Below are 57,671 nucleotides of genomic sequence, written 5' to 3'. Positions count from 1 at the left end.
AAGGACAACCCATACTACAAGTACATAAACGCATTATATTATAATGGTATTACACAAGGTGCTTATGGAAAGTATGATCCATCTTCAGAGTTAACAAGAGAACACTTTTCCATTTTTGTTGCCCGTGCAATCAATGACGAGTTTAAACTTTCGGTTGGTGAAGTAGGCGGAGTTCATGTACCAAATGAATCAGAGTATATTGGAAAAGTAGTTTCCACTACAAATTATTTAAATGTACGCTCTTCCAAATCAACTGAAAACAAAACAAATATTGTAGGACAAGTTAATGAAGGAACTATTTTTAAGGCATATGCCATTGAAGGGAATTGGATTAAGGTAGTTTATCAAGACAAATATGCTTATATTTCGAAGGAATATGCAAAATTTGTTGATAAAGATGGAAATCCAATCAATGTAAAATTACGTTCTGTAATAGCTTCAGTGAATGTGTCAGTATATGTAGAAAATAATCAAAATACCAATATTATTGGTACAATCTCGAAAGGTAATTCAATTGACGTTTTTGGAGTAATTGGAGATTGGTACTTAACGAAGGTAAATAATATACCAGGTTATATTAGAATCTCTCAAACGGTTGAAGAACAAACAAATGAAGAAGTGCCTACTGAAAACCAGAATGATAGAAATACTGAAGATCAAGAAGTTGGTGTAACGAATTTAATCGGAAAAGCAACAGCAAATTCTATTCGAGTTCGAACTCAACCAACTACAACTTCATCAGTTCTTGGGGAGTTAAATCGTGGCGATGAAGTATCCGTCATTTCCATTAATGGATTTTGGGCTAAAGTATCCTATAAAGGAAAAGAAGCCTATGTTCATAAATCATATTTAAAACTAATAAATCAATCAGGTTCACCACTCAAAGGTAGAATAATTGTACTTGATCCTGGTCACGGCGGAAAAGATCCTGGTGCTGTTTATAGTTCTTACCAAGAGAAAAAAATTGTGTTCGATGTCACATCTAACTTAAAAAGAAAACTTGAAAAAGCAGGTGCAACTGTTTATATGACTCGTTCAGGAGATACATATCCAACGTTGCAAGATCGCGTGAAATTTGCACATGACCATTATGCTGAAATTTTTGTAAGTGTTCACGTAAACTCTGCCTCAAGTTCGGCAGCTCTTGGAACTGAAACATATTACAGTGTTACAGCAAATGATAATGAAAAAGAAGATTATGAGTTAGCTTCTAACATCAATTCTCAAATCGTTAGCAATGCGAAGATGGTAGATCGAAAAGTAAAGAGACAAGATTGGTATGTTGTCGCAAATTCCGTTTTCCCATCTGTATTAGTAGAGCTAGGCTTTATTTCAAATAGTAGTGATCGTTCTAAACTAATAAGTGCTGAATATCAAGAAATATATGCAGATTCTATCTATCAGGGTATTTTGAAATATTATAGTAAGTAAAATGATAAAGTCTTTATGTCTTTATCATTTTTTTATATGTAACTTTTCAGCTTACTACGTATTATTGTTGTACGAAATATTGTTTTTCTGCTAAATATACTACAATTATGCTGATATTCTCTGGAATGTGTAAAAAAATCCCTTTTTAACAGTCATTTATTTAGATTTTAAAATAATATAAGAGTATAATATACATAATATATATTTTACATAGATTTGTTATAAGGTGGAGTAATATGGCTAGAGGAAGAAAAGTAAATTCCAATGGGGAAAGAAGTATGAAGCTTTTACGTGAAAAAGCAATTGAGTTATTTTCAGAATATGGTTATTTTCAAACAAAGATTAGTGATATTGTAAAAGCTGCAAAAGTGACACAACCAACTTTTTATCTATATTTTGAAAGTAAAGAATCCTTATATAAAGATATTATTATAGACTTTCAAACAAATTTGGAAAAAATATTTGATGAGTCAAAAAATGCACAAGAAACTGATCAAAATACTACTCAATTAGTTCAAGAAATATTAATTAGACTGTTTACTTTTTTTGCTGAGAATCCACATCTTACTAAAATAGGCTTGTATGAGACGAATACTCCGTTTGTATACGATATACTACTACTTAAGTTTAAGAATTTTTATGAAAAACATTTATACACTTTCCAAACTGATGAAGTTAGCAGTCAAATATTTATTCAAAGTTTAATAGGTTCTGTCGAAAGATTGACAAAAAATGCTTTATTATCTGAAAACATTCAACCAGAAAAACTTGCTAGTGAAATTTCAGCTATTTATTTTGCAAAAGAATTAACTGTGGCTCAATAATATAAAAACCTGCTAATCCCAATTATTTACCCATAAAAGTATGGTAAATACGGAGATCTAGCAGGTTTTCACTATCTACATAGGTGCAAACTTATTTATTAGTAGAATTATTCATTTGAATCAACTGTAATTCTTAAATAATATCCATCTTTCATTTTTTTACCAACTTTATCTTGAATAGTAGGATGAATAATTAACATATATTCGGCTCCTGGCTGTAATGGAGTTTTCGGAGACACAGTTATATGCTTTTCATCGGAACTTAGAGAAAGTTTAGTTTCTATTTTTTCCGCACCTAATTTCACTAATTCAATTGCATCAGCTTGTTCTGGAAGTATCATTTTTTTATTGAAATTAACAGAAAATTGTTTAGTCGTTGGAACTTCCAAGAGTGAATTAAGTTTCTCATAATGCTTTAATTTTTCTATGATACTATCATAATGTGCATCATAAATTGGATTCGACTTTGTTTGATAATGAGGTATAATGCCAGTTTTATTGACAATAGTACCTTTAGGACCGAAAAATTCGCCAACAGTTAATTTTAAGATACTACCATCACTAAGTTGGTAGAAGGATTGCATAGTACCTTTTCCAAATGTTTTTTCACCATAAAGAATTGCTGCATTTTGGTCTACTAATGAAGCAGCTGTCATTTCGGAAGCACTTGCACTAAAACGGTTAACCAGTACGCGTGTATTTTTAGGAAATTGAATTGATTGAGAAGTTGCAGCTATTGTATAAACCCCTTCAGTTATCCTCAATTTATAAGCATTAACTGCTCCTGGAAATAAACCAATTAAACCTTCAGCAGTAGAGACATAACCACCGCCATTATTTTGTAGGTCTATTATGAATGAAGTAGCTCCCTTTGAAATTAAAGATTGATATGCTTCCTTTACCTCAGAAACCCCGGTAGAACTAAATGTATTGAATTGGATATATCCAACATTTCCATACAACAATTTACTAAATACACTGTCTATAATAAAAGGCATTCTTGTAACTGATATTGTTATTGTAGACCCATTTGTTTTTAATAGATTAAGTGAAACTGACGTACCTTCTTCCCCTGTGATTAAGGAAGAAGCTTGTTCGATTGTCATTAATTCAGTAGATTGACCATTTATAGCGGTGATTATATCTCCAACCTCAATCCCAGCATTTTTGGCGCTTCCATTTTGGAAAACATCTAAAATTAGGATTCCCTTTTCATGTTTGTCGATCATAACACCGATACCAATTGTTGTTTGATTAATCGAATTTACATAACTGTAATATTCGTCTCTCGTAAAATAAGCAGAATATGGATCCAGCATATCGATCATTTCTTCAATAGATGTAGCATGATTTAAGTCTCCATTTATTTCCCCTACATAATTCAATTCTATTATATCTCTTACCTCATCAAAGGTAGATGCATAGGTATGAAGTGGCAATAAGAGTACGAAAATTGCTATCAAGATTGAAGGTAGTAGTTTTTTCATTTTGTAAACACCTCTTTAGTATTTGTACCACTATTATTATATCTTTTTAAGTATAATTTTAATAGAATTGTGGAAATATATTTTTATTATTGAATTATTTGGGGATATAATAGAGTGTGGTGAAATATGGCAATTACCTACGTAATAATACACAAATATCATAAAGAATCTATTATTGAAGAATAAAATGAATGAATCTTGTATATGCTAGTGATAGATTATAAGAATCATAATTTTTTATTAGATAAAACTTTTAACTTTTTGCTTGTTTTGGTTAATCACTCGTTTAGCTTACGTTATAACAATCGAAAGGAAGTAATGTTTTGAAAAAATCAGTATTCGTACTTTTAATGTTCCTTCTCCTTTTTATTTTTCAAGTTACTGAAACCAGTGCTTTAACCGAAATAGAGATAACATATGACGATCAACAGAGTAAACTAAAGAATATGTACGAGAACAAAAAAGTGAGAATGCAATCAAGTGATATCATTAGTAGAGGTGAAGCAGCAAAAGTTATTGTAAATGGGTTAGGGGTATCAATTGAATCAGATTTTAAGTTGAATGCATTAGACGTACCTATATCACATCCATATTTTTATGAAATTAGAAAGTTAGTAGAACTTGGAGTCATGAAACATGTAGACTATATTCATCCAGATGAACCCTTAAAAAGATCTCAAGTTGCTGCCATGATTGCGATTGCATTTCAGGTCGAAGTCGATCAACAAAACAAAAATAGCTTTAAAGACTATCAACGAAATTACTGGGCTAAAGATTATATTGAATCTTTAGCAGATGTAGGCATTATACATGGCACTTCACCAACAACATTTTCTCCAAATAAAAATGTAACAAGAAGACAGCTAACTTTTCTTATTAGTAGAGCACAGAAGTTTAAAGATAAAGTCAATAATTTAGAAATTATTTATGATTATTTGGCTAAAGACTATATTCATACAACCAATGATTATATTGATTGGACAAATGAAATGGTCAAGTTAGTAAATATTGAACGGGAAAAAGTTGGTTTACACCCTTTAAAGCAAGATTTGGCTTTAAATCAACTTGCCATTATTAAAGCTCAAGATATGGTGAATCGTAACTATTTTGAACATAAATCATCATTTTATGGAAATCCTTGGGATATGGCGACACTTTTTGACTATCAATATACGAGTCTAGGTGAAAATATTGCAAGAAATTTCCATTCCCCACAAAGTGTACTAGTTGCTTGGATGGAATCACCATCACACCGTGAGAATATCCTTAGACAAGGTTATACAAATATCGGAGTAGGCGTTAAACAAGATAAAAAAGGTAATTATTATTGGGTTCAAATGTTTTCAAGTAATTAGAGGGAAGCTATAACAAAGAATTATTGATTGGAACTCTAGATCATAATATAGATTCCAATTGGAAATAAACTATAAAAAATGTAATATAATGCTACTTTATGTTACAGGAATATTACAGCATTGACAGAAAATTTCATAAATTTTTAAATAAAAGTACCGAATTTCTAGTATTACCAAGAAATTCGGTACTTTCTATTTTATAGAAAAAACGTTACATAAATGAAAAATAACATTATTAAGTTTTATGGTAATCTATTAATAGCTAATTAAGGGTTTACTGGAAGGAGTAGTTAATGTGCAGAAAAAATGGTTAATTCCTGTATTTGCATCTTTTATGTTATTTTCAGGTATCGGCGCTAATAGTGCAGATGCAGCTTCGGAGTCGGAGTTAACTACAACAGCGAAGGAATATTTAAAAGCGCCATATCAATATGGTGGAACTTCTATTAAGTATGGAATCGATTGCTCTGCATATACACAATTTATCTTTTCTAAGTTTGGTATAAATTTACCACGTTCTTCTTCAGAACAGTACCAAACTGGTGAAAAAGTTGCTAAAAGTGATCTTCAACCTGGAGACTTAGTATTTTTTAATACTAATGGAAGAACTGTCTCTCATGTAGGGATTTACATTGGCAATGGTAATTTTATTTCCGCAACTACAAGTGGTGGCGTTGCTATTGACCAAATCAATGATCCATATTATTGGGGATCAAAATATCTTGGTGCTAAACGAGTAGCAAACTTTACATCTGAAGCAGAACTTGCTAAGCAAAAAGCTATAAAAGAAGAAGTAAAAAATGTAAGTGTTGATTTTAGCGTTTATTCTTCTCGAGGTGAAGTAGCTATTAAACTTGCAGCATTACTTGATATAGACACAACAGATACAAATAGTCCATTTAAAGATGTAAAGCCAACGGACGAATATGCTGGCGCTGTAAATGCACTTTATAAAAAAGGTATTTTCGTTGGAGATGAAAATAAGAAGTTCAATCCAAGTTCACCAATTACACGTGGGGAATTATCAGTAGTGTTAGTAAATGCATTTGGTTTAACACAAACTGGTGAGGAGATTGAATTTGTAGATGTACCTGAGACTCATTGGGCACACAAAACTGTTTCAATTCTTGCTTCAAATCAAATTTCATTAGGAATTGGAAATGACTTATTCGGTATAAACGAAAATGTTACTAAAGAGCAGTTAAGTGTATTTCTTAGCAAATTGCAATAATAGAAAATTATCTAAGTTGAAGTAAATGCAGATATGAAAAAATTAGCAATTATCAATTCCTGCACGATTGACGATTGTTATAAATAAAATTTCCTTTCAGAACTCTTAATTAAAACGGATCGTTAAAAAAGAAGGTAAAAATTTACCTTCTTTTTTTGTTGTGAAGAGAAATAGAATGACGTATATGAAGCTTTTGCTTATTATTTAAAGGATGATTTAGTTGGAAGTAATGGTAAAATATGCAGCTATTGTTACGTATAAATTACAACAAGATTCTAAAAGTTTAAAAATTCTACTTTAAGAAGTTTTTTTCTGCTTTATGACATTAACTAGTTTTATTTATTTCGTTAAGTAGTAATATAATTGAAAAGTTATAACTCTCTCTTCTGTGATAACCTAATAGTAGTTACTCTAGTAATTATTTGATGGAAAGGAGAGAGAATTCTTGAAAAAGAAATGGTTTTTACCAATTTTTGCATCGTTTATGATATTTTCAGGCCATGGAGCAAATCAAGCAGAAGCTGCAAGTGCTTCTGACTTAACAAATACAGCTTTATCATACATAGGAGCACCTTATAAATATGGAGGTACTTCAATCACTTATGGAATTGATTGTTCCGCATATACACAACTTGTATTTTCGAAAATGGGTATCCAATTGAATAGAACTTCTAGTGGACAGTATCAACAAGGAGTAAGTGTTTCAAAAAGTAATTTACAAATCGGTGATTTAGTATTCTTTAATACATCAGGGAGAGGAATCTCTCATGTAGGTATATACATAGGTAATGGAAAATTTGTTTCTGCTACTACAAGTGGAGGAGTCAAAGTAGATAGCATAAATGACCCATATTATTGGGGCAATAAATATGTTGGTGCCAAAAGAATTACAAAATTCACAAATGAACAGATTCAAGAAGTAAAGGCTGCATCAGTAGATTTTAATGTATATGCATCACGTGGTAAAGTGGCAGAAAAATTAGTAGAAATTTTAGGTTTAGACACATCTGATACGAATTCACCATTCCGAGATATTAGTGCTAATTCTAAATTTGCAGGTGTTGCAACTGCACTATATAAAAAAGGGGCATTTACAGGTGATCCTGATGGTAAATTCAATCCTAATTCACCAATAACTCGTGCTGAATTATCTAAAGTATTAGTTATTGCATTTGGTTTAAAATTACAACCAGATGTAGAACAATTTAAAGATATCAAACCAGATCATTGGGCATATGAAAATGTGTCGATCCTTTCATCTAATAAGGTTACAATTGGTATTGGCGATGGGTTATTTGGTGGAAATAAAAATGTTAGATTAGATCACTTGGACTTATTTATCGAAAGAGCGAAGGAAATAGAATAATAGTTAAAATATTTATTGAAATAGTGAAAACCTGAATGAATCTACTTTCTTGAAAGTGTATCCATTCAGGTTTTTATATAATAATAAAGGTATTTTTATAATTCTGATTTAAAGAAGGGATTCTTGCAACATTTTACGCATTTCTTGTAATTCTATTTCATTCAGGAAATAATACCATATTCCATTTGTTATCTTACCATCCCCCTGTGAAAAATTGAAATGATCAATATTATTCAATGTAGATTTGTAGCTAGATTGAAATTCAATCATCTCATCGAAAGTTAGATTTGTTTGGACATGCTCTCGAATTGACTTTAAAAAACTAGGTGCTTGCCAGACTAAATTAAAGGAAGCGGCTTTTTTAAAGATACTTTCTAGTACTTGTCTTTGTCTCATTTGCCTACCCCAATCACCACGAGGGTCATCGTATCGCATTCTGACATAACTTAAAGCTTCATCTCCAGTAAGTGTTAAATGTCCTTCTGGAAAGTAGAATGATTCTTTAGAAAATGCTATATCATTCTCTACCTCTACACCCCCAACAATATCGACCATCTCGATAAACCCTAACATATTAAGTGTTACATAGTAATCTATTGGAATTTGTAATAAGTTTTCCACTGAGGCAATAGAAGTTTCTATCCCACCAAAAGCGTAAGAATGATTTATTTTATCTTCAAAATCAAATCCAACAATTTCAGTGTAAGTATCTCTAGGAATACTTAGAATCTTCATTGATTCATCTTCAGGATTTAAAGTTAGGACAAGAATGGTATCTGCGCGGCCAGAAGTTTCCCAAGTGTCTAAACCAAGGAGGAGTACTGTGATGGGCTTAGGTGAATCGCTGTTTTCATCTTCAGATGTATTGGGATGACTTGTATTCGAATCATTATTTTTACTTGAATCGGAATTTGGACTTTCACTAGAAGTCTTAGTAGTAATCTCAAGAGGTTCATGAATGACTTCAAATGTGGTTCGTATTTCAAAATAGAGATAGATTGTATAACTAGCGATTAAAATAATTAAAGAGGCAAGAACTATTAAAAGCGATTTCCAATTGAACCATTTCTTCAACTAACATTCCCCCAAAAAAATCCTCTACTTTGCACTATATGCAAAATAGAGGAGGTTCAAGCAACTTATTTACTATTAATTTTTCTTAAATAACTAGATTTAGTTAGTAGGTGAATCATCCAACCAATTGCTAAAGCTACAATTGCAGGAACTAACCAACCTAGGCTTTGTTCTGCCAATGGTAATGAATTAATAATGTTGCCATACCATTTCACTTCGAATCCTGCTGTTTTAAGACCATCATAAAGTCCAATGAATGCTGTAATGGTTAATGGAAATGCATATACAATTGGACGACGGTCGAATAACTTGTCGAACATAATTAATAACATTAAAACGATTGTTATTGGATAAATGAACATTAATACAGGTAAAGTAATTGTGATTAAGTTTGCTAAACCAAAGTTAGAAATTACAAAAGAAAATAGTGTAAATACAACAGCTAAAAATTTATAAGAAAGTTTTGGGAATAATTTATTGAAAAATGTTGCGTTTGCTGCAACTAGTCCAATTGCTGTAGTTAAACAAGCTAAGATAATAACTGCAGATAAAATAATATTACCGGCATTTCCGTAAAGTATTTTTGCTGCTGCAGCGATTATACTTCCACCGTCGCTAAGGTGACCTGTAACGCTTGGGCTTGTAACACCAATGTATGCTAAAGAAATATAAACAAACGCTAGTCCAACTGCAGCAATGAAGCCCGCATTGATTGTCATTTTAACTTGTTTCATACGATCTTTAATTCCATTTGCTGCAAGTGAATGAACGATTAAAATACCAAATACAAGTGAAGCTAGTGCGTCTAATGTTAAGTAACCTTCAGTAAATCCTTTTGCAAATGCTTGAGTTACATATGGACCTTGCGCTTCACCAATCGGTCCAATTGGCGTAATAAAACTTTTCACTGCAAGAAGTATGATTACTAATAATAATAATGGCGTTAACACTTTACCAACACGGTCTACTAATTTGCTAGGGTTTAAAGCTAAGAAAAGAACCACAGCAAAGAAAATTAATGTAGTAATGAATAAAGGTAACCATCCACTTTGAGCTTCAGCGGATAGAAATGGAGCAACTCCAATTGAGTACGTACTAGCACCTGTACGAGGAATCGCAAATAATGGTCCAATGGACAAATAGACAACTGATGTAAAAGTGATCGCGAAAATAGGGTGAATTCGTTTCGATACTTCTTGTAGATCACCACCATTTAATGCAACTGCAACAATCCCCATTAATGGTAAACCTACACCTGTAATTAGGAATCCAATAATTGCTGGAATATACTCCGAACCAGCTTGTTGACCTAGTAAAGGTGGGAAAATAATATTACCTGCACCTAAGAATAATGCAAATAGCATAAATCCTACGGCTAAGTTTTCTTTCAGAAATTTCATCATATATGTACCTCTTTCTTTGTTTTAATTATTAAAACTTTCTGAAAATAGTATTGATAGATGTTGTACGAATTAGGATTCTATCATACATTTTTTAAAATTAAAATAGTTTTAATAATTTTTTGTTAATTCTTGTCGAATGATGATAATTATTGTAACAGAATGTTTGAAATATTAGTATATTATGTATAATTTCTAATAGTTTTATATTGTGGGGATATATGTTAAATTGATATTCGATTTGCGTTTAATGATCGGGATGGAAGTAATTTGTGAATATGTAGTAATTTATTTAAGAATCAGGAACGAATGATAATGTATAATCATTGTTTCACTGGGGATAATAGAAACTTTGGAGAGGGATAAACAATTCTCCAAAAGAAAAACGAATTACCAAAACTGCCATTTAAGAAGACAGACTGCCAATGTATTTTTGCCTCATTAAGAAGAAGTCTTAGCACCTTAACAACAAAATAATCATCTACATCAAGATTATGTCACTTTTTGTAATATTTTTGTTACAAAACTGTAACGTTAATTTGACACATTTTTACACATGATACAACTAGTGACAAATTTAAATGTTAATTTTTGGAGGTTTCTATGAAGCATCGGATCACATCAAAATATATTTTATGTACGATCATCACTAGCATCATTTTAATTTTCCTATTAAATTTCGAAACTGAAGCAAGTGCGGAGGAATTTGATTTTACTTCCGAAGAATTTAGAGAAACAGCTAAACAATATTTAAATACCCCATATCGTTGGGGAGGGACGACAACGAGAGGGTTTGATTGTTCTGGATACGTAATGAAGGTCTTTACAGATTTGGGAATTAATCTTCCACGAACTTCGAGCATGCAATATCAAGTTGGTGAAGCTGTAGCAAAAGATGAGTTGCAACCAGGTGATCTTGTCTTCTTTAATACAACTGGTAAAGGCAAAAGCGTTTCCCATGTAGGCATTTACTATGGGGAGAGTAAATTCATTCATTCACAAAGTTATAAAGGTGTCAGTATTACAGATTTAAACGATCCGAAATATTGGGGTTCACGTTATGTTGGTGCTAAACGTATTGCAAATGTAGGTGAGATTTTGCAGACAACTACTGGCACGACGAATGAATCAGCTTCTTAAGGTCAATAAAAAAGTAACAACAAAAAAAATGTAGAAAAACAATTTGTTTTTCTACACTTTTTATTATTGTGCTACTCGTGGAGTCCATTTACTTAAATCTGCACCTTCAGCATTCACCATTTCTTTCGGGAAAACGAATGTCCAAGGTTTTGTTGAGTTTGGTTTTACTGATAAAGCAGGTTCTAATTTAAAATAGCCCTTAGCAATTTGCTTTTGATTTGCATCAAAAATCTCAAGTGGTAATTGCTCTATATTCACAGATTTTTCGCTACCATTGCGTAATAAAATTGAAACAGCTAAGCCATTATCATCAAGTAATTTTATTTGGAATCCAGTAAAGTTTACTTCCGTTTTACCAAGCTTAGGTAGATCTTTCACGATGTTTTCTAATTGTTTAATTTGATCTTCAGATAATTTACTTTTCCATGAATCATCTAAATCTAATTGATGGCCACGTAATGAAATTAAATTAAAGGCAATTTTCCAACCTTCTTCAGGTAATTCATCTGCTTGGATTGTATTCTTTTCAAAAGTGAAAACCCATGGGCGTGCACTTTCTGCTGGGATCGAACCAAGAGCCTTCAGGTCAAATGTTTTAGAACCAATTACTTTTCCATCTTTATCAAGTAGGAATAGTCCCATTTCTCCTAGCTCAATTGCCTTTGGTAAAGAGCTACGCAGAAATGCTTTTACATGCCATGCTCCGTTTGCTGGGTCCACATCAATGTCAATAGCAGCAAGAGAAAGTTGGTTTGGTTTTAACGGTTCAAGTTCGTTTGCTAAAAAGTTAAAAATGTATTTTTGCTCTTGTGGAACATCCCATTCAGGATGATAAGAAAGCTTTGTAATAACCTCTGTAGAGTTACCTGACTCTTCAACACTACCTGTTATTTCATTTGACTCAATTGTACTGTCTTTACCGACTTTATCGGTCTTTTTAAATAGATCAAATAAACCCATTATTGTTCCTCCTGCATACTTTTTATTTTCTTCATGAATTTCACAATCTCAATCACAGTGTTACGACGAAGTTCTTGGTAGTTTCTGCCGAATAGCTCCAATCCTTCTCGTTGATAAATACGCATAGGATCTTCTTGTTGATATTGACGTAAGCCAATACCTTCTTTTAAATGTGCCATTTGCTCTAAATGTTTTACCCACATACTATCTATAAAGCTTAACATTACTCTTGGAATAAGAGCCATAATTTCATTGTTATCTTTAAAGCTTTCGATAAATTCTGTTAGCTCTTCAATTGATGGCTGAACTGATTCTAAAATACGATTTACTTTTGTTTCTTCGTTGTTAATACTAACAGGAGTTAAGAATAGGGAATTCACGCTTTGCTCCATTTTCTTGAAATCCCAATCAATTGGGCTAAGTTCTTCAGGAGCGTTATCTCGAATTGCAAAGTCCACTGTTTCATTTAGCATTTTAATTAAATGTTCGATAAAGTTGCTTTCTTGTAAAATGCTATCACGCAATGTATAGATCACTCGACGTTGATCATTAATAACGTCGTCTAGTTTCAAGTTATATTCACGCATTGAGAAGTGAGCGCCTTCTACAATTCGTTGTGTACGGTCAATTAGTTCTTGAACATCTTTATTTGTTACACGATTCGTTTCATCAACAACCATTTTCTTTTTGAATTTTTCAAGTTCGTCTTTTGCAAATCGACGGAACATGTCATCTTCTAGCGATAAAATGAAACGACTTTCCCCAGGGTCACCTTGACGTCCTGAACGTCCTCTTAGTTGGTTATCAATACGACGGCTTTCGTGTTTTTCTGTACCTAATACATAAAGTCCACCAAGTTCAGCTACACCTTCACCTAGCATAATATCTGTACCACGGCCAGCCATGTTTGTTGCTACTGTGATACGGCCTTTTTGACCTGCTTGTGAGATTAACTCGACCTCTTGTTCAACTGTTTTCGCATTTAATAGTTGATAAGGGAGGCCTTTTTCATCAAGATATCTCGCTACTGTTTCTGATTGTAAAATGGATGTAGTACCAATAAGAACTGGTTGACCTTTTTCATATCGTCTTTTTGCTTCTTCTGCAACATAATTGTATTTTGCTTCAGTTGTTTCAAAGATAATATCTGGCTGATCGATACGAATGCGAGGTTTATTTGTAGGTATTTGAATAACACGCATTCCGTAAACTTCTAGGAATTCCTTTTCTTGTGTTTTTGCTGTTCCTGTCATCCCTGCAAGTTTAGGGTACATTCGGAAATAGTTTTGAATTGTAATTTGAGCTTGAGATTTATTTTCTTCGGTAATTGTTACGCCTTCTTTTGCTTCAATTGCTTGATGTAACCCATCCGATAATGTACGACCTTCCATAATACGTCCCGTGAACATGTCCACTAATGCAATTTTGTCATCTTTGACAATATAATCTACATCTTTTTTAAACATTACGTGGGCACGAACTGCTTGAATGACATAATGATATAGTGTTTGGTGATCTAAATCGTAAAGATTGTCAACACCAAATGCAGCTTCAACCTTCTCAATTCCTTGTTCCGTTAGCGAAGTCGCTTTCGTTTCATCATCAAAATCATAGTCTTCATCTATTTTGAAGCGTTTAGCAAGTTTTGCAGCAATACGGTGTAGGTTTTCATTTGAAGGCATTTTCCCAGCAATGATTAATGGTGTTTTTGCTTCGTCAATTAAAACCGAGTCGACTTCGTCAATAATGGCAAAATGATATGGTCTTTGAACTTTGTCTTTCATGGCATGAGCCATATTATCACGCAAATAGTCGAATCCAAATTCAGTTCCGACTCCATATGTAATATCCGCATTATAAGCTTCTTTTTTCAAATTTTGTTCCATCATTGGTAAATTCAGACCAACAGTGAGCCCAAGGAAACGGTGGATTTGTCCAATTAAGTCATAGTCACGTTTTGCTAAGTAATCATTTACGGTGATAACGTGGACACCTTTTCCTTCAAGTGCACGAACGTATGTAGGTAGTGAAGCAACTAATGTTTTACCTTCACCTGTAGCCATTTCAGATATGTTTCCTTCTGTTAGGACAAGACCACCTATTAATTGCACGTCGTAAGGACGCATGTTTAAAACACGTTTTGCAGCTTCTCTTACTACTGCAAATGCATCTGGAATTATGTCAACAATCGTTTCTCCGTTTTGAATACGTTCTTTAAATTTAGTTGTCATCTCTTTTAACTCAAGATCTGACATTGGAGAATATGTAGCTTCTAATTCATTTATTTGATTGACGATTTTATAGTATCGTTTTAGTTCGCGATAGGAAGTTTTTTCTTTATTTCGATTAAAAAATGAAAACATCTAGGTTACGCTCCTTTATATTGTCTAACTATAAATGGTAGACACTTAGTTATTCTATCAAACTTTTGGTGGTATGACTACTTGTCGGAAGGGAAAACTAAAGTGAAGAGAGTAACAGTTATGTAAATATTGTTACCAGCATATTGCAATTAATAATAAGCTACTAGAATATATTTACAGAATTATGTTAATTATAGAGAAAAGCTACTTTTTCTAAATTATTCGTGATATAATAAGCAAGGTTTATCGTACATATAAATTGATTTAAGGAGGACAGACATGATTTATGTGTCTTTGTTAGTGGCGTTTATCGCGTCAATATTACTTACTCCACTTGTTAAACGACTAGCATTTAAAATTGGGGCTGTAGATGCTCCAAATCATCGTAAAGTTCATTCGCGGATTATGCCACGATTAGGTGGTTTAGCTATATATCTTTCCTTTGTTATAGGGCTAGTGATTCTGCGACCAGAAAGCGAGTATACAATTGCAATTGTTCTTGCTGCAACAATCATTATTATAACTGGTATTTTAGATGATATGTACGAGATCTCAGCAAAAGCAAAAATGTTAGGCCAGTTAGTGGCAGCTTTAATTATTGTGTTCTACGGTGATATTCAAATTGATATGATTAACTTACCATTTGGTGGGGAAATGGATTTTGGATTATTAAGTATTCCATTAACAATTCTTTGGATTGTTGGTATTACAAATGCCATTAATTTAATTGATGGGTTGGATGGTCTGGCTGCAGGCGTTTCCACAATTGCCTTGATTACATTATCAACGATGGCGTTTATCATGGGGAATAATCCATTTGTACTTGCTGTGGCTGCATTACTTGCATTTAGCACACTTGGGTTTTTATTTTTCAATTTCCATCCTGCAAAAATTTTCATGGGGGACACAGGAGCTTTATTCCTTGGTTTCATGATCGCGGTCTTATCATTACTTGGTTTTAAAAACGTCACTGTTGTATCATTCATCATTCCTGTAATTATGTTAGGTGTACCTATTTCGGATACATTCTTTGCTATCGTCCGTCGTTTACGCAATGGACAAAGATGGTCTGATCCAGATAAATCACACTTACATCATCGTTTAATTGATATTGGTTTCTCACATAGACAAACGGTATTAATTATTTATGGAATTGCTGCGATGTTTGGTTTATTTGCAATCATCTTCTCAATGGCTAAGATTTGGGGAGCAATATTACTTGTTACTGTAATATTAGTTGCACTGGAATTATTCGTAGAGATTATCGGACTAGCAGGAAAAAATTACAGACCTTTAATAAAATTAGCGAAAATTTTTAATAAGACGATTAACTAATCAAGCTATTACGTTGAATTGGAATCTATCAATTCTTCGTAGTAGCTTTTTTGATTTTAAGATTCGTTTTGATTAACCAGAGTCCATTACCCTGTCGATATTTCCGCAATTTTATCAAAGGGTTATCCGCTCTCGATTTGAGTTCTTACTTTTTTATTTGAATTGGGAATGTATTTTTGTCGTAATCGCAATTTAAAAATCATACGATACATCAATGATAATTTGCTTTCAGTTTGCCAACGAATTTGATGTTAGGTAGTTGAGTATATGGGGATTAGAAGATATTGCAAATATTTATCTTAAGTAAGCATTATGGTTGCCTTACCAAAGGGGGATCTGTAATTGAAAATTACAATTGAAAACTATATGACAAATCCTACTTTCTATCAAACTCATATCCCATCAAATTTCCTAAAAATGATTGAGAAGTCACCGTCACAATTTACAATTCTCGGAGCTAGAAGTGAAAATGAGTATGCAGGGCTTATTATTTCAAAGAAATATAAATCTACTTCCTCAATGAAAATTAAATATTTGGTTGTTAGTGATTGGAATAAACACACCGGTCTTGAAGAAATGTTTTTCTATTTATTAGAAGATATAGCAAGAGTTGAACATATTCGTCATATTCAATTTGAATATATTGGAGATAAAAATGATTATTTTTATTATATAGATGGACTGCTTCGGAAAAACAGTTGGACCTCACTACACCCTAGCACAATTCACTATACTTTACTTAGAAGTCAACTAACCACTATTGTTAGGAATAATAAACATTTTCGCAGTAACAATGATCTTGAGTTTTTCGAGTGGGGGCTGTTACCTACTAAGAATCAAGTGGAGCTATTAGAGGGAGAAGGGAATTGGTACCCGAAAAAACAATCTCCATTTGCTCATTCAGAAAAATATGAGAAGTTTAGCTTGGGAGTTAGAGCTGGTCATCAGGTAATTGGATGGTTTTTAATACAACGGGTTAAGGAACATGTAATACATGTGAAATCAATATTTTTAAGGGAAGAATTCCGTAATGCTCAAAATAGTACTCAATTATTAAATATGGGATGTATTCAAGCGTTGAAAATCCCTAACTGGCAATATATGACCATTAGTGTTGATGAAGAAAATGGCCATTTAAAAACCTATGTGGATCGAGTATTTCGAGGCGCGATTCAAAAAAAAGCAACCCTTTATAGTTCAAATAAGAAAGTGATATAAGAAGTGTGTAAATTAAAGAAATTAATATGAATTTAAGAAAGCCTTGCTAGACATTAGTGAAGGCTTTTTTGTTTGTGAAGATATTCTGGATAGGATGTAGTTAGGAAATCCGTTAAAATGTAGAAAAAATGATAAACTGTATATATAAACGTACTAAGAGAAACAAGCGATTATTTTTGCGCTTTAAAATACTAACTGGTGCAACAGTTGAGGTGAAACAATGAGTCAACGTAAAGGACTGATAATGAGAGAAATTCGTATGGATGAAATGGTACAGTCCATCGACTTGCTTAACTATGTTTTCCAGATGTCAATGTCTATAAAAAAAGATCGAAGTTTTGTAAGTGAAAAAAGTCGACAGTTTAATGAGGGGCACGCCCTTGGATGGTTTGATGGTGATCAACTGGTCTCGCAAATTTTAAATTTACCATTCCAAGTAAATATCTATGGTGTTCCTTATGAAATGGGAGGAATAACAGCAATTGGTACCTACCCGGAATATTCTAAGCATGGACTTATGAATCAACTAATTAAAGAATCTTTAAAGATCATGCGTGAAGAAGGACGTTACATTTCGTACTTATTCCCGTTTTCCATTCCTTATTATCGGAAAAAAGGTTGGGAAATCATGAGTGATATTGTGGAATTCCAAGTGAAAGATACACAATTTCCGAACTATAAAGAAGTACCTGGGAAAATAAAAAGGGTAGATACAAGAAGTGAAGATCTCATAAGTGTATATGACCGATTTGCGAAGCGTACTCATGGAGCGATGATTCGTAACTCTATTGCATGGAATGAAAAATTCCATGAAGATTATTGGGAAGAAAAATTTGTCGATACAGATGTCGAGTTGCAGGCGGCTGTTTATTATGATGAAGATGATGTTCCTCAAGCCTATATGTATTACAGGATTATGGAAGAAAATTTTTATATAGATGAAATTATCTATTTAACAGAAGAATCTCGGAAAGGGATTTGGAATTTCGTGTCTGCCCATACATCCATGGTCTACAATGTTTATGGAAAGACAACAGGAAATGAACCAGTCGCATTTTTATTAGAAGATAGCGAAATTATTCAAAAAGTATCGCCTTATTTTATGGCTCGTATTGTCGATGTGGAAAAATTTGTAGAACGATACCCATTTGATGAGCCTGACTTCCATATACGATTTGTTGTAAAGGATCGTTTAGTTGAGTGGAATAATGGTACCTTTGATATTGAATCAGTTGCTGGTAAAGTGACGATTAAGAAAGTGACTGATGTCGATGAAGCAATCACTGTTCATCTAACCATTCAAACTCTTGTAACAATGCTGCTAGGTTATAAACGACCGAAATATTTAGAGAAAATTGAACGTTTGCAGGGAAATAAAGAAATCATTGCCGTTTTAGAAGATATTTTGCCTGTGGGAATTCCAACATTTGTGGATTATTTTTAATATTGATATGAGGGCTGAACTCTAGGGAGGACAGCTTTTTTGTATGCGGAATATAAATGGATGATTAAAAATATAATCATAAATGTCAATTAAAACCAGTATAGAGGTGAAATTTGTTTGTGAATAATTGTTAAAAATTTAAAGGTCTTTTTATCCAGAATTTTAGATGGATGAGGATAGGACTTTGTAATTTACAGGCAAGATTTTATTCCTAAAAAGATTTCTCCAATCTAATGAATTTGAATCAAATTTTAGGTTTAATCCATTTTTATGATTTATAAAGAAGGTTTTAACATTTCCTAACAGAATAAAGTGTATTTACAAATAATTTACATTGCTTAATAGGGAATTAATAAATTTTTAGTACGATTTAACTGAAAATAAAATAAAAAATTCAATTGAAAAGGAGATTAATAGAATGAGTAGAAAAACATGGAGGAAATCCATAAATACATTTTTATCTACTAGTTTAGTGGCGAGTGTTGCTGTTCCAGTCGTACCAGGTACAGCGAATGCGGAAACAATAGCAACGGATCTTATTATTTCAGAGTATATTGAGGGTAGTAGTTTTAATAAGGCGATAGAAATTTATAATGGAACAGGAAAAGCTATTGATTTAAGTAATTACACATTAGAAATTTATTCGAATGGTGCATCTACAGTAAGTCAAGCGGTGACATTATCAGGGACGTTAGAGAATGGTGATGTTTATGTTCTATATAACAGCCAGGCAGTTGAAGCTATTAAAGCAGTAGGAGATTTAGAGAATAACACTGTAATTAATTTTAACGGTGACGATACCCTTGTCTTAAAGAAAGGGGATACAGTCATTGATTCATTTGGACAAGTTGGAGTAGATCCTGGTACTAGTTGGGGAACTACAGTAAAAACAATTGATAACACGTTAATTAGAAATAGTAAAGTCCTAACTGGTGATACAAATCCATACGATGCATTTGTTCCTGAAGTTGAATGGACCGGTTTAGGAAAAGATAACTTTACGGATCTAGGTAAACACTTGAGCGATGGAAATCCGGGTGGACCTGTTGACCCGGAAACACCTAATGTGATTACTATTACTGAGGCGCGTACGCAGGGAACTGGTAGTGCGACTGTAAAGGGTATTGTTGCTGCGAAACTGAAAAATACAATCCATATTCAAGACTCAACTGCGGCAATCGCAGTGCGACCAACTTCTTTAAATGTTGAAATTGGCGATGAAATTATTGTAAGTGGTTCATTACAAGATTATAGAGGACTACTACAATTAGATTCTGCAAAAGTAGAACAAAAAACAACAGCAGATATACCTGAGCCTAAAGAGCTTAATGGAGTAGAAATAAACGAAGAGAATGAATCCAAATTAGCAATTGTTAAAAATATCGAGCTAATCGATGTGAATAAAGGCAGCGGCTGGGCTAATTATACTGCAAAAGCAGAAGATGGAACTGAATTTTTAATTCGTGATGAAACCGGTACATTAAACTTGTCTGTTGGAACAACGTACGATTCAATCACAGGGATCATCCAGCAATTTGATCAAGACTATCAAATTATCCCACGTGGACAAGGGGATATTGTTGAAGATGCAACGACAGTTCAAAAAGTTTATGCTTCCCATCCATCTGGAACAATTCTTGCTGGAACTAAAATAATTTTATCTACATCAACAGTAGGTGCTCAAATTTATTATACAACTGACGGTACTGTACCAACTGTTGAGAAGGGTCAATCATACGAAGGGCCGATTATTATTGATGAAGATACCACTATAAAAGCAATTGCGGTGAAAGATGGACTCTCGAGTAGCGGGGTGAGTGAATTTACTTACACTGTTTACGAAGTGGAAGACATTCAAATTCATGATATCCAAGGGGTAGGACACAATTCACCGTTTAAAGGAAAAGTAGTAGAAAATGTTGAAGGTATTGTAACGTATACTTACAAAATCGGTAGTGGGAACTACTTCACAATGCAAACACCAGACGATAAAAAGGATGGGAACGCAAAAACATCCGAGGGTATCATAGTTTATACAGGAAATAAAGCAACAGTTCAAGTTGGTAATCTTGTAAGTGTAACTGGAACAGTAGATGAATATCATATTGATGGATATGATGATACGAAGCGTGATACGGATTTACCTGTCACTCAAATTAATGCCCGTGATGATCGTGGTGGAGTTGTCAAAGTTGTTGAAGCAAAGGTTAATCTTCCTCAACCATTTATCATAACAAGCTCAAATTTACCGAGTAATGTTATTGATAACGATGGATTCTCACAATTTGATCCACAAGAAGATGCGATCGATTTCTGGGAAAGCCTTGAAGGTATGTTAGTGGAAGTAGGTTCAGTGAAAGCTGTTGCTCCTCAAGAACACGGAGATTTAATTACAGTGCTTGAGAATAGAGAGACAAACACAATTCACGGCGGTGTATTATTTGAAGAGAATAATGCAAATGCGGACCGGATTCAATTTAAAATGTACGATAACAACGCAGCTAGAGATTTTGAAGTAGCAACTGGTGATAAATTCGTTGGTACAATCCAAGGTGTCGTGAATTATGGATTCCAAAACTATAAAATATATGTTGATTTAGAAGATATGCAAGCTGCATTCGTGAAGGGTGAAGCTAAACCTGAGACGACTACAATTGTAAAAGATGAAAAGAAATTAACAATCGCATCTTATAATTTAGAAAACTTCTCAAATAACACGAAAGAAACGTCAAACGATAAAGCTCAAAAACTAGCAAGAGCTTTTGTTAAAGATATGCAAAGTCCTGATATTATCGGTGTAACAGAAGTGCAGGATAATAATGGACAATTAGCGGGTGATTCAGCGGCAAATGAAAGTTATGAACGTTTAATTCAAGCGATTGTCGATGCAGGTGGACCTAGATATGAGTACGTGAACATCGATCCAGAAAATAATAAAGACGGTGGCGCACCAAATGCGAATATACGTGTCGGAATCTTGTTTAATCCAGAACGTGTAAGTTTATCGAAGGATGGAAACGGAAATGTTATACCGGTTGGTGATGCAACTACATCTGTTGAATATGAAGATGGTTCATTAACATTGAATCCTGGTCGAATTGACCCAACAAATCCAGCGTTTAATAGCAGTCGTAAACCTTTAGCAGCACAATTCAACTTCCAAGGTGAAGAAGTGATTGTAATTGTAAACCACTGGAACTCTAAGTCCGGAGATACTCCTTTATTCGGTTCAACACAACCGCCTGTTTACGAAAGTGAAGCACAGCGTAAGGAAATTGCGAAGATTGTGTATGACTTTGTTAAAGACATTAAATCAGAAAATCCTGATGCTAACGTCGTTTCTGTAGGTGACTTTAATGACTTCCAATTCTCAGATGCACTTAAGATCCATGAGGGAGAACTGATGACTAATATGATTAATAAAGTCGAGGCTCCAGATCGTTATACGTATTTATTCCAAGGAAATTCACAAGTTTTAGATCACATTTTAGTTTCAAATAATCTAGTTGGAAATACAGAAATCGATATTCTTCACATCAACGCTGACTTTACAGATATGGCTGGACGTGCAAGTGACCATGACCCAGTAATGGTACAGATTGATTTTAAGAAGGCATCTGAAGGAAAAGCTGATATAGTGATTAAATTAGATGAACCAAGATATCATGCAAATAAAATCACTATTACTGATCCAAGTGTTGAAATTCATTTAGCTGCTCATGCAAAATTGAACAATATGTTTGTTACAAGTCAATATGCAGAATTCCACGGTGATGGATTCAAGAACACAAAAATTACAATTAATCCAGAACAACCTGGTGCAATTTTAGACTTTAAAGGTACTGAAATTGAGGAAGTAACAATTGAAGGTCCAAATGTAATCGAAATTCGCGGAGCTGAAAATGTTCAAAAAATGAAATTTAAAAAAGGTGCTTCGGAAAGTAAGATTAAATTTGAATAAGACTTTGGAAAAAGGGTCCCATTGTGGGCCCTTTTTTCTTTAGGAGAACTTTAAAACATCATAAGAACATCATAAGAAAAGTAAAAAGAAAATGCTGATGAAAACGATAATATCGAATCTCCACCGACTGATATAGTTTCAAATAAAGGAACGCTCGACTTTAGAGTTAATTTCGTACTTGTCGATGGTGTTGTTATAATTGTATAAGACAAATTGAAAGAATGTAAGAAAATAATAAATAGCCAAGTTCAGAAAATTCCGAACTCGGCTATTTCAATTTAATTATTTCACATGTTGAAAACCAGAAACATCCTCTTCAAGCAAGAATGAAGTGCCGCGTTGTTTAAATCCTCCAATGAAGAATGCCGCGACAATTGCAGCTGTTAGAACTGCACCACCAACGTAGGAAGCAGTCAGAGGAATGCCGAATCCCATTGTTGGTTCATATAAGATATACACGAAACACATAGAAGTCATAAATGTAGCTGGAACTGTAGCGATCCAGTGATTTTTCTTTGCAATGAATAAATACATTGCGCCTACCCAAAGTGCAATAACAGCAGTTACACCGTTTGCCCATGAGAAATAGCGCCATAAGATATTAAAATCAATTCTTGTTAATAAGAAGGAAATTACAAATAATGGAATTGCAATCCATAAACGGCTCAATAATTTAACTTGAGCGAATTTGAAATAATCTGCAATAATCATACGTGCTGCACGGAATGCAGTATCACCAGAAGTGATTGGTAAAACGATAACCCCAATAACAGCCAGTGTACCACCAATTGTACCCATCATTAATAATGAAACTTGGCTAACAACAGCAGCAGGACCTCCAGCAGCTAATAATTCTTGTAAGCCACCATAACCGCCGAATAAGCTCATAGAAGCTGCAGCCCAAATCATCGCGATAATACCTTCAGCAATCATCATACCGTAGAAAATTTTACGACCTTGCTTTTCATTTTGCGTTGTACGAGAAATAATTGGTGTTTGTGTTGCATGGAAACCAGATAATGCCCCACATGTAATCGTAAAGAAGATTAATGGGAAAATAGGTAAACTACCTGGATGCATATTTTCAAATGTTAATTCTGGAATGGGTGCTCCTGTTACAATTAACCCGATTCCGATACCAACAGCTGAGATTACTAAAACTGCTCCAAACCATGGGTAAAGGCGACCGATAATTTTATCAACTGGTAGTAATGTTGCAAGGATATAATAGATAAAAATAACTGCAACAATCATTCCAAGTGCAACTTGTCCATCTAACAAATTGCTAATTAACATCGCTGGGGAAGTAACAAACACTGTACCAACTAAAATGAGTAATAAAAGTGCGAAAACGTTTACAACGTGTTTCATGAAATTCCCTAAAAATTTGGAAGCCAGTTCAGGAAGGTGAGCTCCTTTGTTACGAATTGAAATCATCCCAGTTAAATAATCATGAACAGCACCGGCAAAAATACACCCTACAACAATCCATACAAATGCTACTGGACCATAAAGAGCACCCGCAATTGGACCGAATACTGGACCTGTTCCAGCAATATTCAATAATTGAATCAATGAATTTTTATTGGTAGTCATTGGAACATAATCTACTCCATCTGCATTCACATATGCTGGAGTTGGACGACTTGGATTGGACCCGAATACTTTTTCAACGAATTTACCGTACGTAAAATAACCTAAGATTAATAGTGCGATACAAATTATGAATGTAATCATCTTTTCATCTCCTAATCTTTTAAATTTTCTGTCTATTCCATCTGCTAAAATGATAGTATCACAATATGTTATATAACAGCAATAAGAAATTTATTATACCTATATAACAGCGTAAGCGCATTCATAATCAATTCTTTGTGGAAAAAGATGGATAAAACCTAATCTTTTAATAAAATAGAATGTAATTTAAATGAAGAGAAGATTTATATAGAAATATTATTCTAGTTTTTTTATTATTTTCCTCGCACATTTTCGAAAAAAATTGGTTATTTCGGTTTGCAAAGACATAAGATACAGATTGCCATTTACAGTACTGCTCACTTAAACTATTAAAAACTAAAATGTGGGGCTTTGAATATCAAAGTGAGACATAACTGTTAAGCGTTACTAAAGGAAGGGGGATTGAAATGCCTTTACACATTGTTCGAAATGATATAACGAAAATGAAAGTGGATGTTATTGTAAATGCTGCGAACTCATCACTTCAGATAGGCGGGGGAGTTTGTAGAGCAATATTTCGTGCAGCTGGAGAAGAACAATTACAAAAAGCATGTGATGTAATTGGTACATGCCCTGTAGGACATGCGGTTATTACAGATGCATTTAAGTTGGATGCAAAATATATCATCCATACAGTTGGACCGATTTGGAGAGGTGGATCGAAAAATGAGGCAGCATTTTTAGCTTCATGTTACGAAAGTTCGCTAAAACTTGCTGTCCAAAATAAGTGTCAGTCTATCGCGTTTCCCCTAATCTCGTCGGGTAATTATGGGTATCCAAAACGTGAAGCTTTGCAAATCGCAATATCATCAATTAGTTCCTTTTTATTAAATAACGATATGGACGTATATATTGTCGTTTTCGATAAACAAGCAGTGCAATTAAGTGAAAAGCTGTTTCAATCGATTCAACAATTTATAGATGATCATTATGAGGAAGAGCTGGAAACCCTTCATGTTAGAAGTGCGAACTATGAACAATATCAAATCTATTCAGATGATAAGTTTGCTGAGGTACAGGAATCGCTTCATTACAATATTAGTGAGCGTTCTCTAGAAGATGTGTTAAATCAACTTGATGAAACATTCTCTGAAAGACTACTTCGACTAATTGATGAAAAAGGGAAAACGGATGTCGAAACTTATAAAAGAGCAAATGTCGATCGTAGACTTTTTTCAAAGATAAGAAATAAAAGAGACTATACCCCTCAAAAGAAAACGGTGCTTGCCTTTGCCATAGCACTTGAATTAAATATTGATGAGACAATTGATTTGCTAAGTACTGCAGGATACACCTTATCTAATAGCAGTAAGTTTGATGTCATTATTAAATATTTCATTACAAATAAAAACTTTAACATCTTTGAAATCAATGAAGCCCTATTTACTTTTGATCAAGAACTTTTAGGAGCATAAAAATGTCGCTTCTGAGGCGACCTCACAGAACATACGATTTGATATCCTTCATTTAACAACGAAATGGAGGGTATTTTTTATGAAAACAAACTTAACGGAGTTAGTATTTATCTTAGATCGAAGTGGATCAATGTCAGGATTGGAAACAGACACAATCGGGGGCTATAACGCAATGATTTCGAAACAAAAGGAAGCTGAGGGAGAAGCGATTGTTACTACGGTACTATTTAACCATGAATATGAACTGTTACATGATCGAATTAATGTGAACGGAATTGCACCATTAACTAAGAAGGATTATGAAGTAAGTGGCACGACAGCTTTATTGGATGCAATTGGCCATTCCATCCTCAAAATTAAAAAAGCTCAAAATGCGACGATGAAAGAGCATAGAGCTGAAAAAGTGTTATTTGTCATTACGACAGATGGATTAGAAAACTCAAGCAGAGAATTTAATCATCAGAAGATCAAACAACTTATTGAAGAGCAGAAAAAGATTGGTTGGGAATTTATCTTCCTTGGAGCAAACATAGATGCTATTGGAACTGCATACGAATTGGGAATTGATGGGGATAATGCAGTTGAGTTCCATGCTGACGAAGAAGGTGTCCAAATGAACTTTTCTGTAGTTACTGAAACCGTCCTCAACTACCGTAAAGAGGGGAAAATCGAAAAAGATTGGAAAAAGGAAATTGAGGCAGACTTCAAGCGAAGAAAATAGCAACTTGCAAAATAAAGAAAAGGCATCAGGTGACGATGCCTTTTATGTTTGGAGATTTTATTCTTCTATAATTAAGGGTCGTTTCACTATTACCTTACCATGCCATAAAACGGTCTTTCATTTTAATGAGGCCGTAAATATAGAAGGAAATTCCTCCTGTAATATACATTAAGATGACAAAAATAATCGCTTTTCCTTGGTCATCAGTCCAACGGTAGTACAATCGGTAGAAATAATAAGCCATCAACACAACCATGGCGATCGCTGTTAGGAATCCAAGTAAAGGTATGACTGAAAGAATGGCTAAACCAAAATAAAATAATGTAAATTTCAACGCATCTGATTTGATTTCAGGTATAGATGCTTTTTTAGACCCGAGTGCAAATAATATATAGATATTAATAATCGGTATCCAACTGATCCAAGCAATTTCATGGAAACCGTTCGTTTTAGCAGTAGTAGAATAAATGATTGCAGAAAGAATATACGCAATAACTGCGATAATCAAAAAGATGACAAAGAAAGCAATAATAAAACTCATAATAAGGGAAAAATCAAAAAATACTAACTGATTTTCAATTTCTAATAACATCAACTCACCTCCTTCCAAGCATGTAATAATCAAACATTAACGAAGAGACAAGCGTTCCCTGTAGTAAAGTGAATTAACAGGATAATTTACTATATGAACAAAATCGAACAAAAAATGACAAAGAAGGACTTCGAAGAAAAATAAAATTCAATTGGACTATGTGGAAGGGAAAGAGGAACTTATTATAAATTAAAAAGCCCTCGAAAACTTTGTTTCGAGGGCTTTCATATTAATTTTTGTTTGTTTTACTCACAGTATCAGTTTCGTTAACTGAGCTTTCATCTTCAGTTGATAAGTTTGAAGAATCTTTAATCAAACCAAGGTTACTTTTTAAAATCATTTGCGTTTCGATTAAATTCTGTTCATCTAAAACATAGATATAACCACCAGTATCTGGGTTTTTACCGTCTGCACCATCCAATGTCAACGTGTCGATTTGAGGCATTCCTCCAATTAAATAGGAGAAGAACTGTTTCATTTCACCGAATTTCATGTCGGTTTTCATATTTGCACCAACTGCATCAATGATTGCTCCGTAACTACCGATAGAAGTAATATTAGAAGCTTTATTGGCAATTGCTTTCAAAATTTGTTGTTGACGTTTTCCTCGTTCAATATCACTATCTGCTTTACGAGTTCGTGCTAATGCTAATGCTTCACGTCCGTCAAGATTTTGTAGCCCTTTTTTTAATTGAATTGTATAGTTATCATTTTCGTCTAATTCTAAACGATCATATGGAACTTCGACTTCAATTCCACCTAAAGCATCTACAACATCGATGAATGCGTTAAAATTCATCTTCACATAATAATCAATGGGAATATCGAATAATTCTTCCACTGTTTCAATCGTAGCAAGTGTACCACCAAATGCATGCGCATGTGTGATTTTATCTTTATAATTTAAGTAAGGAATATATACATAAGAGTCACGTGGAATACTTACCATTTTAACTGTACGTTTTTCGTTATTTAAAGTTGCTAAAATTAAAGCATCCGAACGTGGGTTTGAGTCATTTCGTTCTTCACTATCATCGACACCTATAAATAATATCGATACATTGTCATGAGTTGGCTCAACTTTCACATCACGCTTATCGGAAATTTCTCGATCTTCAATTTCTTCATAGGCTTGATTTGCTGCAGTTTCTGCCTTCTTTGTTAAATAGATTCCGTAGGCAGTTAGACATATTAAAAGGGAGGCACATAACAAAACAAATATTTTCAGACCATAAATAAACTTGTCTTTAGCCCCTGTTTTTGTTTTATTTCTTTTCATTAATAATTCTCCTTATATATGGAAATAAAAACGGTTTGTTGTATAAGCAAGAAATTAGTCAAAAATTGTCACGAATAAAATACTCATAAATTTGATTATACTATGTGGATAAATTTCAGTAAACGAAAAATTACCATTACAATACAAATTCTAGGTAGATTTGACTCACTTTATTTACTACTGCTTGTCCATTTGTGAGTTCAGTCATCCAATTGATAAATGCCTCTTCTTCATCGCACAAAACGTAGACATAAATATCGACTTGGTCTGCATAATCGATTTTTTCAAGGATGTAGTGAGATGAACGAATTTCATTTTCCACTTTACCTAACCATGTATAGTCTATGGATATCTTCATATGATTATGTAATTTACGTTCAACAACTTGAGCTGCAGATATACCTTCTGTGGTAGCTTTTCCATAAGCGCGGATAAGACCGCCTCCTCCAAGCTTTATACCACCAAAATACCTAGTTACAACAACTACCGTATCTTTTAGTCCTTGTTTTTTTAATACTTCTAACATTGGAACGCCAGCCGTCCCACTAGGTTCCCCGTCATCATTTGCTTTTTGAATCTGGTCATGCTCTCCAACCATATAACAAGAACAGTTATGAGTCGCAGATGGATGCATTTTTTTTATTTTTTCGATAAATTGAATAGCTTCTTCTTCAGTTTCTGCACGATCAACATATGCTATGAATCTTGATTTTGATATAATTATTTCCTTTTCCCCAAAGCTTTTCACTGTTTTATAATTTTTAAGCATATGGATTCCCCCTAAACATTAAATTTATGTATATTTTTCATTACATTTATTTGATATTTTCAACATCTGAAAAATTAATGCTATAATAGTGTAGTACTTAAGTGGTTACTTGTAAAATTGAATTTTTACCTTTTAAGCCTACTTAATATTACTGGAATGGAGAACAGCTATGTTATCGAATGAAAAAATTGACATTGCATCACTAGATGTCATATTTAATCGTATGATCGATACTATTACAAATTCAAAGAATGATATATTCATTATAAGCGAACAAAGTCGAAGAAACTTTGAACAATTAAAACTTGAACTTGAATTAGTAAAACAAAAAATAGCTATCACTATTAATGAATGTGATCTATTGGAGCAAAAAACTAAAATAGCAAAAAATCGATTAGTAGAAGTAAGTAAATATTTTGATAAATATTCCGAAGAACAAGTTAGAGAAGCATATGAAAATGCAAACGAATTACAAATTAAACTTTCTCTTACTCGTGCTAACGAGAAGCAACTAAGAGAAAAACGTGACGATATTGAACGTCGTTTAAGAGAATTAAATGATACAATTGAACGAGCTGAACATATTGTCAACCAAGTAAACGTAGTCATTAACTATTTAACATCAGATTTAAAAAATGTTGGTAAAGCGCTTGAAAATGCAAAAATGAAACAAGAATTTGGAATTAAAATAATTGCTTCTCAAGAAAAAGAGAGAAAACGGATTTCTAGAGAAATCCATGATGGCCCGGCACAAATGATGGCAAATGTCTTAATGCGTTCTGACCTCATCGAAAGAACATATCGAGATCGAGGAGTAGAAGCAGCTATAAAAGAAATTAGAAATTTAAAAGTTACAGTAAGAGAGGCATTGTCAGAAGTTCGACGAATCATTTACGACTTAAGACCAATGGCACTCGATGATTTAGGCATTATACCTACATTAAGAAAGTATTTGTCGACGTTAATGGAATATAACCCACGCGTGCAAATAAAATTTCAATCGAATAATTCAGAAACAAGATTGCCATCGGATTATGAAGTTTCCATTTTCCGTTTAGTTCAAGAATGTGTGAATAATGCTATTAAACACGGTGAAGCTTCTGAAATTTCGGTAAAAATTGAATGGTTAAAAAAACATATCAATATTAATGTAAAAGATAATGGATCCGGATTCGATATAAATAATGTAAAAGAAAAATCTTTTGGTCTTGTTGGTATGAAAGAACGAATTGACCTTCTAAAAGGTACTATGGATATTAATAGTAACCCTGGTCAAGGTACTCTTATCATGTTTAAAATTCCACTTCAAGAATACGCAATGAATTAGAAACTTAATGATCACAAAAACGTCTATACATTAAATGTATATACAGGAAGTCTAGGGGGTAAACAATTATGACAAAAATTATTATTATCGATGACCACCAACTATTCCGTGAAGGGGTTAAACGGATTTTAGATTTTGAAGATTCTTTCGAAGTAGTTGCTGAAGGTGATGATGGAGTAAATGTAGTACGTTTATATGGTGATCATTTACCGGACGTGGTATTAATGGATATTAATATGCCAGGAAAAAATGGTGTGGATGCAACATCTGAACTTATTAAAGAATTCCCAGAAGCTAAAGTAATTATGCTTTCTATCCATGACGATGAAAGTTATGTATCTCATGCATTAAAATCAGGTGCGTTAGGATACATGCTAAAAGAAATGGATGCAGATGAAATCGTCGATGCAATTAAAATTGTTGCAAACGGTGGCTCATACTTACACCCAAAAGTAACGAAAAACTTAGTTGCTGAGTTCCGTCGCTTAAGTGAACACGAAAACAAAGGAAACTTCCATCAAACAGAAATCCGTCGCCCATTCCACTTACTAACAAAACGTGAGTGTGAAGTGCTTCAATTATTAACTGATGGTCAATCAAACCGTTCAATTGGTGAAACTTTATTCATTTCCGAAAAAACGGTGAAAAACCACGTATCAAGCATTCTTCAAAAAATGAATGTAAATGACCGTACACAAGCTGTTGTAACGGCTATTAAAAATGGCTGGGTAGAAGTTCGATAATTCTATTAACCTAGTTATAGTTTCTAAAAATAAAATCATTTTGTGAATCTCAATCTGAAAAAGGTTGGGATTTTTTATTTGACTAATATGGGTCTAATATTGTTATTATTTCATAGGGTTAGAATTGTTAAATTTATAACAACCTAAAGAATATTAGAAATTTTTAATAAAGTTAAGCAACTAATTCAAATCTAATTTCGTCTTAAAATCTGATATTAAGAAAATGGTAGGTATTTCTAGTGGAATCACTGTTAAAATATCACTATTTTACTGGAAAAAGAGTAAGTCAATAGGCATAGATGAGAAATTGTGCTACAATTGTGCAGCGGGAGGATAAGGCAGATGAATAAATGGTTGATAGCTGTTTTTGCGGTATTTTTGCTAGCAGCTTGTAATGATAAAGAAGAACAAAATGTGAATCTTGCAGAAACAGAACAAGTTATAGAAGAAGGTACAGTTGGCTTTGAAATAATGGGTGACAATATAGAAGAAGTTGCTGGAGTTCCAACTGAAGAAAAAGAAGCGATTATTGCAGCCTTTGACGAATATATTGCTTCCTTTAATGCAAAAGATATTGATCGATATGTGAATACATTATCTAATAATCCGCAAGGTTTCGAAGTGGAAGAAGATATGCTAGTTGCTGAAAAAATCTTTGAACAATATGAAATCTCAAAAGTTGCTTCAGATGTAACAATTGTGAAGTATAGCGAAAATGAAGCACAAGTTTATTCAAATATTTTAACGGATATGACAGAAATTGCATCAGGCACAGAACTACAAGACGAGGGTCGCCAAGTAACTGTTTTTGTGAAAGAAAACGGTAATTGGAAAGTGACGAGTATTTATTATATTGGTAATCAATAGAATAGGCTGTAATAATATAAGCAAACTATATAAAAGCATTTCGCAATTTTGAAAGTCATTTCAACTGTGAAATGCTTTTTTGGATTGGAATATTACAAAATATAAGATAGTATGTTATGAAAAGCAGATTTTCACAGGGATTTTTCTATTGAAAATATAATTTTTGAAATGAAATATTTCATTTTCATATTAGAAGTTCACAATATGATATTAGTCATGTAAACTATTGGCAAGGGGGAGTGGTGATATTATGAAAATTGCGGTCGTAACAGATAGTACAGCGTATTTGACACCAGAGGAAAGGGAACGTTATAACATTCGAATGATTCCTTTGAGTGTCACATTTGAAGATAAGGCATATGAAGAAGAAGTAGAAATTACTACAAAAGAGTTTTACGATAAGGTGCGCGGTGCAAAAGTATTACCAAAGACTACTCAGCCACCAGTGGGGAAATTCGTTGAGCTTTTTGAAGAATTAGCAAAAGAGTATGATGAAGTGATTTCGATCCATTTATCAAGTGGTATTAGTGGCACATACCAAGGAGCTTTACAGGCTTCTGAAATGGTAGAAGGCATTAAGGTACACGTGTTTGATAGCGAAATTTCATGCTCACCACAAGGCTATTACGCGAAAAAAGCAAGTGAAATGGCAAGTAAAGGAGCTTCTGTAGAAGAAATTATACGGAAACTCAATGAGATGAAAACAAAAATGAAAGCGTATTTCGTTGTAGATGATTTATCACACTTACAACGCGGTGGACGACTTTCATCAGCAGCTGCCATTGTAGGTGGACTGTTACAAATCAAGCCAGTTCTTCACTTTGAAAATAAAGTTATCGTTCCTTTTGAAAAAATTCGCACGAAGAAAAAAGCATTAAAACGTGTTGAAGAACTATTAGGTTCCGATTGCGTGAAGTACAAGCGTCTACAAGCTACAGTTATTCATGCAAACTGCGAAGAAGAAGCAAAAGCATGGATGGATGAACTAGATGAAAAATATCCAAATGTGGAATTCCAATTAAGTTATTTCGGTCCAGTAATTGGCACTCATCTAGGTGAAGGGTCAATTGGAGTAACATGGGTTGAGAAGATTTAGTTTTCGTTTCTAAGTAATGTGTAAGTTTGGAAAGATGTTGGGAATAATTAATATTTTGTCGGGATTATTCAGAGAAATATCGAGATTATTTAACTTTTTGTCGGGATTTTCACTGAAATTGTCGGGATTCAGTACGCAATCATAATTTTTTTAATAAAACTAGCCTCTGTTTTTAGAAACAGGGGTTTTTATTATGTAATTGAAATGAAAAGAGGAGGTATTTCTTTGTGGTTTAAGCTAAATAAAAGCGAAGGGTATCGGGCTTATAAGGGGATCATAGTTGAACCGAAAATTAGGGATTTCTTTACGGGGAGAGTTTGGACAAGTAATCATACACCATTTCCAACAGAGAAAGTTGAGAAATATATTGAGCGCGGTTTTTTTATAGTGAAAAATGCGATAACAACACGCGTTCATTCATTTGGAATCATTAAAATGAAACGTTATCACTGTAATAGGTGCCACAACGAGAATCAGCAGGAGTTTATTGAATTTGATTGTGCGCGGTGTGAAAAGAAATGTGTTTACTGTAGACATTGCATCAATATGGGAAGGATGAGTCGGTGTACGGATCTAATATTGTGGAAAGGTGGAATTTCGAAATTAAAGAGAAAACATGTATTAGATTGGGCAGGTCAGTTTACACCATTGCAAAAGAAGGCTTCGAGCGAATTAATAGAAAGTCTAGCGGAGAATCGGAATCATTTGATTCATGCCGTGTGTGGAGCTGGGAAAACCGAAATTTTATTCCCTGCAGTTCATTTTGCACTTAATCAAGGAAAACGAGTTTGTATTGCAACCCCACGTACAGATGTAGTGCTTGAATTATTTCCCCGATTTCAAAAAGTTTTCCCTCAAACGACAATTCATGCTTTATATGGTGGTTCGCCAACACAAACAGGCTTTGCACAACTCATCATCACGACTACGCACCAATTATATCGATTTGAAGAAGCATTTGATGTTGTAATTGTAGACGAGGCAGATGCATTTCCTTACACATTTGACGAATCACTACAGAGAGCGGTAATTAAAGCTGGGAAACTTGGTGCACCAACAGTGTTCGTAACTGCCACACCATCTGTCAAAATTCTGGCTAGAACGAAAAAAGAAAAATGGGGAGTTTCTTTTATTCCTAAGAGATTCCATGGTCACCCACTCCCAGTGCCTCGCTTTGAACCGTTATGGAACTACACGAAAACCATTGAAAAAGGCATTATTCCTACAAAACTCGTTCAATGGACAAAAGAAAGATTACAAAATAACGAGCCCTTTTTAATTTTCTTCCCAACAATTCAACTCATGAAAATAGCAACGCCACTATTTGAAAGTATACATCCAGACATTCTCAGTGTTTATGCTGAGGATTCAGATCGTAAGGAAAAAGTAATGAAGCTTCGGAATGAGGAGATCCCAGGTTTACTTACAACAACCATTTTAGAACGTGGAGTCACAATCAAAAATGTACAAGTAGCTGTCGTTGGGGCTGAATCAAAAATTTTCACATCTAGTGCACTAATTCAAATTAGCGGACGTGTGGGCAGGAATGTTCAATTTCCAGATGGAGACATCGTTTACTTTCATCACGGAATTACGACAGAAATGGATGATGCAAGGAATGAAATACGGCGGCTGAATAAGATGGGATTTGGGAGGGAGAAGGGATGAAAAAGGAAGTTTACAACTGTTTGTTGTGTGGCACTCCGTTAAATGTACAGGTAACGTGGAAATGGTTATTAGGGAATGCGTTTGAACGAACGATTTGTTTGCAATGCGAGGGGGAGTTTGAATCTGTTGATTTAGGCGCGGAGACTAATAAGACTTTTGATGTTGTCTCACTTTATCAATACAACGACAAAATGAAAGACTACCTCCATCGATATAAATTTATGCATGATGTAGCGTTAGCTAAAGTTTTTCGAAATCAAATCCGCCAGCACCTTTCAAAACGTAATGAAATAATTGTACCAATCCCAATGCATCCATCGAAACTGAAGGAACGTACCTTTGCTCATGTCGATGAATTATTAAAAGCTGCAAACATTCCGTATCAACATTTTTTAGTCAAAACAACAACTGAAACACAAGGAGAAAAAACGCGTGAAGAACGCATCAATTCACCACAATTATTTGAGCGTATTGAAAATGTGGATGTAAAAAATAAAGAAGTATTACTTGTTGATGATATCACCACAACCGGCACGACGATTGAACATGCACGAAAAGCGTTGATCGAGGCGGGTGCAAAATCAGTTAGAGCGTTTACTGTAATAAAGGGTTAATGTTGTAACCATGCGATAAATTCATTCCCCCAATCCATTCGGTAAATTTATCAATGTTGTGTATTCCATTTACTTTTTGTATCTGCAAATGTAGCATTTAAAATTGAATAAACAGAAAATCATAAATTATTATTTTATATTGTCGATATACAAAATAGAGTGTTTAAATTATCGGGGGAATTATTATGGCGGAAATTCGAAATTGTCCAAGCTGTGGGGAATTTTTTAACTATACAGGTATAAGGGACGTTTGCCACAAATGTGTTCAAAATGAGGAAAATATGTATCAAATCGTCTATCGGTTCCTGAGAAAACGCGAAAATCGTGCTGCGACGGTTGAACGTATTGTAGAGGCAACAGGTGTAGAACATGAACTACTATACAAATGGGTACGTAAAGGACGCTTACATCCCGCAATGTTTCCGAACCTCGGTTATCCTTGTGATAACTGTGGCCGTTTAACGAATAAAGGAAAATTATGTGATAACTGTACAAATGAAATTAAAACAGAACTTAGAACTTTTGAAGCCGCACAGGAATTTAGAGAAAAAATTAAGAACAATGATAGAGCTACCTATTTAGCTAATAAAAAAGAATAATAATAAAGCTTACATTTAATTGAACCATTACTTAAATCAAGGATTTTGGTTCAAACTAGAATGTAGGCTTTTTTCTTGAAATTAAGAATGAAAATAATAATTTATTAATTAGCATGTCTAATGTTTTTATAATATTTTATTTAACTTTTTTGTGAACTGACCGAAATAAATAATAATAAAAGTTTTTGAGGGGAGGGTAATTATGAAAATTACATCTTATGGAGTTAATAATGTAAATCCGTATAATAAACAACAACAAAAATTGAGAGCTGCGAGTGAAAGCAAAACTTTTGCAGATAAAATTGAAATTTCTTCAGCTGCAAAGGAAATGCAAGTAAACTCAACGGTTAATACTGAGCGTGCAGAAAAAGTTCAGAAACTAAAAGAACAAATTGCATCAGGCGAATACAAAGTTGATGCACGCAAAGTTGCTGAAGATATACTGAAATACTACCGCAGATAATCATAAAGGAGTTCAAACCAATGTCAGTACAAACAATCGTCGATACATTAGAAAAACTTGAAAAAGTGCATAGAAGTTTGCTTGAACTGGCTCTTCGAAAAACAGAAGTTATTAAAAAGGGTGACATGGTTGAACTTGACCAAATACTAAAAAACGAACAATCACATGTAGCAGCGATCGAAACACTTGAAAAACAGCGTCAGGTTTTGGTAACGGATTACCTAAAATCGCAAGGATTCGATTTCTCTGGCATTCCTACTGTTTCAAATGTAATCGAAGCAGCTAATTCAGAAATTGAGCGTGAACAATTAGAACAAATACGGAATCGTATATTGCAAGTTGTAAATGAGCTAAAAAATCAAAATGATTTAAACCAAAAGCTAGTCTATCAGTCATTACAGTTTGTAAATATGACTTTGGATATGGTTCGCCCAAGGCAAGAACAAATAAATTACTCTGGTCAACAAGTAAAAGGGCAAAATGTACAACCTAAAAAATCAATTTTTGATTCACAAGCATAGAAAAGTGTGTGGTTATTTAAACTACACACTTCGTTATTTGAAGCTAATCAATAATTTTTAAAGGAGGAGACTTCATGCGCTCCACATTTATGGGTTTAGAAGCGAGTAAGCGCGGACTTTTTACACAACAAAGTGCTTTATATACAACGGGACATAACATCTCTAATGCCAATTCTGTCGGCTATTCTCGTCAACGAGTGAATATGGAACCTACATTAGGATACCCTGGTATTGGTTTAGATACTCCAAAAACACCTGGGTTTATCGGTACTGGTGTTCAAGCATCGGCCGTTGAACGTGTACGTGACAGTTTTGTTGATAAACAATTTAGACAAGAGACCAATAAATTGGGTTATTGGGAAGCGAGATCTCACTCTATTACACAGATGGAAGACATAGTAAATGAACCTTCTGATTACGGATTAGCGAAAGCGATGGATGAATTTTGGAATTCACTTCAAGATCTTCACGTAAATCCAGAAGATGGAGGTGCTCGTGCTGTTGTTGTTCAACGAGGTATTGCAGTAGCTGATTCATTTAACTACATGTATAACTCTATTAAACAATTAAAAGATAACGCTGGGGAAGAAATAGGTATTTTATTAAAAGAAGCGAACTCAATTTTAGAACAAATTGCTAGCATTAACGAACAAATTATAGCAGTAGAACCAAACGGCTTTATGCCAAATGATTTATACGATGCCCGTGACAATTTAATTGATCAACTTTCTACGTATTTCCCTGTTGAAATTGAACATGTAAAATCTGGTGGGAATTCTTTAGCAATCGCTGAAGGTTCTTTAACTGTTTCATTAAAATTAAAAGATGGTAACACAATTAAATTAGTAGATGGTAAAGATTTTGTGCAACTACGAAATTCTGGGGTAGATACAGAAACAGATGGAATCACTCCTAAAGGGATGATTACAGGATTACATATTGTAAAAGTAAATGAAGATCGATCAGAAACACCTTTAAGTAATGATTGGTCGACTAATACTATGACTGTTAATGATATTAACAATTTTAATAGTTTAGGAAAATATAAAGGATTAGTAGACTCTTATGGTTACCGTTCAGGTTATGATTCAAACGGACTTCCGATTGAAAAAGGATTATATTCAGAAATGCTAGTAAATCTGGATATAATGGCAAGCGAATTTGCAAAAGAGTTTAATCGTATACATCAATTAGGAACGGATTTAAGCGGTGTAAAAGGTCAAAACTTCTTTGTGGAAAAAGATTCAATAGACCCAACAGATGCAAGTGCAGTGGATAAAATTACAGCACAGAACATTTATGTTTCACAGAACTTAATTAATGATCCTAGTTTAATCGCAGCATCAAGTTCACAGGAAATAGAAGATGTGAATAATCCGGGGGTTTTCTTACCTAATCCAGAACCAGGGAATGGTAAGAATGCATTAAATCTATCAAATGTTAAATTTGCCAAAATAGGTGCACTTGAAGATGTAAGTGTCCAAACTTACTTTGAAGGATTAATCGGCCAACTAGGTGTAGATGGACAGCAGGCAAGCCGTTTACAATATAATGCTGCAACACTTCAACAAGCAGTTACTGAACGAAGAGCATCTGTAAGTTCAGTTTCGTTAGATGAAGAGATGACAAATATGATTTCTTTCCAACAAGCTTATAACGCTAATGCTCGTATGATTACAGTCATTGATGAAACCTTGGATAAAATCATCAACGGTATGGGTCGTGTTGGATTATAGTAGGAGGTAAAAAATATGCGTGTAACTCAATCAATGCTCTCTAACAATATGCTTAAAAATCTTTCCTACAGTTACTCAAAACTTGGCAAATTGCAAGAGCAAATCAATACAGGTAAAAAAGTAACTCGTCCTTCTGATGATCCAGTCGTTGCAATGAAAGGGATTAGTTATCGTACCGAGTTGAACAATGTTGAGCAATTCTCTAGAAATATCGGGGAAGCGTATAACTGGTTAGACACAACAGATGATACTTTTGATAAAATTGGCGCAACATTACAACGGGCAAATGAATTAATAGTTCAAGCATCAAGTGATACGACAACCCCTGAGGATCGTACTAAAATTGATGCTGAGTTACAGCAATTAAGAGAACATGTACAAAATCTTGCGAATACAAAAATAGGTGATCGATATATTTTCAGTGGAACGAAAACTACTACGGCACCTTATGATGGTAATGGTTATGATACGAATGTTGTAGATACAGCATTCAAAAATACCATCGAAATAGAAGTGTTTGACGGTATTAATATACAAATTAATTCCGCACCAATTGACATATTGAAAAATATTGATGATATGTTTACGCAAATCAGTTCTGATATTTCTGAACGTAAAACAGGTGGAGAACTTTCATCACATATCCAAACGATAGATCTAAATATGAATAAACTATTGGAAGAACGTGCCAATATTGGTGCGCGTCAGAATCGAGTAGAGTTAATGGACGAACGTCTTCAATCACAAGAAATTATTGCAACAAAACGTATGTCGGAAAATGAAGATATTGATTACGAAAAAGCAATTACAGAAATGATTACACAAGAATCCATTCACCGTGCTGCATTATCTGTAGGTGCGAGAATTGTTCAACCAACCCTAGTAGATTTTCTAAGATGATAATAGAAAGCGTTTGGAATAAATTCCAAACGCTTTCTTTAAGGGGGAGAAAATTTGAATATCCCAAAATTACAAATCCAAACAACTGATGCAAAAATAGGACTTAATATTAGGCAACCAGTTCAACGAATCGAACAACTAAAGGCAGAACTCGACCTTCAACAGCCAAATGCAAAACTTTCGGTTGAAACAACTAAATCAAAACTGTCAATTGATGCATTTGAAGCGAGAGAAAGTATGGGGTATAAGAATACTCGAAGTCGAACTGCCGAAATTGCTCAGCAAAGTATCCAGGAGGGTTTAGAGGGAATCGCTAGAAGAGCACTAGAAGGTAATGATCTGATGCGGATTGAAAATGGAGGAAATCCTATTGTTCAACACGCAAAGAGTCGAGGAAGACAACTTTATTCTAGTTTAAATATTAAATTTATTCCACAAGCTGGAAGTGTGGAAGTGAATTACGAGCCAAGTAAAGTTGACATTAATATAGAACCACAAAAAGTCATCAATAACACAAAAATCAATAAACCTATCCATCAATACACACCAGGATCAGTTAAAGTCGAAATGCTGCAATATCCATCGATAAAAATAGATTGGCTAATCTAATAAAAATCTAAGGAGTATTAGGTAATGAAAATCAAAACAGCATACATGGGTGAAATTGAAATCAATCCAGAAAATATAATTCATTTTGAACACGGTATACCTGGTTTTGAAGATGAAAAAGGTTTTGCCCTTTTACCAATTGAAAAAAACAGTGTATTTCAAATCCTACAATCTACACAAACTGAAGGTCTAGCATTTATAATAACAAGTCCCTATGCAGTAACAGAAAAATATAATTTTGATTTAGATGAATCGACAGTACACGCGTTAGAAGTGAAAAGTGAAAATGAAGTTGCTGTATTTGCCATTGTTTCATTGAAGGAAACTCTGGGACATTCTACGGTAAATTTAAAAGCTCCAATCGTGTTAAACACAACCAACAAAAAAGCAAAACAAGTTATATTAGATAATGAACAATATGACATTCGACACAAAATCTCGTTTGAAAGTGTAAAGGGGTGAGTATATGCTAGTACTCTCTCGAAAAGTGGGCGAAACAATTTGGATTGGGGAAGATGTTGAAATATTTATCTCGGAAATTAAAGGTGAACAAGTAAAAATCGCTATTCGTGCACCTAGAAACATTGAAGTAGTTCGTGGAGAGCTTCGACAAGATATTTCAAATTCAAATCAAGAATCAGTAGCAAAAAGTCTAGATCTGCTAAAAATTACGAAAAAATAAGTCGAATATTCTCAAAAAAAGTTTTAAAAACTATTAAACTCTATTCAAATCATTCCGATATTAAATATGTAAACAGAGAATGAGAATTCGGCCGGCTCAATTTTCTGGTACATACAATTAAAAATGCTCACAAGGAAGTGAGCGGTAAATTCCAAGGAGGAAATTAAAATGAGAATTAATCACAATATCGCGGCTCTAAACACATACCGCCAATTAAACAGTGCAGCTGGTGCACAATCTAAATCAATGGAAAAATTATCTTCAGGTCTTCGTATTAACCGTGCTGGTGATGACGCTGCAGGTTTAGCAATCTCTGAAAAAATGCGCGCTCAAGTACGAGGATTAGATCAAGCTTCTAAAAACTCTCAAGACGGTATCTCTTTAATCCAAACGGCTGAAGGTGCATTAAATGAAACACACAGTATTCTTCAACGTATGAGAGAATTAGCTGTTCAATCATCAAATGGTACTGCAACAGACGATGATAGAAAAGCTATTCAAAGTGAAATTACCCAATTGAAGTCTGAAGTTGATAGAATCGGTAATGCAACTGAATTCAATACAATGAAGTTATTAGATGGAAGTCAAGGGAAACAAGCAGATTATGCAGCACTTACTACAGCTACAAATGTAAAAGATGTTGATGTTATTAATGCATTAAATAATGGTGTATATAATATTACAGTTGGATCTGTTAGTAAAGACGATTCAATTCAAACAAAAAGTGGCGCAGTAGCTGCTACAGATGATACTACATTAACAGCATTTACTGGTACTAACTTTGATGTGAATAAATCATATATTCTTGAATTTAGTGGCGCTAATACTTCTGCTACAATTACATTAAAAGATAATGATGGTAATACTTTGGCAACTCAAGCTGGAGCAGACGTAACAGCGGCTGGTGGAGTGAACTTCACTCAAGCAGGATACCAATTTAATATAAAACAAGGAACATATAATGCAGGTACTGGTGGATCTATTAGTTTTAAAACTGGAGTCAAAGCTGATTATACTGTAACAGCTCCTGGCGGCTCAGTTGTTGAAACAAGATCAGGAGTTCTATCAACTGACGGTAAGGTAGATGTTGGTGGATTAAGACTTACTGTTGATAAGGCCCTAACAGCTAACAACGCAAACATCACAGTATCTGGTAATGCTATTGACTTCCAAATTGGCGCAAACCAAGGTCAAACAACAACAATTGCACTAAATGATATGAGAACTCAATCTTTAGGAATTAACAACATTGATTTAAGTACTCAATCAGGTGCAAAATCTTCAATTACATCAATTGATTCTGCAATTAAAACTGTTTCTGAAGAACGTGCAAAATTAGGTGCTTACCAAAATCGATTAGAACACACAATTAACAACCTGGGTACTTCTGCTGAAAACTTAACAGCTGCTGAATCTCGTATTCGTGATGTTGATATGGCGAAAGAAATGATGGAACAAACTAAAAACTCTATTCTTTCACAAGCTGCTCAAGCAATGCTTGCTCAAGCAAATCAACAACCACAAGGAGTATTACAACTTCTTCGTTAATTTAAATTATATCAGGGGACTCTAGTTATACTAGAGTCTCTTTTCTATATATACTAATAGAATCGATTGAATTACAAGTGTATGGATATAATTAAAGAAAATCTAAAATAGATACATTTGTTTGGTTTGGGAAATTAAAAAGTAGATTGTGCCGAACGTACACCTGCTTACAACAATCTCAATACAAAGAAGCACAAGTTACAAAAATACATAAAAATTAGAAAAAGATAATCACATATTTATTATAATTATTGAAAGTACATTTGCACTATGAATTCTAGATTTTTAAGAAACAAGTAAACTAAGCTTCTACTTCGTTTATGGGTGTAGGGGTGTTTTCTATTTTATAAAGAGAAATCATTAATGACTGCGAAATGAAATCTGTGAAACAATTGGATCAACTTGAAAAAAATGATGAACAAGTCTATAAAACGAGTGAACAGGTACAGTATTAGGTTGGTGAATCAATCAAGCCTACAACACTACAATGATTCAAGAGTTTTAGACATAAAAATCATGAAAATAGCAATAAGCACTTGCAAATTTAAAAGCCATTATAACATAATTCTTTTAATTAGTTTAGCAAACTTTAAAATTTGTGTTTCTTACCGATATTAATAATAAGCCATTGTAGTTATTGAGGGGGAATTCTGTATGGTAAATTCTATTTCAAATGTTAAGTATGTTAATTCAACTATGAAAAAAACTAGTATTGAACATAATGATCCAAAACTTAGTTCGGATTTTCCGAAAACAGAAGATGTTAAATTAATTAATAATGGAATGGAACAAGAATTTTTACCTAATAAAAAAGCAGAAAAAATGATCAATAGTATGAACCAATTTTTAGAAACAACCAATACTGAGTTACGTTATCTTTTTCATGATAAATTAGATAAGTATTATGTAACGTTGGTGAATGCAAATACACAGGAAGTAATTCGAGAAATTCCGCCCAAAAAATTGATGGATATGTATGCAGAAATGTTAGAGTTTGTTGGAATTATTGTAGATAAGAAAATTTAAGTAGGTGAATATTGTATGCGAATTAGTGGTTTAGCAAGTGGTATGGATACCGAAACAATGATTAAAGAGTTAATGACTGCGGAACGTTTGCCATTACAAAAAATTGAACAAAAAAAACAATACATGGAATGGCAAAGAGATGATTATAGAGAAGTAAATAAAAAGCTTTTTGATTTCCGTAATTTAGCAAGTGACACCATGCTTCGTCAATCAACATTTATACAAAAAACAACAACTACTTCCTCACCAGATGAAGTATCCGTAAAGAATATTAATTCCATTAGCAATTTCTCAGGAACAATTACTGTGCAACAATTGGCTGAGAAAGCGACAATGAGAACTAAAAGTAGAGTTAATGGTTCTCCAACACCTATTGATGTAAATGCAAAATTATCTAGCTTTAACCTAACTGGAACTCAGTCGATTTCAATAAGAGCGATAAAAGAAGATGGAACGCTACAAACAGCTGAAGAGGCGTTTACATATTCGTTTGACCCAACTGAAAAATCATTGCAAAATGTATTAGATGAAATTAACAACAATTCAAACATAACAGCGTTTTATGATTCTTTTACAGGTAAGATTTCTGTAACAGCAAAAAATTCAGGTAATAATGCTTCTGGAAATGAAATAGAAATTACCATGTCTTCTGCTTTTCAAACGTTTACTGATCTAGAATCAACGAACGTTGCGGCCGCATGGAATGGAAGCGGAACAGAAGGAAAGAATGCAAAGTTTACTTTAGATGGTTTGGCAACAGAACGTAGCTCAAATACTTTTACAATTAACGGATTTGAAGTAACAATAAAGCAAGCAACAAATACACGTATTTCCTTCAGTTCATCTACTGATACAGATAAAGTTCTTGAATCAGTTGTGAAATTTGTTGATGAGTATAATAAACTTATCCAAGAATTAAATGATAAAATAGATGAAAAAAAATACCGAGATTATCAACCGCTTTCTAACGATGAAAAAGAAGCAATGACTGAAAAGCAAATCGAGCTTTGGGAAGAAAAAGCAAAAAGTGGAACATTACGTAATGATAGTATCCTTTCTGGTGCTTTAAGTAAATTGAGATTAGAATTAAACTCAACTGTTGAAGCTCTAACTGGTGTAAATAGACTTAGTGATATTGGTATTACTCCATCTAAAAATTACCTCGACAACGGAAAACTGATATTAGATGAAAGTAAATTAAGAGAAGCAATCTCTAATGATCCAAATGGGGTTTACGAACTGTTTGCAGCTGATAGTACAAATAAAGCTGAAAAGGGGTTAGGAAGAAGACTAGTTTCAATATTGGAAGATACTCGAAGTCTTGTTATTGAAAAAGCTGGATCTGATTCATCCGTAAATAACTCTCATACACTAGGCCGTCTATTGGATAACTATGATAATCAAATTGATCGTTTTGAAGAACGACTAATTCAAGTAGAAGACCGCTATTGGAGACAGTTCACTGCAATGGAAAAAGCCATTCAACAAGCAAATCAACAATCTATGTATTTAATGAATGCCTTTGGCGGGCAATAATAAATAAACTTTTCATAAATAGAGGAGTGTTCCTATGGCTATCAATAATCCATATAAGGCCTATCAAGAAAATAGTGTTACCCAATCTTCACCAGGGGAATTAACACTAATGTTATATAATGGCTGTTTAAAATTATTAAATCAGGCAAAAAAAGGTATCGAAACAAAAGATATTCAACTTAAAAATACAAATATCCAAAAAGCTCAAAATATTATTCGCGAATTAATGGTAACTCTAGACATGTCAATCCCTGTATCTAAAAACATGATGGCATTATATGAATATATGATCCACCAATTAATTGAAGCAAACATACAAAATAAAATTGAATTAATAGATGAAGTAATGAATTTAACAACTGAATTTCGTGATACGTGGAAGCAAGTTATTCAAATCAATCGTCAGCAACAATTTGGCACAACAGGGGAAGTATAAATGATTCGAGAGAGTTTACTAGTATGGAAACAAACGACTGATGAACTCATTCAACTAGTGGAACTTGGAAGTGAAAAATTACGGGAAGATGTTATTAAACAGGTAGAAGAATTGCTTAATAAGCGAGATGAATTACAACCATTAATACTTCCACCATTTTCAGATGATGAGAACAATTTTGGGAAATCTCTTGTGGAATATGAAAAATTACTTGATACAAAACTAAAAATATTTTTAAATGCTATTCGAAAAGACATGCAAACACATAAAAAGAAAAAAGATTCATTACATGCTTATTTGGACCCGTATAGTAAGGTTTATAAAGATGGAACTTTTTATGATAAAAAAAAGTAGAACCAATTTATACAACATTCAAAATCACACCCTAGCAATAATTATTAACTAGTATAATTGTTGTTAGTCACTAAACAACAATACAATTTTATACATTCCCATAGGCTCTGAGGGTGAAATACCTTCAGGGCTTTATTATAATTTTCCAACGCGACCTATTCTATTTTTACCTCCTAAAATTAATTACAAATCCTTGAACACACCAAACAAAAACTCCACCATAATCATAGATTTCATTCGACATTTTCCGTCTACAGATTGATAATAAAAGTAAGAAAGTTGACTATATTTTTGGGGGGAACCTCATGATTTTTAAGAGACAAGAAGGTTTTCGATTTGTGTTTAACGAACCAATTGAAGCCAATTTCGTCATACAAGGTAAGGATGGACAAGCAATAGAGCAAAAGAGTCATCCTTGTAAAATTCTAGATTTAAGTCCAAGAGGTATAAAAATTTTTACGGAAGCCGAAATTGGGCATTATATTAATGAATCAGTTCAAATTGAAGTCGATTTCATTCTGGATGTGACAAATATTCATGCGATTGGTGAAATTGTTTGGTCTAGTCCTTTTGGACAAGGGAAACAACTAGGAATTCAATTAATAGACCAACCAGACATAGTAGATCTAATCATCAATGAATTAAAGCAGCGTAGGAGAAAAGAGGTTCTTTCACATTAAAGTCATTAGCCAACTTTCAAATACACGAAATTTGTTGTGAAGGAATGTAAAGATTTCGACAGGATTGGCAGGATAATCTTCATACTATGTAGAATATATTTACATAAGGTTAACTTCATTTACCAAATGTTAATACTTTTAATGATGGTGAAATGTTGATGAAGGTTATCACCATTCAGTTTAAGTCTATCTTTGACTGGATGAAGTTAGGCCACAGGCGGTTGTAACAGATTTTAGCCTGAAAAATCTGGGCTCAAGTACGCCAAGGCGAATTTGATTAAAAGGAGGAGTTTACATGATTAAATTTAACATTCGTGGTGAAAACATTGAGGTAACTCCAGCAATACGTGAGTATGTTGAAAACAAGATTGAAAAAATTGAGCGTTATTTTGGCGATGATTTTGAAGCTAAAGCAAATGTCAATTTAAAGGTTTATAACGACAAACAAACAAAAGTAGAAGTTACTATTCCGATGAAAAACGTAACACTCCGTGCAGAAGAACGTCATCATGACATGTACGCTGCAGTTGACTTAATCGTCGACAAATTAGAGCGCCAAATTCGAAAACACAAAACAAAAGTGAACCGTAAATTCCGAGAACGTGAAGGAGCTGGAGTTTATTTTGCAACTGGTGTTAGTGCAGGAGATACAACTGCCCAAGAAGAAGAAGAGTTCACAATCGTTCGTACAAAACAATTTAGCTTAAAACCAATGGATGATGAAGAAGCTATTCTACAAATGAACTTACTAGGCCATGATTTTTATATTTACACAGATGCCGATTCAAATGGTACAAATATTGTTTACAAACGTAAAGATGGAAAATATGGTTTAATTGAAACTCAATAAAATATTACTAACCTCTAATTTAGGGACATCTTTTCCTAAATTAGAGGTTTTATTTTTTACAAAAACATCCGATAAAATCCAAATTGTTACAATTTTCTAGGGATAAATATTGAAGATATTCGTATTTATGCTAGTATTAATTTATAGAATGTTTACGATTGTAATAGAAATAATATAGTACAATTAGAACTGAGCTTAAATTTATTTGTATTTAATCTACGTATTGGAGATGTTGAAATGACTAAAAAAGTAAGAAAAGCTGTAATTCCTGCAGCAGGCTTAGGAACGCGTTTCCTACCTGTTACAAAAGCACAACCAAAAGAAATGTTACCAATCGTGGACAAGCCAACGATTCAATATATCGTGGAAGAGGCAGTTCAATCAGGTATTGAAGATATCATTATTATTAGTGGTCGTAATAAAAGAGCGATTGAAGACCATTTCGATAAAACGTATGAGCTTGAAGAGTTACTTGCTAAAAAAGGTAAGTGGGATGATTTAAGAGAGATTCAAGAAATTACAAATCTTGCAAATATCCATTATATCCGTCAAAAAGAACAAAAAGGTCTAGGGGATGCGATTTACTGTGCTTCTCGTTTCATCGGGGACGAGCCATTTGCTGTTCTTCTTGGTGATATCGTGTTAAATGCTGAAACACCAGCATTAGCTCAATTAATTCAAACATATGAAAAAGAACAAGCATCTGTCATAGGTGTTCAAGAAGTGCCAATGAATCTTGTTCACCAATACGGTGTGATTAATCCAGCAAATGAAATTGAAAAAGGTAAACCGATTGAGGTACAAGGATTCGTCGAAAAGCCAAAAGCAGCAGATGCACCTTCTAACTTAGCAATTATGGGTCGTTATGTGTTAACGCCTAATATTTTCAAAGCACTTGAAGCAACAAGACCTGGTGTAGGTGGAGAAATTCAATTAACAGATGCGATTGAATTATTAAACCATAGCGAGCGTATAGTAGCACAAGACGTTGTTGGGAAGCTTTATGATATCGGAAGTAAATTTGGCTTTATCCAAGCAACAATTGAATTTGCTCTTGAACGTGAAGATTTAAAAGAAAGATTAGGTCATTACTTGCGTACATTTATTAAAGAGGAATTATAGGATCCATTACCTGATCTTTATAGAGGAGTGGTTTTTGAATGGGAAGCTCTTAAAGCTTTCATTTACCAAACCACTTGCCTCCAACTCTTGTGTATAGTATAGGCAGATATTGTTATTGAAAGTTTCGTATCTATCGTTTATAACTATATTAGTTATTAGTAATAAAAATATAGCTTGCTCCAAGTACTTGGGCAAGCATTTTTTAGGAGTAAAATCATGCTGAAATTTGATTATCCAAAAAACGCCGAACAATTTCATATAGTAGAAGTTCCTGATATGAAGCATTACGTTAATTGTTCTATGGAGGAACTATTTGCGATTCAACAGGTGGCAGTGGAGATTCAGGAAAATGCCAATGTGTTACTTGTGATCGGGGTAGGGGGTTCTTTCCTTGGAGCGCGTGCTGTCATTGATGCATTAACGCCTTATTTCCGTACAAACAATGGTGTAGAGGTAATCTATGCTGGAAATAACATGAGTGGTGCTTACTTAAAGCAACTCATTACTTATTTAGAGGATAAGAGTGTTTATGTCAATGTCGTATCTAAATCTGGTTCAACGATGGAACCGGCTCTAGCATTTCGTATTGTGAAGGAATATATGGAAAATCGTTATGGATCAGAGGCAGCAGATCGTATTATTGTAACAACTGATCCAGAAAAGGGCATTTTGAAACAAATCGCAGAAACTAGCGGATATCGTCAGTTCACAATTCCTCCAGAAGTAGGAGGGAGATATTCTGTCTTTACGGCAGCAGGTTTATTACCAATTGCTGTAAGCGGAATTGATATCCAAGCATTTTTAGATGGAGCGCAACAAGCAGAGAGAGACTTCGACAATGACGATGTCCATTCAAATATTGCTTACCAATACGCAAACGCTCGTTTTGATTTATACTCACAAGGGTATTCATTAGAATTGCTAGCTTCCTTTGAGCCTCGTTTGAAAAGACTTCATGAATGGTGGAAGCAATTATTTGGTGAGAGTGAAGGGAAAGAACACAAAGGCCTATATCCTTCAACAGTCACTTACTCAACAGATTTGCATGCAATCGGTCAATTTATTCAAGAAGGTAGTCGTATTCTATTTGAAACGCTCATTCACTTTGATGAAATCGAAGAGGATATAGAAGTTCCTTTTGTTTTAAATGATTTAGACGGACTAAATTATTTAGCAGGTCGTTCGATGAATGAAATTAATGCAACTTCTAAAGATGGTGTTGTACTAGCCCATGAAGAAGGTGGCGTTCCGGTTATGAAGATTTGTATTCCGAAGCTGGATGCGTATCATGTTGGGTATTTAATGTTCTTCTTTATGAAGGCTTGTGTCATCAGTGCGAACTTATTAGAGGTAAATCCATTCGATCAACCAGGTGTTGAAGCCTATAAGAAGAAAATGTTAGAGCTATTAAAGGAAAATGTGGTGAATATTCATGAGTAATTACTATGCAAAGTGGCTAGAAAATGCGGATTCGATTTACAAATCAGAACTAGAGTCCATCTTAGATCGCACATCAGACATTGAAGATCGCTTTTACCAAACGGTTCCTTTTGGGACTGGTGGTATGCGCGGTCTTCTTGGCGCTGGTACTAATCGTATTAACTACCATACAATCCGATTAGTAGCGGAAGGACTTGCACGACAAATTGAAGGACAAGGTGAGGCTGCAAAAGTGCGCGGGGTGGTCATTGCTTATGATACACGACATTTCTCACAAGAGTTTGCCTATGAAACAGCTGGGGTATTAGCAAGACACGGGATACAATCATACATATTTACAGAAAGTCGCCCAACGCCTGAGCTATCTTTTGCTGTTCGTTATCTACATGCGGTTGCTGGAGTTGTGATTACAGCAAGCCATAATCCGAAAGAGTATAACGGATTTAAAGTGTATGGTGAAGATGGAGCACAATTAACACCTGCTTTTGCGGATGAAATTGTTTCCCATATGGATGCTGTTGAGGATATTTTCGAGATCCGTTCTATGACGAAAGACGAGTTGCTAGCTTCTGGTTATTGTACGGAAGTGTTAGAAAAAATTGATGATGCCTATAACAATGCTTTAATGGGGTTAATGCAACGCCCGGATATCGAAAAAAATCTAAACATTGTTTATACGCCACTGCATGGCTCTGGTCTAAAGCCAACTGTTAGAGGATTAAAAGAAGCTGGTTTCACAAATATTCATATTGTTGAAGAACAAGCAGTTCAGGATGGTGCTTTCCCAACAGTACCATACCCAAATCCAGAGGAACAAGCTGCCTTTGAAATGGCAATTCAGTTAGGAAATAAAACTGGTGCAGAACTTTTATTAGCAACAGACCCTGATGCGGATCGACTAGGTGTTGCAGTGAAGGAAGCTGGCTATGATCAATACCGTTTATTAACAGGAAACCAATTAGGTGCGCTGTTACTTCATTATATTTTATCGACGAAGAAAGAAAAAGGAACGTTGCCTGCAAATGGCGCAATGGTGAAAACGATTGTTACCTCAGAGTTAGGGGCTGCTGTTGCAGAATCTTTCGGGGTGACGACAATTAATACATTAACGGGCTTCAAATTTATCGCAGAACAAATGGCACACTTTGAAGAAACAGGTGAGCATACATTTCTGTTTGGTTATGAAGAGAGCTATGGCTATTTAGCTGGAGATTTCGTACGTGATAAAGACGCGGTTCAAATTGCTTTATTAACTGCTGAAATGGCAGCTTATTATATGAATGAAGGTAAATCCTTATTGGAAGTACTGGATAGTTTATATGCTAAGTTTGGCCAATATCGTGAAAAACTGATTTCCCTTACGTTTGATGGGTTAGAAGGTCAACAAAAAATAAGTGCCATTATGGCGAATTTACGTGCTTTTGCACCTAAAGAAATTGCTGGTTTAAGAGTCGCTAGAGTGGAAGACTATAAGACTGGAATTGCTACTTTGGCGGATGGAACTGAAGTTGCGATTGAGTTACCAAATTCGAATGTACTGAAGTTCATTTTAGAGGACGGTTCATGGATTTGTGCACGTCCATCTGGAACTGAACCAAAATGTAAATTCTATATTGGATTAGTGAATCAAGAAGATTCGGTTGTAAATCAAATCGAAAAAGAACTTTTACAATACGCTAATTAATGAAAAGGTGCCAGGAACACTAAATTTGTTCTTGGCACTTTTTTTCGTTACGCAACTTCAACTTAAGTGGTCGCCTGAAATTCACATTTACCAAGTAAATACTTAAACCTACAAGAATCATCCCGATAAAGAGTTTCATCGTTATTGCTTCTCCTAAAAATAAAGCGCTAATCAGTACGGAGATAATCGGCACTAAAAAAGTAAATGCGCCTACTTTGCTCGCTTCGCCTTCATTCATTAACTTGTAATAGATAAATTGTGCAATCGGCATGCCCAGTGTTGAGCCCCATACTAAAGTTAAAATGAGATCTGTATTCCAAACTATTTCTTGATAGTTTTCTGTAATGCCTCCCGCAATAAGTAGAGTCGCTCCTCCAATAATCAGTTGCATAACAATCATCCAATAAGCATCGATACGGTTTTTATTTTTCTTTACATAGACAACTCCGATAGCCCAACCAAGTGCGGTGGCAAGTGCAAGAACCACCCCGAAGACTGATAAATGAAGAGTTAAACCATCTACGCTCACAAAAACAATCCCAATAAATCCTATAATTAATCCGAATATCTTTAGGATTGTCATGTTCTCTTTTAGGAACCACCAAGAGAGGAGTCCTAGTAAAACTGGTTGGAAATAAACAAGAACAGAGAAAAGACCACCTGGTAGGAAGTTGAGACCGACTGTTTGAATTCCTAAGTAACACGTGATGTTTAAAGTGGCAGATAATAAATAAAACTTCCAATTTTCCTTGAACTTTAGCAGATGCAACCGGTTTAATATGAAGAGGAAAAGAATTATTCCTCCAACGAAAGCGCGAAATCCTGCAAAGAGGAAGGGAGGCATATAGGGAACCGCGTTTTTATAGATCGGCCAGCTAACACCCCATACTAATATTAAAAATGTGAGCAAACTATATGTAACAAACTTTTGATTTTTTGCCATTTTTAATACAACTCTCCTCCCATGAGCCATCTGCCTATTATATGTTGGGAAACAAATAAAAGAGCCAGCAACTAACCTGGCTCAAAACCTTTATAAATGAACGAGAATATGTTCATTTAATACCTTCTTTAATTTTTCATGGAATAGATTTAGTGATGGATTAATGTTCATTTTATTTTGTGCAATTACTACTTGAATGGGATCTTCATTTTCTATCGGTACAAATACGAGATTAGGACTAGCATTTATAGTCATATATTTTGGGAAAATCCCAACGCCATGTCCTGCATCAATAAACATTAGCGCAGATTCGATCCGTTTCGTTTGAATTATTTTCTTTGGGATATAGCTATGCTTCGTGCAAATCATCATCGTATGGTCAAACCAATAGGGCTCGTCTTGATGATCACGAACGATAAAATTTTCATTGACCAAATCTTTCATATGTATCGACTGCTTATTAGCAAGGGGATGTTCATTGTGTAGTACAATACAATTTGGTACTGAAAAAATCTCCTCATACTCAATTCCCGTTAGGTGTTTGACTGCTATTGAAACCGAAATAATAACATCAAGCTCATTACTCATTAATTTTTCATTTAACGTTGAGGCATTATAATGATTAAGTTCGATCTCAATTTCAGGGTAGCGTTCACTGAACTTACGTATGAACTTAGGCAAAATATCTCGCACAGGGTAAGCTAAAAATCCGATGCGTAATTTACCGATATAGCCTAGTGTCGCTCTTTGTGCCTTTTCTATCGCAATATCAGCTTTTTGCAAGATTTCTTTCGCTTCTTTTAAAAACACACATCCTGCTGGTGTAAGCTGAACCGAACGTTTATTGCGAATGAATAATGGTACACCTATTTCTTTTTCTAACTGAGCAATTTGTTGACTGACAGAGGATTGAGTGACAAACATACGATTTGCGGCTTCAGTGAAATTTAAATATTCAGCTACGGAAATAAATGCTTGTAACTGGTTTAGTTGCAATTGATCCATCCTCTCGTAATAGATTGCAAATCCCTATAGTAATGCATATGATTCATAGGAAAAAATAATTAGAAATTTTTTACACATTACCAAAAAGGTTCGAGTCTTCTAAATCAATAAAAAAACCTATTCACACGAGAATAGGTTAATAAATATTGTCATTTTAAATGATTTATCCTTCAGCAACTTCGTGGTTGAATTGCCATTCCACTCCAAATTTGTCTTTTAGAGCTCCAACCAATACGACAGGAAAATGATGGATATTAAAAGCTTCCCGGAATTTGTGAACTTGAACAACTAAAGCCAATTACCTAAGCCCAAAGCCTAACAATATTTGCCCCACCCTCTACTATTTGTTAGAATGGAGAGTGAGACTATATAGGAAGTGAAAAATTTTATGGCCAACATATTAAGTAAAATTTTTGATCCGAATAAAAAAGAAATTAAGAAACTAGAAAAAATAGTTGATCAAATAGAAGCACTTGCTTCAACAATGGAAAAGTTAACAGATGATGAATTAAGAGAAAAAACAACTGAATTTAAACAACGTTATCAAGACGGTGAAACTTTAGAAAAAATGTTACCCGAAGCGTTTGCTGTTTGTCGTGAGGCCTCAAAACGTGTATTAGGTATGTATCCATTCCGTGTTCAATTAATGGGGGCAGCTACTCTAAATGACGGTAATATCGCAGAAATGAAAACTGGGGAAGGGAAAACATTAACTTCCACAATGGCAGTTTATTTAAATGCGTTAACTGGTAAAGGCGTACACGTTGTAACTGTTAACGAATATTTAGCGAGCCGTGACGCAACGCAAATGGGTGAATTATATAAATTCTTAGGACTATCTGTTGGTCTAAATTTAAACAGTTTATCAAAAGACGAAAAAAGAGAAGCCTATGCTGCGGATATTACATATACGACGAACAATGAATTAGGGTTCGACTATTTACGTGATAATATGGTTCTTTATAAAGAAGACCGTGTTCAACGTCCATTGTATTACGCAGTAATTGACGAAGTTGACTCGATTTTAATCGACGAAGCTCGTACACCTTTAATCATTTCTGGACAAGCTGGTAAAACAGCAAAACTATATGTTCAATCAAATGCATTTGTACGCATGTTAACTCCAGAAGAAGATTACTCATACGACGAAACAACTAAAGGCGTTACATTAACGGAAAGTGGTATTACGAAAGCTGAACGTGCTTTTGGTGTTGATAATTTATTTGATTTAACTCACGTACGTTTATTACACGCGATCAACCAATCTTTAAAAGCACATGCTTCAATGCACCGTGATGTTGATTACGTTGTTCAAGATGGAGAAATCATTATTGTTGATAGTTTCACAGGTCGTTTAATGAAAGGCCGTCGTTATTCTGATGGGCTACACCAAGCTATTGAAGCAAAAGAAGGCGTAGAAATCCAAAATGAATCGATGACAATGGCAACAATTACGTTCCAAAACTACTTCCGTATGTACGAAAAGTTATCAGGAATGACTGGTACAGCGAAAACGGAAGAAGAAGAGTTCCGTAATATTTACAACATGCAAGTTGTTGTTATTCCTACGAATAAACCTATTGCGCGTATTGATAAACCAGATTTAATTTTCGCGACAATGGAGGGCAAATTTAAAGCTGTTGCGGCTGATATTGCAGAGCGCCATAAAGCTGGTCAACCAGTATTGGTTGGTACAGTTGCAATCGAAACATCTGAAATTATCTCGAATTTATTAGATAAATATAAAATTCCACATAATGTATTAAACGCGAAAAACCATGAACGTGAAGCGGAAATTATTGCTGATGCGGGTAAAAAAGGTGCAGTTACGATTGCTACTAACATGGCTGGTCGTGGTACGGACATCAAACTTGGTGAAGGTGTATTAGAGCTTGGAGGACTTGCTGTAATAGGTACGGAAAGACATGAATCTCGTCGTATTGATAATCAGCTGCGCGGTCGTTCTGGTCGTCAAGGGGACCCAGGTATTACACAATTTTATCTATCACTTGAAGATGAATTAATGCGTCGTTTCGGTTCAGACAAAATGAAAGCGATGATGACACGTCTTGGAATGGACGATTCTCAACCAATTCAGTCTGGTATGGTTTCAAAAGCAGTAGAAGGCGCACAAAAACGAGTTGAAGGTAATAACTTCGATGCTCGTAAACGTCTATTGCAATATGATGATGTTATCCGTCAACAACGTGAAGTCATTTACCAAGAACGTCGTGAAGTACTTGAATCTGAAAATGTGCGTGAGCTTGTAGAGTCAATGATTCAAGAATCTATCGAATCGATTATTGGTGTTCATACTCAAGGTGATCAAAAAGAGTGGAACTTAAAAGCAATTGAAGAGTACGTTCATGGAAATCTACTAGATGAAGGCGTTGTAAAAGTCTCTGATCTTGAAGGTAAATCTCCGGAAGAAATGATCAGCTTAATTTTTGAAGAAGTTCAGAAAAAATACGATGCGAGAGAAAAAGAGCTTACTCCAGAACGCATGCGCGAGTTTGAGAAAGTTATTTTACTTCGCTCAATTGATACAAAATGGATTGATCATATTGATGCAATGGATCAACTACGTCAAGGGATTCATTTACGTGCATATGGTCAAACTGATCCACTTCGTGAGTATCAAAAAGAAGGATTTGCGATGTTTGAGGACATGGTTGCTTCCATCCGTGCAGACGTTACGAAGTACGCTATGAAAGCTCAAATTCGCAACAACTTAGAACGTGAAGAAGTAGCAAAAGGTCAAGCAGTAAATCCAAAAGAAGAAGCAGCACCTAAGAAAAAACAACCAGTTCGTAAAGCCGAAAACATCGGCCGTAATGACCCATGCCCATGTGGTAGTGGTAAGAAATTCAAGAACTGTCACGGTGCGGCGCAGTCTTAGGATTGGGCTTTGGTATTTAAGTGTTTCGTAATTGTGAGTATCGAAACATACAATTTAGAGATTCAGGATAAGAATCTTGTTAACGCGAATTGGTTACTGGACAAAAATTGTGAGATTCCGGAAAAAGTGTCTAGAAAAAGTGATTTACTAGACAGAATTTAAAGAATCCAAGGAAAAGTGTCTAGAAAAAACGATTTACTAGACAAAATTAGGAGAATCCCAGGAAAAATGTCCCGTAAACGCGATTAGATTCATTCATTACTTTATTCATTTTCGAACCGTTGCCACGCATTTTGGCACGGTTCTCTCAATTTCATATAGTACGGAGGATTTTATTTTATGATTGAATTAGCAGAAGTAAGAAATACATTAGAAACAACAGCCTCAAAATTGGCGGACTTCAGGGGGTCTCTTTGACTTAGAAAACAAAGAGGAGCGTATTCAAGAGCTTGACGAGATGATGCTGACTCCAGATTTCTGGAATGATCAAGAGGCTGCACAGAAGGTTATTAATGAAGCGAACGGTTTAAAAGCTGTAGTAAATGAATTCAATGATCTTCTATCTACCCAAGAAAACTTAGAAATGACTCTAGAGCTTTTAAAAGAAGAGCCAGACGAAGATTTACAAAATGAGCTTGCCGAGGAATTAGCGGATTTCCAACAAAAAATGGATAACTTTGAGCTTCAAATGCTATTAAGTGAACCATATGATAAGAACAATGCAATCTTAGAGCTTCATCCTGGAGCAGGTGGAACTGAGTCACAAGATTGGGGTTCAATGCTACTGCGTATGTATACACGCTGGGCGGATCAACACGGATTTAAAGTGGAGACGATGGATTATTTACCTGGTGATGAAGCTGGAATTAAATCTGTAACTTTATTAATCCAAGGTCACAATGCCTATGGTTATTTAAAAGCTGAAAAAGGTGTACATCGATTAGTTCGTATTTCACCATTCGACTCAGCTGGTCGACGTCATACTTCCTTTGTTTCTTGTGAAGTTATGCCGGAATTTAACAATGAAATTGAAATCGAAGTGCGATCAGAGGATTTAAAAATCGATACGTATCGTGCAACGGGTGCAGGTGGTCAGCACATCAATACTACCGACTCAGCAGTTCGTATTACGCATATTCCTACAGGTGTGGTTGTATCTTGTCAGGCAGAACGTTCTCAAATTAAAAACCGTGAAAAAGCGATGGCTATGTTAAAGGCGAA

Annotated in this window: 49 protein-coding genes (2 of these 49 cut by a window edge); 38 read left to right on the top strand and 11 right to left on the bottom strand. The window is 34.4% G+C overall.

The window, feature by feature from the left end:
• Both ACOQFO_RS07790 and ACOQFO_RS07785 read left to right on the top strand, forming a co-directional pair.
• On the top strand, positions 1–1,431 hold the 3' portion of the coding sequence (locus tag ACOQFO_RS07790; RefSeq protein ID WP_421689121.1) for an N-acetylmuramoyl-L-alanine amidase. Its footprint begins 498 nt before the window's first position; the window shows 1,431 of its 1,929 coding nt (coding positions 499–1,929); its start codon lies off the left edge, out of view; the stop codon is at positions 1,429–1,431.
• A gap of 236 nt (positions 1,432–1,667) precedes the next feature.
• Positions 1,668–2,255, top strand: coding sequence for a TetR/AcrR family transcriptional regulator (locus ACOQFO_RS07785; protein ID WP_421689120.1), 588 nt, complete (start codon positions 1,668–1,670; stop codon positions 2,253–2,255).
• A gap of 107 nt (positions 2,256–2,362) precedes the next feature.
• Here the strand turns inward: ACOQFO_RS07785 and ACOQFO_RS07780 are convergent, their stop codons facing one another.
• Positions 2,363–3,742: a S41 family peptidase gene (locus tag ACOQFO_RS07780; RefSeq protein ID WP_421689119.1), complete on the bottom strand. Its 1,380-nt coding sequence runs from the start codon at positions 3,740–3,742 to the stop codon at positions 2,363–2,365.
• A gap of 323 nt (positions 3,743–4,065) precedes the next feature.
• Here ACOQFO_RS07780 and ACOQFO_RS07775 point away from each other — a divergent pair, with 323 nt between their 5' ends.
• The 3 genes from ACOQFO_RS07775 to ACOQFO_RS07765 all read left to right on the top strand — a co-directional run bounded on the left by ACOQFO_RS07775 (position 4,066) and on the right by ACOQFO_RS07765 (position 7,694).
• On the top strand, positions 4,066–5,097 hold the full coding sequence (locus ACOQFO_RS07775) for a CAP domain-containing protein (RefSeq protein WP_421689118.1): 1,032 nt from the start codon (positions 4,066–4,068) through the stop codon (positions 5,095–5,097).
• 295 nt (positions 5,098–5,392) lie between these two features.
• The gene (locus ACOQFO_RS07770; protein WP_421689117.1) at positions 5,393–6,328 is read left to right on the top strand and encodes an NlpC/P60 family protein; all 936 of its coding nucleotides are present in this window, start codon (positions 5,393–5,395) and stop codon (positions 6,326–6,328) included.
• Positions 6,329–6,773: 445 nt separating this feature from the next.
• Entirely contained in the window at positions 6,774–7,694 is a 921-nt protein-coding gene (locus ACOQFO_RS07765; protein WP_421689116.1) for an NlpC/P60 family protein, read from the top strand.
• 108 nt (positions 7,695–7,802) lie between these two features.
• On the opposite strand, the gene ACOQFO_RS07760 is transcribed toward ACOQFO_RS07765, so the two are convergent.
• Positions 7,803–8,768, bottom strand: a complete 966-nt coding sequence (locus ACOQFO_RS07760; protein ID WP_421689115.1) for an LCP family protein — start codon at positions 8,766–8,768, stop codon at positions 7,803–7,805.
• A 65-nt stretch (positions 8,769–8,833) separates the two neighbouring features.
• Positions 8,834–10,171 (bottom strand): branched-chain amino acid transport system II carrier protein, encoded by a 1,338-nt coding sequence (brnQ, locus tag ACOQFO_RS07755; RefSeq protein WP_421689114.1) that lies wholly within the window; start codon positions 10,169–10,171, stop codon positions 8,834–8,836.
• Positions 10,172–10,771: 600 nt separating this feature from the next.
• Between brnQ and ACOQFO_RS07750 the strand changes: the two genes are divergently transcribed.
• On the top strand, positions 10,772–11,308 hold the full coding sequence (locus tag ACOQFO_RS07750) for a C40 family peptidase (RefSeq protein WP_421689113.1): 537 nt from the start codon (positions 10,772–10,774) through the stop codon (positions 11,306–11,308).
• Between the two features lie 63 nt (positions 11,309–11,371).
• On the opposite strand, the gene ACOQFO_RS07745 is transcribed toward ACOQFO_RS07750, so the two are convergent.
• Entirely contained in the window at positions 11,372–12,268 is an 897-nt protein-coding gene (locus tag ACOQFO_RS07745; protein WP_421689112.1) for an accessory Sec system S-layer assembly protein, read from the bottom strand.
• Complete coding sequence (gene secA2, locus ACOQFO_RS07740; protein WP_421689111.1) at positions 12,268–14,631, bottom strand: accessory Sec system translocase SecA2; 2,364 nt, start codon at positions 14,629–14,631, stop codon at positions 12,268–12,270. The genes ACOQFO_RS07745 and secA2 overlap by 1 nt, the downstream gene beginning before the upstream one ends.
• 279 nt (positions 14,632–14,910) lie before the next feature.
• On the opposite strand from secA2, the gene ACOQFO_RS07735 reads away from it, so the two are divergent.
• The 4 genes from ACOQFO_RS07735 to ACOQFO_RS07720 all read left to right on the top strand — a co-directional run bounded on the left by ACOQFO_RS07735 (position 14,911) and on the right by ACOQFO_RS07720 (position 22,589).
• A complete protein-coding gene (locus tag ACOQFO_RS07735) occupies positions 14,911–15,966 on the top strand; it encodes a glycosyltransferase family 4 protein (RefSeq protein WP_421689110.1) in 1,056 nt (351 codons plus the stop codon).
• A gap of 342 nt (positions 15,967–16,308) precedes the next feature.
• Complete coding sequence (locus ACOQFO_RS07730; protein WP_421689109.1) at positions 16,309–17,184, top strand: hypothetical protein; 876 nt, start codon at positions 16,309–16,311, stop codon at positions 17,182–17,184.
• Between the two features lie 220 nt (positions 17,185–17,404).
• Positions 17,405–18,628, top strand: a complete 1,224-nt coding sequence (locus tag ACOQFO_RS07725; protein WP_421689108.1) for a GNAT family N-acetyltransferase — start codon at positions 17,405–17,407, stop codon at positions 18,626–18,628.
• A 418-nt stretch (positions 18,629–19,046) separates the two neighbouring features.
• Complete coding sequence (locus tag ACOQFO_RS07720; RefSeq protein WP_421689107.1) at positions 19,047–22,589, top strand: chitobiase/beta-hexosaminidase C-terminal domain-containing protein; 3,543 nt, start codon at positions 19,047–19,049, stop codon at positions 22,587–22,589.
• A 282-nt stretch (positions 22,590–22,871) separates the two neighbouring features.
• Here ACOQFO_RS07720 and ACOQFO_RS07715 read toward each other — a convergent pair whose 3' ends face one another.
• The gene (locus ACOQFO_RS07715) at positions 22,872–24,326 is read right to left on the bottom strand and encodes a carbon starvation protein A (RefSeq protein ID WP_421689106.1); all 1,455 of its coding nucleotides are present in this window, start codon (positions 24,324–24,326) and stop codon (positions 22,872–22,874) included.
• A 407-nt stretch (positions 24,327–24,733) separates the two neighbouring features.
• On the opposite strand from ACOQFO_RS07715, the gene ACOQFO_RS07710 reads away from it, so the two are divergent.
• Both ACOQFO_RS07710 and ACOQFO_RS07705 read left to right on the top strand, forming a co-directional pair.
• Complete coding sequence (locus ACOQFO_RS07710) at positions 24,734–25,741, top strand: macro domain-containing protein (RefSeq protein ID WP_421689105.1); 1,008 nt, start codon at positions 24,734–24,736, stop codon at positions 25,739–25,741.
• Between the two features lie 79 nt (positions 25,742–25,820).
• Positions 25,821–26,462 carry a vWA domain-containing protein gene (locus tag ACOQFO_RS07705; protein WP_421689104.1) on the top strand — a complete coding sequence of 214 codons (642 nt, stop codon included), beginning with the start codon at positions 25,821–25,823 and terminating at the stop codon, positions 26,460–26,462.
• Positions 26,463–26,556: 94 nt separating this feature from the next.
• On the opposite strand, the gene ACOQFO_RS07700 is transcribed toward ACOQFO_RS07705, so the two are convergent.
• The 3 genes from ACOQFO_RS07700 to ACOQFO_RS07690 all read right to left on the bottom strand — a co-directional run bounded on the left by ACOQFO_RS07700 (position 26,557) and on the right by ACOQFO_RS07690 (position 29,102).
• Complete coding sequence (locus ACOQFO_RS07700) at positions 26,557–27,054, bottom strand: hypothetical protein (RefSeq protein ID WP_421689103.1); 498 nt, start codon at positions 27,052–27,054, stop codon at positions 26,557–26,559.
• 229 nt (positions 27,055–27,283) lie between these two features.
• The gene (locus tag ACOQFO_RS07695; RefSeq protein ID WP_421689102.1) at positions 27,284–28,333 is read right to left on the bottom strand and encodes an LCP family protein; all 1,050 of its coding nucleotides are present in this window, start codon (positions 28,331–28,333) and stop codon (positions 27,284–27,286) included.
• 136 nt (positions 28,334–28,469) lie between these two features.
• On the bottom strand, positions 28,470–29,102 hold the full coding sequence (locus ACOQFO_RS07690; protein ID WP_421689101.1) for a YigZ family protein: 633 nt from the start codon (positions 29,100–29,102) through the stop codon (positions 28,470–28,472).
• A gap of 169 nt (positions 29,103–29,271) precedes the next feature.
• On the opposite strand from ACOQFO_RS07690, the gene ACOQFO_RS07685 reads away from it, so the two are divergent.
• From ACOQFO_RS07685 to ACOQFO_RS07570, 24 genes are all read left to right on the top strand, one after another.
• A complete protein-coding gene (locus ACOQFO_RS07685) occupies positions 29,272–30,429 on the top strand; it encodes a sensor histidine kinase (protein WP_421689100.1) in 1,158 nt (385 codons plus the stop codon).
• A 68-nt stretch (positions 30,430–30,497) separates the two neighbouring features.
• A complete protein-coding gene (locus tag ACOQFO_RS07680) occupies positions 30,498–31,172 on the top strand; it encodes a response regulator (RefSeq protein WP_421689099.1) in 675 nt (224 codons plus the stop codon).
• 342 nt (positions 31,173–31,514) lie between these two features.
• Positions 31,515–32,039 (top strand): DUF4440 domain-containing protein, encoded by a 525-nt coding sequence (locus tag ACOQFO_RS07675; protein WP_421689098.1) that lies wholly within the window; start codon positions 31,515–31,517, stop codon positions 32,037–32,039.
• 250 nt (positions 32,040–32,289) lie between these two features.
• Complete coding sequence (locus ACOQFO_RS07670; protein ID WP_421689097.1) at positions 32,290–33,135, top strand: DegV family protein; 846 nt, start codon at positions 32,290–32,292, stop codon at positions 33,133–33,135.
• A 225-nt stretch (positions 33,136–33,360) separates the two neighbouring features.
• Positions 33,361–34,803 (top strand): DEAD/DEAH box helicase, encoded by a 1,443-nt coding sequence (locus tag ACOQFO_RS07665; RefSeq protein WP_421689096.1) that lies wholly within the window; start codon positions 33,361–33,363, stop codon positions 34,801–34,803.
• On the top strand, positions 34,800–35,417 hold the full coding sequence (locus tag ACOQFO_RS07660) for a ComF family protein (protein ID WP_421689095.1): 618 nt from the start codon (positions 34,800–34,802) through the stop codon (positions 35,415–35,417). Before ACOQFO_RS07665 ends, ACOQFO_RS07660 begins: the two co-directional genes overlap by 4 nt.
• A 185-nt stretch (positions 35,418–35,602) precedes the next feature.
• Positions 35,603–36,016, top strand: a complete 414-nt coding sequence (locus tag ACOQFO_RS07655) for a TIGR03826 family flagellar region protein (RefSeq protein WP_421689094.1) — start codon at positions 35,603–35,605, stop codon at positions 36,014–36,016.
• A 202-nt stretch (positions 36,017–36,218) separates the two neighbouring features.
• Positions 36,219–36,479 (top strand): flagellar biosynthesis anti-sigma factor FlgM, encoded by a 261-nt coding sequence (gene flgM, locus ACOQFO_RS07650; protein ID WP_421689093.1) that lies wholly within the window; start codon positions 36,219–36,221, stop codon positions 36,477–36,479.
• 20 nt (positions 36,480–36,499) lie between these two features.
• Positions 36,500–37,000: a flagellar protein FlgN gene (locus ACOQFO_RS07645; RefSeq protein ID WP_421689092.1), complete on the top strand. Its 501-nt coding sequence runs from the start codon at positions 36,500–36,502 to the stop codon at positions 36,998–37,000.
• A 74-nt stretch (positions 37,001–37,074) separates the two neighbouring features.
• On the top strand, positions 37,075–38,736 hold the full coding sequence (gene flgK, locus ACOQFO_RS07640; protein ID WP_421689091.1) for a flagellar hook-associated protein FlgK: 1,662 nt from the start codon (positions 37,075–37,077) through the stop codon (positions 38,734–38,736).
• 15 nt (positions 38,737–38,751) lie between these two features.
• Positions 38,752–39,636 (top strand): flagellar hook-associated protein FlgL, encoded by an 885-nt coding sequence (gene flgL / locus ACOQFO_RS07635; RefSeq protein WP_421689090.1) that lies wholly within the window; start codon positions 38,752–38,754, stop codon positions 39,634–39,636.
• 54 nt (positions 39,637–39,690) lie between these two features.
• Positions 39,691–40,245, top strand: a complete 555-nt coding sequence (locus ACOQFO_RS07630) for a DUF6470 family protein (protein WP_421689089.1) — start codon at positions 39,691–39,693, stop codon at positions 40,243–40,245.
• A gap of 24 nt (positions 40,246–40,269) precedes the next feature.
• Positions 40,270–40,707: a flagellar assembly protein FliW gene (gene fliW, locus ACOQFO_RS07625; protein WP_421689088.1), complete on the top strand. Its 438-nt coding sequence runs from the start codon at positions 40,270–40,272 to the stop codon at positions 40,705–40,707.
• Positions 40,708–40,711: 4 nt separating this feature from the next.
• Positions 40,712–40,927, top strand: coding sequence for a carbon storage regulator CsrA (csrA, locus tag ACOQFO_RS07620; RefSeq protein ID WP_421689087.1), 216 nt, complete (start codon positions 40,712–40,714; stop codon positions 40,925–40,927).
• Positions 40,928–41,095: 168 nt separating this feature from the next.
• The gene (locus ACOQFO_RS07615; RefSeq protein WP_421689086.1) at positions 41,096–42,475 is read left to right on the top strand and encodes a flagellin; all 1,380 of its coding nucleotides are present in this window, start codon (positions 41,096–41,098) and stop codon (positions 42,473–42,475) included.
• A 654-nt stretch (positions 42,476–43,129) separates the two neighbouring features.
• A complete protein-coding gene (gene flaG, locus ACOQFO_RS07610; protein WP_421689085.1) occupies positions 43,130–43,501 on the top strand; it encodes a flagellar protein FlaG in 372 nt (123 codons plus the stop codon).
• 15 nt (positions 43,502–43,516) lie between these two features.
• A complete protein-coding gene (locus ACOQFO_RS07605) occupies positions 43,517–45,037 on the top strand; it encodes a flagellar hook-associated protein 2 (RefSeq protein WP_421689084.1) in 1,521 nt (506 codons plus the stop codon).
• 34 nt (positions 45,038–45,071) lie between these two features.
• Positions 45,072–45,473, top strand: a complete 402-nt coding sequence (gene fliS, locus ACOQFO_RS07600) for a flagellar export chaperone FliS (protein WP_421689083.1) — start codon at positions 45,072–45,074, stop codon at positions 45,471–45,473.
• On the top strand, positions 45,474–45,827 hold the full coding sequence (locus ACOQFO_RS07595; RefSeq protein ID WP_421689082.1) for a flagellar assembly protein FliT: 354 nt from the start codon (positions 45,474–45,476) through the stop codon (positions 45,825–45,827).
• Positions 45,828–46,132: 305 nt separating this feature from the next.
• A complete protein-coding gene (locus ACOQFO_RS07590; RefSeq protein WP_421689081.1) occupies positions 46,133–46,507 on the top strand; it encodes a PilZ domain-containing protein in 375 nt (124 codons plus the stop codon).
• A gap of 295 nt (positions 46,508–46,802) precedes the next feature.
• The gene (hpf, locus tag ACOQFO_RS07585; RefSeq protein ID WP_421689080.1) at positions 46,803–47,357 is read left to right on the top strand and encodes a ribosome hibernation-promoting factor, HPF/YfiA family; all 555 of its coding nucleotides are present in this window, start codon (positions 46,803–46,805) and stop codon (positions 47,355–47,357) included.
• A gap of 237 nt (positions 47,358–47,594) precedes the next feature.
• Positions 47,595–48,479, top strand: a complete 885-nt coding sequence (gene galU, locus ACOQFO_RS07580; protein WP_421689079.1) for a UTP--glucose-1-phosphate uridylyltransferase GalU — start codon at positions 47,595–47,597, stop codon at positions 48,477–48,479.
• A 216-nt stretch (positions 48,480–48,695) separates the two neighbouring features.
• Positions 48,696–49,919 (top strand): glucose-6-phosphate isomerase, encoded by a 1,224-nt coding sequence (locus ACOQFO_RS07575; RefSeq protein WP_421689078.1) that lies wholly within the window; start codon positions 48,696–48,698, stop codon positions 49,917–49,919.
• The gene (locus tag ACOQFO_RS07570; protein ID WP_421689077.1) at positions 49,912–51,603 is read left to right on the top strand and encodes a phospho-sugar mutase; all 1,692 of its coding nucleotides are present in this window, start codon (positions 49,912–49,914) and stop codon (positions 51,601–51,603) included. Before ACOQFO_RS07575 ends, ACOQFO_RS07570 begins: the two co-directional genes overlap by 8 nt.
• Positions 51,604–51,622: 19 nt before the next feature.
• Here the strand turns inward: ACOQFO_RS07570 and ACOQFO_RS07565 are convergent, their stop codons facing one another.
• On the bottom strand, positions 51,623–52,546 hold the full coding sequence (locus tag ACOQFO_RS07565; RefSeq protein WP_421689076.1) for a DMT family transporter: 924 nt from the start codon (positions 52,544–52,546) through the stop codon (positions 51,623–51,625).
• Between the two features lie 90 nt (positions 52,547–52,636).
• Positions 52,637–53,551, bottom strand: coding sequence for a LysR family transcriptional regulator (locus tag ACOQFO_RS07560; RefSeq protein ID WP_421689075.1), 915 nt, complete (start codon positions 53,549–53,551; stop codon positions 52,637–52,639).
• A gap of 388 nt (positions 53,552–53,939) precedes the next feature.
• Between ACOQFO_RS07560 and secA the strand changes: the two genes are divergently transcribed.
• Both secA and prfB read left to right on the top strand, forming a co-directional pair.
• A complete protein-coding gene (gene secA / locus ACOQFO_RS07555) occupies positions 53,940–56,450 on the top strand; it encodes a preprotein translocase subunit SecA (RefSeq protein WP_421689074.1) in 2,511 nt (836 codons plus the stop codon).
• A gap of 342 nt (positions 56,451–56,792) precedes the next feature.
• Positions 56,793–57,671 (top strand): peptide chain release factor 2 gene (gene prfB / locus ACOQFO_RS07550; RefSeq protein WP_421689139.1). Its coding sequence is split into 2 segments (ribosomal slippage): positions 56,793–56,864 and positions 56,866–57,671, totalling 1,101 coding nucleotides; it runs 223 nt beyond the window's last position; the frame shifts between segments, so codons are not numbered across the junction.

The organism is Ureibacillus sp. MALMAid1270, assembly GCF_049202975.1.
In the GTDB taxonomy this organism is placed as follows: Bacteria; Bacillota; Bacilli; order Bacillales_A; family Planococcaceae; genus Ureibacillus.
The sequence above is the reverse complement of the archived record's forward strand: the minus strand, read 5'-3'. Positions and strand labels throughout refer to the sequence as shown.

Excerpts from the sequence above, each read along its gene's own strand:
- ACOQFO_RS07645 (WP_421689092.1), top strand. The coding sequence starts at position 36,500 with ATGTCAGTACAAACAATCGTCGATACATTAGAAAAACTTGAAAAAGTG.
- ACOQFO_RS07575 (WP_421689078.1), top strand. The coding sequence starts at position 48,696 with ATGCTGAAATTTGATTATCCAAAAAACGCCGAACAATTTCATATAGTA.
- ACOQFO_RS07705 (WP_421689104.1), top strand. The coding sequence starts at position 25,821 with ATGAAAACAAACTTAACGGAGTTAGTATTTATCTTAGATCGAAGTGGA.
- flgL (WP_421689090.1), top strand. The coding sequence starts at position 38,752 with ATGCGTGTAACTCAATCAATGCTCTCTAACAATATGCTTAAAAATCTT.
- ACOQFO_RS07605 (WP_421689084.1), top strand. The coding sequence starts at position 43,517 with ATGCGAATTAGTGGTTTAGCAAGTGGTATGGATACCGAAACAATGATT.
- ACOQFO_RS07655 (WP_421689094.1), top strand. The coding sequence starts at position 35,603 with ATGGCGGAAATTCGAAATTGTCCAAGCTGTGGGGAATTTTTTAACTAT.
- flaG (WP_421689085.1), top strand. The coding sequence starts at position 43,130 with ATGGTAAATTCTATTTCAAATGTTAAGTATGTTAATTCAACTATGAAA.
- galU (WP_421689079.1), top strand. The coding sequence starts at position 47,595 with ATGACTAAAAAAGTAAGAAAAGCTGTAATTCCTGCAGCAGGCTTAGGA.
- ACOQFO_RS07720 (WP_421689107.1), top strand. The coding sequence starts at position 19,047 with ATGAGTAGAAAAACATGGAGGAAATCCATAAATACATTTTTATCTACT.
- ACOQFO_RS07715 (WP_421689106.1), bottom strand. The coding sequence starts at position 24,326 with ATGATTACATTCATAATTTGTATCGCACTATTAATCTTAGGTTATTTT.
- ACOQFO_RS07680 (WP_421689099.1), top strand. The coding sequence starts at position 30,498 with ATGACAAAAATTATTATTATCGATGACCACCAACTATTCCGTGAAGGG.
- ACOQFO_RS07660 (WP_421689095.1), top strand. The coding sequence starts at position 34,800 with ATGAAAAAGGAAGTTTACAACTGTTTGTTGTGTGGCACTCCGTTAAAT.
- ACOQFO_RS07690 (WP_421689101.1), bottom strand. The coding sequence starts at position 29,102 with ATGCTTAAAAATTATAAAACAGTGAAAAGCTTTGGGGAAAAGGAAATA.
- brnQ (WP_421689114.1), bottom strand. The coding sequence starts at position 10,171 with ATGATGAAATTTCTGAAAGAAAACTTAGCCGTAGGATTTATGCTATTT.
- ACOQFO_RS07670 (WP_421689097.1), top strand. The coding sequence starts at position 32,290 with ATGAAAATTGCGGTCGTAACAGATAGTACAGCGTATTTGACACCAGAG.
- ACOQFO_RS07570 (WP_421689077.1), top strand. The coding sequence starts at position 49,912 with ATGAGTAATTACTATGCAAAGTGGCTAGAAAATGCGGATTCGATTTAC.
- ACOQFO_RS07785 (WP_421689120.1), top strand. The coding sequence starts at position 1,668 with ATGGCTAGAGGAAGAAAAGTAAATTCCAATGGGGAAAGAAGTATGAAG.
- flgM (WP_421689093.1), top strand. The coding sequence starts at position 36,219 with ATGAAAATTACATCTTATGGAGTTAATAATGTAAATCCGTATAATAAA.
- ACOQFO_RS07590 (WP_421689081.1), top strand. The coding sequence starts at position 46,133 with ATGATTTTTAAGAGACAAGAAGGTTTTCGATTTGTGTTTAACGAACCA.
- fliS (WP_421689083.1), top strand. The coding sequence starts at position 45,072 with ATGGCTATCAATAATCCATATAAGGCCTATCAAGAAAATAGTGTTACC.
- flgK (WP_421689091.1), top strand. The coding sequence starts at position 37,075 with ATGCGCTCCACATTTATGGGTTTAGAAGCGAGTAAGCGCGGACTTTTT.
- ACOQFO_RS07780 (WP_421689119.1), bottom strand. The coding sequence starts at position 3,742 with ATGAAAAAACTACTACCTTCAATCTTGATAGCAATTTTCGTACTCTTA.
- ACOQFO_RS07735 (WP_421689110.1), top strand. The coding sequence starts at position 14,911 with ATGATTTATGTGTCTTTGTTAGTGGCGTTTATCGCGTCAATATTACTT.
- ACOQFO_RS07615 (WP_421689086.1), top strand. The coding sequence starts at position 41,096 with ATGAGAATTAATCACAATATCGCGGCTCTAAACACATACCGCCAATTA.
- ACOQFO_RS07725 (WP_421689108.1), top strand. The coding sequence starts at position 17,405 with ATGAGTCAACGTAAAGGACTGATAATGAGAGAAATTCGTATGGATGAA.
- ACOQFO_RS07565 (WP_421689076.1), bottom strand. The coding sequence starts at position 52,546 with ATGGCAAAAAATCAAAAGTTTGTTACATATAGTTTGCTCACATTTTTA.
- ACOQFO_RS07685 (WP_421689100.1), top strand. The coding sequence starts at position 29,272 with ATGTTATCGAATGAAAAAATTGACATTGCATCACTAGATGTCATATTT.
- csrA (WP_421689087.1), top strand. The coding sequence starts at position 40,712 with ATGCTAGTACTCTCTCGAAAAGTGGGCGAAACAATTTGGATTGGGGAA.
- ACOQFO_RS07745 (WP_421689112.1), bottom strand. The coding sequence starts at position 12,268 with ATGGGTTTATTTGATCTATTTAAAAAGACCGATAAAGTCGGTAAAGAC.
- ACOQFO_RS07750 (WP_421689113.1), top strand. The coding sequence starts at position 10,772 with ATGAAGCATCGGATCACATCAAAATATATTTTATGTACGATCATCACT.
- hpf (WP_421689080.1), top strand. The coding sequence starts at position 46,803 with ATGATTAAATTTAACATTCGTGGTGAAAACATTGAGGTAACTCCAGCA.
- ACOQFO_RS07700 (WP_421689103.1), bottom strand. The coding sequence starts at position 27,054 with ATGTTATTAGAAATTGAAAATCAGTTAGTATTTTTTGATTTTTCCCTT.
- ACOQFO_RS07560 (WP_421689075.1), bottom strand. The coding sequence starts at position 53,551 with ATGGATCAATTGCAACTAAACCAGTTACAAGCATTTATTTCCGTAGCT.
- ACOQFO_RS07695 (WP_421689102.1), bottom strand. The coding sequence starts at position 28,333 with ATGAAAAGAAATAAAACAAAAACAGGGGCTAAAGACAAGTTTATTTAT.
- ACOQFO_RS07675 (WP_421689098.1), top strand. The coding sequence starts at position 31,515 with ATGAATAAATGGTTGATAGCTGTTTTTGCGGTATTTTTGCTAGCAGCT.
- ACOQFO_RS07710 (WP_421689105.1), top strand. The coding sequence starts at position 24,734 with ATGCCTTTACACATTGTTCGAAATGATATAACGAAAATGAAAGTGGAT.
- secA2 (WP_421689111.1), bottom strand. The coding sequence starts at position 14,631 with ATGTTTTCATTTTTTAATCGAAATAAAGAAAAAACTTCCTATCGCGAA.
- secA (WP_421689074.1), top strand. The coding sequence starts at position 53,940 with ATGGCCAACATATTAAGTAAAATTTTTGATCCGAATAAAAAAGAAATT.
- fliW (WP_421689088.1), top strand. The coding sequence starts at position 40,270 with ATGAAAATCAAAACAGCATACATGGGTGAAATTGAAATCAATCCAGAA.
- ACOQFO_RS07595 (WP_421689082.1), top strand. The coding sequence starts at position 45,474 with ATGATTCGAGAGAGTTTACTAGTATGGAAACAAACGACTGATGAACTC.